The organism is Ruegeria sp. SAZD011 (assembly GCF_059612545.1).
This window is the reverse complement of the sequence record NZ_JBXWQU010000034.1, coordinates 1-56729: the sequence shown is the minus strand read 5'-3', so window position 1 is coordinate 56729 and position 56729 is coordinate 1. Positions and strand designations below refer to the sequence as shown.

The following is a 56729-nucleotide window of genomic DNA, read 5'->3' as shown; positions in this document are numbered from 1 at the left end:
CGCGGGCTATCAGCTCGACTTCTCGGACCCGGTCACCAATGTCTCGTTCCGCATCAACGATATCGACGGCGACGGTCAGGCCCGCGTGCAGGCCTTTGACGTCAACGGCGACCCGATCACGGTGAACATCGCCGGTGGCCTGAATGTCACCGAGAGCGATACCGACGGCGTGCCGGGCAACGAGACCGCCACCGGCGACGGCGGCTATGCCGGGGCCAACAACGCGAACTACTCGATCCTGGTGACCATTCCGGGCCCGGTGGCACGTCTGACCATCGAACATGCCCAGGCCGGTGTGAACCCCAGCGAGATCACCGTTTCGGATGTCTATTTCGATGTGCCCAACGCCGATACCGGTGCTGATGGCGATGACAGCCTGACCGGGGGCGAGGGCGACGACACGCTGATCGGCCAGGGCGGCGATGACACGCTGACCGGCGGCGACGGCAATGACAGCGTCGAGGGTGGCGATGGTGACGATGTGATCGACACCTCGGGCAGCCTGTCGGGCAATCTGCCCGATCGCGGCTTCCCCTCGTATAACGGCCTGCCGGCGGTTCCGGCGGATCCGGTTGTCGACGACGACCGCGACACCGTCGATGGCGGCGAAGGCAATGACATGATCCTCACCGGGGACGACACCGACCGGATCACCGGCGGTGGCGGCAACGACACGATCGACGGCGGCCTGGATGACGATACCATCGAGGGTGGCGACGGCGCGGACATGATCGTGGGCGGCGAGGGCGCGGACTCGATCCTGGCCGGTACCGGCGACGACGTGGTTTATGGCGGTCTCGACCCGCGCTTCCCGGACAACCTCAACATCCGTGACGATGGCACTGATGGCCCCGCCGATCCCGAGACCACCAACGGGCTCGATTTCATCGACGGCGGCGACGGCAATGATACGCTCTATGGTCAGGACGACAACGACACCATCCTGGGTGGTGCGGGCGACGACCTGGTCGATGGCGGGATTGATCAGGACAGCATCGAAGGCGGCGACGGCAATGACACCCTGCTGGGCGGGCACGGCGAGGACGAGATCCACGGCGGCACCGGAAACGATGTGATCCTGGGCGGGTCCGAGGCCGACGTCCTTTACGGTGACGACGACCGCGACACGATCGGTGCCGGGATCGGCGACACGATCGTGGGCGGCGAAGGCGGCAACGACTTTGACGTGGCTGTCGCGACCGGATTGGCCGTGGTCGACTATGACCAGACCGACCCGACCGGCGAATCCGGAACCATCACCTATTACAACCCCGATCTGACCGTGGCCGGCACCGCCGAGTTCTCGGAGGTCGAGAATGTGCTGGTGGTTGGAAACCCGGGCGGAAGCCCGACCCCGCCGCCGGGTAGCGGCCCGACCCCGCCGGACAGCTATGACGGCATCGTTGACGGCACCTCGGGCAATGACACCATTGACCTGGCCTATACCGGTGATCCCGAAGGCGACATGGTCGACAATGACGACGCCGTGCCGCCGCTGGTCGACGAGCAGGATGTGGTGCTGGCCGGTGCCGGCGACGATCTGGTCCGCAGCGGTCTGGACACTGACGTGGTGTTCGGCGGCGCGGGCAACGATACCGTGTTCGGCGAAGAGGGTGGCGACGCCATCGACGGCGGAGAGGGCGACGACTCGCTTGATGGTGGCGCGGGGCGCGACATCGTGTTCGGCGGCGAAGGCGACGATACCCTGTCCGGCAGCAACGAGAACCCTGACGATGGCGGTGACATCCTGGGCGGCGGCTTTGGCGACGACCGGTTCGTCAATGTCGGTCAGGGTGAGGTCATCATCGGCGGCGAGGATGCCGACGGGCTGGACGAGGACGTGCTCGACCTGACCAATGCTGCCGCTCCCGGTGGTTCGGTCACCGTCGAATACGACGCGGGCGACCCCGAGGCGGGCATCGTGCGCTACTTCGATGCGGGTGGCACCGAAACCGGCACCACCACATTCAGCGAGATCGAGACGGTCATCCTGCCCTGCTTCACGCCGGGCACCAAGATCGCAACCCCCAAGGGCGAGCGTCTGGTCGAGGAGCTGAAAGTCGGAGACCGGGTGATCACCCGCGACAACGGTATCCAGGAAATCCGCTGGGTCGGCGCCCGCACGCTGAGCGGCGCAGAACTGGCCCGTGCCGGTCACCTGAACCCGGTGCTGATCCGTCAGGGTGCCTTGGGTGGGGGCCTGCCCGAGCGGGACATGATCGTCAGCCCCAACCACCGGATCCTGGTGGCCAATGACAAGACGGCGCTCTACTTCGAAGAGCGCGAGGTTCTGGTCGCGGCCAAGCATCTGATCGGGCTCGAAGGGGTCGACATCGTCGAGATCTCGGAAGTGACCTATATCCACTTCATGTTCGACCAGCACGAAGTGGTGCTGTCGGACGGGGCCTGGACCGAGAGCTTCCAGCCGGGCGATCTGTCGCTGGCCGGTCTTGCCGATGCACAGCGCGACGAACTGCTCGAACTGTTCCCCGAGTTGAAGACCCGCGAAGGTGTCGAGGCCTATGCCGCCGCGCGCCGGTCGCTGAAGAAACATGAAGCCCGCCTGCTGATGTAACAGCGGGCTTCGGCCTCCCCGAATATGCAGCTTGAACCGCGCGGTCTCGGGGCGCGCGGGCAGGGCGGGGCGCGGTTTTCGCGCCTCGCCTATTGCCGTTTCGCGCGCCAGTTTGCCCAGGCCTCGGGCGTGTCCAGATCGGTGCGGGCATGCGCGCCCGGCAACGGGACCAGCACCAGCCGGTCGCGATGCGCCTGTACCACCGATTGCGCCCCGGTATCGCCGGTCAGTTCCAGAAGCGTGGGGAACAAGGCCCGGTGAAATACAACGGGATGGCCGGGATGGCCCGATGCGGTCGCCCCGCGCCAGATGAGATTTTTCGTCGAAAAATCTATGGCGCCCAGTACCAGCGTCAGGTCGTCACTGGTCAGGTCGGGCAGGTCGGCAAGCAGAACCATGGCTGCGGGCGTCTCGTCCGGCAACGCCGAAACTGCGCGGCGCAGGCTGGCATTCATGCCCTCGTCGGCATCGGGCACCTCGACGATATCAACGGGCAACCCCGCCAGCGCGACATGGCGCGGATGCGGTGCCGGCGGCACGGCCACGATCACCGGTGCCACTTTCAGCGCCCGCAAGGCGGTCCGGCGCAGCAGCGGCATGCCGTCGATCTCTTGCATCAGCTTGTCGGCCCCGCCCATGCGACGGGACCGGCCCGCGGCCAGCAAAAGGATGGGAATCGGCTTCATGCCGCAACTCTGGCGCCTGACGCGGGAGTTGTCACCCGCGCATGCGCGCACCATCCGCGTCAAAAAGCGGCTGGCTGATCACCCGCGCGGGGCGCATCTGGCCCAGGATCTCGATCTCGACCGCAAGCCCATCGGCGATGCGCTCGACCGGCAGAAAACCCAGTGCGACCGATTTACCCGCGTGATGCGAATAGCCGCCCGATGTGCAGAAGCCCACCACCGCGCCCTCCAGCCAGATCGGTTCATAGGCATTGACATCGGCGCCGTCGGCGTCGACCTCAAAGGCGCAGAGCCGGCGGGCAGGGCCTGCGGCGCGCTCCGCCTCGACGGCCGCGCGGCCGATGAAATCCGCCTCTTTCTTGAAGGCGATGAACCGGTCCAGCCCGGTTTCGGCGGCGGTATAGTCGGGAGAGAACTCCCGCAGCCACGAGCCAAAGAACTTGTCCAGCCGCAGGCTCATCATCGCGCGCATGCCAAAGGGGATCATGCCGTGGTCCTGCCCGGCCTGCCACAGGGTCCACCACAGCTGGCGCTGCGCCATTGGATCGCAATAGATCTCATAGCCCAGATCGCCGGTATAGCTGACCCGCTGCACGATACAGTCGGTCATGCCCACCACCATCCGCCGCACATCCATGAAGCGCAGGCTGTCGACATCGTCGCGGGTGCAAGCGGCCAGAACTGCCCGTGCCTTTGGCCCGGCAATCTGGAAACCGTTGCGCTTGTCGCTGATATTTTCGATGGTTACGCCGTCTTCCTGATGTTTCTGGAACCAGCGCATGTGATAATCCTGCGACCCGTAGGAGGCGGTCAGCTGAAACTCGGTCTCGCTCAGGCAGGAAACGGTGAAATCCCCGATCAGCTTGCCCTTGGCGCTCAGCATCGGCGTCAGTGACAGCCGCCCCGGCGCCGGGATGCGACCCGCCATGATCCGGTCGAGCCAGGCGCGCGCGCGCGGGCCCGTCACCATGTATTTGCCGAAGTTGTGGACCTCGTTGATGCCCACGCCTTGACGCACACCGCGCACCTCGCGGCCGGTGGCCGCAAACGCGTCCGAGCGGCGGAAGGAGGGCGTTTCATAGGTCGGCTCGTCGCCTTGGGCATAGTAATTGGCAACCTCCAGCCCGAATTGCTGGCCCCAGACCGCGCCCATGTCGGAAAAGATATCATACATCGGCGTGGTGCGGTTGGGGCGGGCGGCGGGCAGTTCCTCGTTCGGGTAAGAGACGCTGAACCGTTTCTGATAGTTCTCGATCACCTTAGGGCGGGTATAGCCGGGGCTGATCCAGCTGCCGAAGCGCGCCACATCCATCGCGGTCACGTCGCGCTCGGGTTCGCCCTCGATCATCCATTGCGCCAGCATCAGGCCGACCCCGCCGCCCTGGCTGAACCCCGCCATGACACCGCAGGCCGACCAATAGTTGCGCATGCCCGGCACCGGCCCCACCAGGGGGTTGCCATCGGGGGCAAAGGTAAAGGGGCCGTGAATGACCGACTTGACCCCGGCGCTGGCCAGAACGGGAAAGCGTTTATAAGCGAATTCAATGCTTTCCTCGATCTTGTCAAAGTCGTCGGGCAGCAATTCATGACCGAAAGTCCAGGGCGTGCCGTCCACCGCCCAGGGCTTGCAGGGCTGTTCATAGAACCCGATGCACAGCCCGCGCCCCTCTTGCCGCAGATAGCTTTCGCCGGCGGGGTCCATCACATGCGGGTGTTCGCTGCCGCGCTCATAGATTTCGGGAATATCGTCGGTGACGATGTATTGGTGCTCCATCGGGTGCAGCGGGAAGTAGACGCCCGCCATCGCGCCCACTTCACGCGCCCAGAGGCCACCTGCGTTGACCACATGCTCGGCGTGGATGGTGCCCTTGTCGGTCACCACGTCCCAGGTGCCGTCCGGGCGCTGGTTGGTTTCGCGCACCATGCAGTGCGTTTCGATGGTGGCGCCGCCCATGCGGGCGGCCTTGGCATAGGCATGGGTGGTGCCGGACGGGTCCAGATGCCCGTCGAGCGGGTCGTAAAGCGCGCCGATGATGCCATCCAGATTTGTGATGGGGGCGATCTTGGCAATCTCTTCGGGGCCGACAATCTCGGTCTCGAGCCCCATGAACCGGTGTTTGGCCCGTTCGGCCAGCAGCATGTCGAACCGGTCCCGATTGTCGGCCAGCGTGATGCCGCCCACATGGTGCAGCCCGCAGGACATGCCGGTGATCTCTTCCAACTCCTTGTAGAGCCGGATGGTATAGCCCTGAAGCGCGGCCATGTTTGTATCGCCGTTCAGCGTGTGAAAGCCGCCCGCCGCATGCCAGGTCGAGCCCGAGGTCAGCTCGGACCGCTCGATCAGCATCACGTCGGACCAGCCCAGCTTGGTCAGGTGATAGAGGACGGAACAGCCGACAACACCGCCGCCGATGACGGCCACTCGGGTGGTGGTTTTCATTTCAGTCTCCGCTAGTCTAGGGACAGGTCTGACCTATCAGTCAGGGCAGATATGGCGCGGGTTCTTGTCGCTCTGCGACGGGATGTGTCGCAAATGAAATGTACAGCCGGTTCGAGAGGGCGATTTGCGAGATAAACTCCTGAATATTGCCCGGCGCATGCTGCGGCTGCTCTATGTACGGATTATTCTGATCGCCGCGCTCAGCCTGTTGTCGGTCCCGTTGGCGGCGCTTTTGGGTGATCTGATCCCGCCGGGGCTGGCCGACCGCATCGGCGCGGCGGCAGTGGACCCGATCCTGGCGACGCTGGCGACCAGTATGCTGGCGGTGACCACCTTTTCGCTGACGGTGATGACCGGCGCCCATCGTGCGGCCTGGTCGCAATGGGGGCCGCGCACCCATGTGATCCTCAAGGACGATACCGCCACCCATTCGATCCTTGCCGTCTTTGTCGGCGCCTATCTGTTCTCCATGTCCGGGATGGTGCTGCGGCGCACACCGATCTTTGGCGAACAGGAAAGCGTGGCGCTGTTTGCCATGACGATGCTGGTCATTGCCCTGATCGTGGTGTCGATCATCCGCTGGATCGCGCATCTGGAGGATCTGGGCAGTTTCGGCGAGACCCTGGCCCAGGTTGAACGTCGCGCGGCGGTGTCGCTGCGGGCACTGGCAAAGACGCCTTGTTACGGGGCACACGCGCTCACCGAGCAAACGGATCTGCCCGAGGGCGGGCAGATCCTGCGGGCGCCGCAGCCCGGATATGTCCAGCAGATCTTTGTCGAGATGCTGCAAGAGCTGGCCCAAAGGGCCGAAACCCGGGTCTATGTCACTGTTTATGTCGGCGATTACGTGCAGGAGGGGCAGGAACTGGCCCGGTTCGCTTGCAGCGATCTGGACGCTGAGGTCGCCGGGGAAGCCTGCCGCGCCTTTGCGATCGAGGGCGCGCGCACATTCGTGCAGGACCCGCTGTTCGGCCTGTCGGTACTGGGCGACATGGCCTGCCGGGCGCTGTCGCCGGGGATCAACGATCCATCGACGGCGATCACCGTGGTCGACCGGCTGTCCTCTCTGGTGCTGCTGGCAAATGGCGAGCAGAACGACAAAACCCCGGCTTGCGACCGCGTCTGGTTGCGGCCGCTTCCGCCCGATGCCCTGTTTGCCGAAACCTTTGACCGGATCGCCCGCGACGGCGCCACCAATATCGAAGTGCAACTTGCGCTGCAGCGGGCGCTGGCGGCGATAGGCACGCGGAGCGCGGGTGAACTGGAACAAGCTGCCCGCCGTTCTGCCGCGCGCAGCCTGGCGCGAGGGCTCGCGGGGTTGAGCGCGGCCGAAGACCGTGAGCGGCTGGAACGGGCTAGTCGCGGCTCTTGAACCGGCTCTGCTGCACCAGCCAGACGGTGAGCAGGGGGACAATCACGGTGATTGCTGCCACCGTCATCAGCAGATAGCCAAGCTGCGTGTAATCCGCCGGAACCGTCACCGTGCCGTCCTCGGCGCGGACCTCACGGGTGACGGTATAGATCTGGTTGAGGTACTTGGTCCCAAGGCTCGACGCGGACAAGGCCAGATTGGTGAACGAGGCCATGACCGCAAAGAACGTTGCCTTGAGATTGGCGGGCGCATTGCGCGCGATCCAGGCCAGCATCGGGATCATCGCCACCTGACCCAGCGGCGATTCCACCGCCGTGTTGACGATTGCGATGAACCGCGCGTCGACAATGCCGCCGGTCATGGCGGCGGTCCAGTGGTGGACGCCATAATACAACCCGATCCCGGGCAGCGACAACACCCCCGCCGCCAGCGTCAGTAGGATCACGATATCGGCGATGGTGCGCGAGGCGATCATCGGCCGCAGCACCACCATGCCCACCAGGGTCAGAACCGAGGTGATGAGATACAAGAGCGACAGGAATTGCTGGTCAAAGCCCAGCACGTCGATATCGAACCAGGTCGAGGCCGCACCGTTCAGCGGCATGGCGCGGAACATGAAGACGATGATCGCGGTGCCGATCAGGGCGCGTGCATGCGCCTGATCCAGATTGCGCACCAGTTGCCGCATCAGGGTCAGCACGATGGCCATCGATCCGGCAAAGACGATCTCTTGCGAAAACGGCAGGTCCATCAGCCCGACGGTCAGCGTCATCGCGACAAAGATGGCGCCGCCGGTGAAATACCAGTGGTTCAGCCGCACCTTCTCGCCCTCGGGGTCGAATGTGGCCAGCGCGCGCACCCGGTCCATCCCTTGCGCTGTCAGCCGGGCAATGGTGCGCCGCTTTTGCCAGCCGGCCAGCAGGACACCCGAGATCGAGATACAGGGGATCAGCAGGGCAAGCGCATAGATATGCCCATAGCGGGCGGCTTTCTCGGCCGGGGCCAGCGTTTCGATCCCGTCGAACAGAACGATGTTCAGGGCGGCGACCGCGCTGGCGCCGCCGATCAGGGCGAAGCGTCCCAGTGTCTGCATGGTGGTGTGCTGGGCACGCTGCACCTCGGGCGACAGCTCGGCGCCTTGCGCATCGTGCCGCGGCACCGCCTCGACCGACATGGCATCGGCGACCGCGTCCTGTACCACATAGCCGCAGGGGGCCAGCAGCACCGCCAATACATACCAGGCGGTGACCGACATGATGCCCGGCATCCAGTCGGCCCGGGTGGCCAGCCCATACATGATGGCGAAACTGGCCGCGATCAGCGCCGCGCCCAGATAGATCAGCCAGGCCTTCCAGCGCCAGATCAGGTCGACCAGATGGCCCAGCGGCATCTTCAGCGCCCAAGGCAGTCCGGCCCAGAAGGCAAGCCCGGCGATGAAGGCCGCCGAGACATCCAGATATTCCTTGACGAAGAACGTGCCGACAACGGCGGTCAGCCCCTGCGCCCCGGCGGCGAAATAGACCATCAGCGGCGGCAGGAAAGACCAGCGCATCTGCCGGCCCAGATCGAGGACAACAGCGTCGAACCAGCCCCGGATCCGGCCCGCGCGGGTCATAGCGGGCGGATCTTGAGCCCGGTGATCCGGTTGCCCTCGCGGCCCGTCACCTCGAAGCGGAAGCCATGAAAGGCAAAGACCTGACCCACGGTCGGGATCATTTGTGCCTCATGAATGACCAGTCCGGCGACCGTATTGGCCTCGTCATCGGGCAGCGACCAGTCCATTGCCCGGTTCACGTCGCGGATGGTCATGGCGCCCTCGACCAGGAACTGGCCATCGTCGCCACGGGTCACCGGCATTTCGGCATCGGGGTCGAATTCGTCGGTGATCTCGCCCACGATCTCTTCGAGAATATCCTCGAGCGTGATCAGCCCGCGCAAAGAGCCGTATTCGTCCACCACCAGCGCGAAATGGCTGCGAATGCGCAGAAAGGCGCGCATCTGGTCGTCGAGCGTCGTGGTCTCGGGCACGAAATAGGGCGCGTTGGCGACCCTTGTGATGTCGAAATCCTTGAGCCGCGCGGTGTGACCCTCGCTGCCGCCAACCTGGGCATACATGGCGCGGAACAGGTCCTTGGCATGGACCACGCCGATGATGTTCTCGGGCTCGCCGCGATAGACGGGCAGGCGGGTATGGGGGCTTTGCAGGCAGTGTTCCAGAATGGTTTCGGGCTCGGCATCGGCATCCAGCATCACGATATTCGAGCGATGCAGCATGATTTCCTCGACCGTGCGCTCGGCCAGGTCGAGCGCGCCCAGGATGCGGTCGCGGTCCTCTTTTTCCACCACGCCCTCGGAATGGCCGAGATAGAGCGCGCCGGCGATCTCCTCGCGCACCGCCATGATATGGCTGTCGGGGTCGATGCGCACGCCAAACAGCCGCAGCACCCCGCGCACCAAGAGCCGCACCAAGGCCACCACCGGCGAAAACACCATCACCACCACGCCGATGATCGGCGCCACAGCCGCGGCGGCCTTTTCGGCATTGGTGATGGCATAGGTCTTGGGCAGCACCTCGGCAAAGATCAGCACCAACAGCGTCATCACCAGCGTCGCCAGCGCCACCCCGCTTTCGCCAAAGGCGCGGGTGAACAGGGCGGTGGCCAGCGAGGCCGCAAGGATATTGACCAGGTTGTTGCCCAGCAGGACCGAACCGATCAGCCGTTCATTGTCATCGGTGATCGCAAGCGCCTTTTCCGCGCCTTTCGATCCCTTGTCGGCCTGGCTGCGCAGCTTGCCGCGCGACGCGGCGGTCAGCGCGGTTTCAGACCCCGAGAAGAAGCCGGAGAGAATGAGCAGGAACAGGATCGCGCCGGTCGTGATCCAGAAGGCGCTGTCGAGCGCGGGGGCAGAGGGGTCCATCGGTCCTGAAAACTTGTTTCACTGGCATCCGTTATGGGGTCGGAGGGGGGCGCGATCAAGGCCTCAGTCGGTATCGGTCTTGTCGTCGCGGGCCAGCGGGTGGTGATCCAGCACCAGTTCGGCCAGCCTTGCGTCCAGAACATGGGTGTAAATCTCGGTGGTCGAGACATCGGCATGGCCCAGCAGGGTCTGGATGGTGCGCAGATCGGCGCCATTGGCCAGCAGATGGGTGGCAAAGGCATGGCGCAGCGTGTGCGGGGTGACCTTGTCGGGCGACACACCGCCGGCGACGGCCAGTTCCTTGATCAGCAGGTAAAACCGGTGACGGGTCAGATGACCCGATTTCCCGCGCGAGGGAAACAGATGCGGCGAGCGGGCGCTGCCGCGCCGGGCGCCGTCCTCTTCGGCGGCGTCGCGCACCGTCAGCCAGGCCGCCAGCGCGGCGCGGGCGGGCGGCGACAACGGTACCATGCGTTCCTTGCCGCCCTTGCCGCGCACCAGCAGCATGCGCGGATCGCCCCGCGCCGCCGACGCGGGCAGCGAGACCAGCTCGCTGACCCGCATGCCGGTGGCATAAAGCAGTTCCATCAGACAGGTATTGCGCAGCCGGTCGGCGCTGGTGCGGCCGGTCTGGCGGGCGGCCTCCAGCAGACGGTCGACCTCGACCACCTCAAGCGTCTTGGGCAACAATTTCAGCCGCCCGGGCCCCTTGATCTGGATGGCGGGGTTGTCCGCGCGCCAGCCCTCGTCGAAGGCGAAACGGTATAGCTGCTTGATCGCCGACAGCCGCCGCGCGCGGGTCGCGCGGGCCAGTCCTTGCGCGTCGCAATCGACCAGATAGGCCTCGACCGTATCGCGGTCGGCCCCGCCCAGCGTGACGCCGCGCCGCTCAAGCCATTCGATGAAATCCTTGAGGTCGCGGCCATAGGCCAGCAGCGTGTTGTTTGCGGCCCCCAGTTCGGCCGCCTGCGCGTCGAGAAAGGTCGAGATCCATTGATGCGGTTGGGCAGGGGCTGTGGACATCGGTCAACTCCGCGTCAGCAGCATCAGTTGCAGCGCGGCGCGCCGCGCGGTGTCCTCCAGCCCGACACGGCGGAACAGGGCCAGCGCCACGCCCAGATCGTCATGATTGCCCATGGCGCCGCTGCCGAACCGGTCCATCGCTTCGAGAATCGCTTCGCCCAGATGACCGTCGCTCAACATCGCCTCCATCTCAGGGGGCAGGGCGGTGGAACTGTCGAACCCGTCCGCGATGGCCCCGGCCTGGGGCGAGGGCGGGGCGACCGAACCGGGAACGCCGCGCGCCAGCGCGGCAAGAAAGGCGCGGTCGCCGCTGGTATCCGCGGGGTCATGCGCCGCCGTTTCATAACCCGGGGACAACAGCCGGATGCGCCAGGCGAGTGCGGCGGCCTCGGGCGCGTCCAGCGGGGGCAGCGCCTCGGCAAAGAGTTGGGCAAAAGGCACTTCGAGCCGTGCCTGACGCATCGCTGCCCAGGCGATGGGCAGGGTCTTGGCCACCGCTTCGGCGCTGCCGCTTTGCAGGGCGGTTTCGAATTGCTGGACCGCCTCGACCCGGTCCCAGATACCGCCCGAAGCGGCCGGGCTGCGTTGGGTGTAAAGCCCCAACAGTTGGTTGGGCGTCAGCGCGCCGATGCGGGTCAGACGTTCGGCGGCCTCCAGTTGGGCCTTCCAGCCGGCCAGATCGCGCAGGTCGGCATTGGCAAAGGCACGTGGCAGGCCCGACGTGTTCAGAGGCTCGCCGATCGCCTCGAACAGGCGAAAGGTCAGCGGGTCGGGGCGCGCGGGGGCCGGGGGCGGCGGCAGATCCTCGAATATCTCGGGGCTGAGGAACCGGTCGAGCAGCGACAGCGTTTCGGGCGGCAGCAGCTCCAGCGCATGCGCGGTCTCCAGCGTCAGCGCCGCCGAGGTCCAGTCGCCCCGGCGCGCGGTGCAAAAGATCAGCGCCGCATAATCGGTCGCCAGATGCGGGCTGGCGGCCAGCGCGGCGCAACTGCTGTCCTCGTCCCCGGTCAGCAGGGTCGCGTCGAACCAGCGCCGAAACCGCTCTTGCGAGGCGGTGGGACCCGCCAGTTGGATCAGCGCCTGCGCCGGGTCCACCGCGCCCAGCTGCATCAGACGGTCGACCCGCGCCAGCAGCATCGTTTCCGCGGCCTGCGGGCTGGCATAGGGGGGGCGGGTTTCCGACAAGAGAAGCGTATAGAGCAGGGTCTGCATCGCCGGGTTGTCGCGTACCGGCACCCGCATCAGCCGCTCGGCCAGCAGCACCGGGTCGCTGCCCTGCCACAGGTCCAGCGGCAGGCCGGTCAGCTTGGTCGAGACCAGCCCCAGCGGCATTGGCAGCGCCTCGAGCGGGGTAACCTCGATCTGCGGCAGCAGCCCGCTCTGTGTAACCGGTGGTTCCAGCAGCACGGTGCCTGGCAGGGTCTGGGGGGCGGGGTTGGCCAGCCAGTCGATTGCCGACAAGGGCGCCTGCTGGGTCAGACCAGATACAGGCAAGCAGAACAGAAGCGCGGCCAGCCCGACAGGCCCAAGGATCGCCTTGTCCCTAGTCGGCATCCAACACCACCGGCAGGCGCTGTTCGGTCTGCGGCGCCGAAAAATCGACCCCGAAGAACGGACCCAGATAGGCATATCCGATCAGTCCGATTGCACTGAGACACACAATGTAGACCAGGAATTTGATCAGACGACCCATGATTTCACGCTGCCTCTTTCGTTCTTTTGCCCAAGTTATAACTGGCCTTTTTCACAAGATCACGTCATTCAGAGGACAATGAGCAAAATTGAGCATAACTCGGCCAAAACAATAGATGGTGGCGCGGCCGCGCTGCACAAGACCGTCGTCATGGTTGGCATGATGGGGGCGGGCAAAACCGCCGTGGGCAGGGCCCTGGCGCAACGGCTGGGCGTGCCGTTCCTGGACAGCGACGCCGAGATCGAAAACGCCGCAAACATGTCGATCCCCGAGATTTTCGAGCGTGACGGCGAGGCGTTCTTTCGCGATCGCGAAAGCCAGGTCATCGGGCGGCTGCTCAAGGGGGTGCCCTGCGTGCTGTCCACCGGTGGCGGTGCCTTTTTGGCCGAGGCGAATCGCCGGATGATCTCCGAGCGTGGCGTGTCGGTCTGGCTCAAGGCCGATCTGTCGGTGCTGTGGAATCGGGTCCGGCACAAGGACACCCGCCCGCTGCTGCGCACCGCCGATCCGCGTGCGACCTTGCGCGCGCTTTATGAGGCGCGGGTGCCGCTTTACTCCGAGGCCGATCTCTGCGTGATTTCGGATGGTGAAACCTCGATCGAGCAGATGGTCGACCGGGTGATCGCGGCGCTGGCAACGCGCAAGGATGTATTGGAACTGAGCTGACATGATGAACACGGTGCATGTCGCGCTGGGGGCGCGCAGCTATGATGTGGAAATCGGACCGGGCCTGATGGCCGAGGCAGGCGCGCGCATTGCGCCTCTGCTGAAACGGCGCCGGGTCTGCGTGCTGACCGACGAGACGGTGGCAAGCCTGCATCTGGAGGCGCTGCGCGAAGGTCTGGCCGCCGGCGGGATCACGATGCAGGCGCTGGCGCTGCCGCCGGGCGAGGCCACCAAAAGCTGGCCGCATCTGGAACGCGCGGTCGACTGGCTGTTGGCCGAGAAGGTCGAGCGCAACGATATCGTTGTGGCCTTTGGCGGTGGCGTGATCGGCGATCTGGCGGGCTTTGCTGCCGCCATTCTGCGCCGGGGCGTGCGGTTCGTGCAGATCCCGACCTCGCTTTTGGCGCAGGTGGACAGTTCGGTGGGCGGCAAGACCGGTATCAATGCCTCCCACGGCAAGAACCTGATCGGCGCCTTTCACCAGCCCTCGCTGGTGCTGGCCGATACTTCGGTGCTGGGCACACTGACGGCCCGCGATTTCCTTGCCGGCTATGGCGAGGTGGTGAAATACGGGCTGCTGGGCGATGCGGCGTTCTTTGACTGGCTCGAAGGGCAGGGACCGGCGCTGGCCGCTGGTGACATGGCCGCCCGGGTCGAGGCGGTGACCCGCTCGGTTCAGATGAAGGCCGATATCGTCGCCCGCGACGAGACCGAACAGGGCGACCGGGCGCTGTTGAACCTCGGTCATACCTTCTGTCACGCGCTTGAGGCGGCGACCGGCTATTCCGACCGGCTGCTGCATGGCGAGGGCGTGGCGATCGGGTGTGCGCTGGCGTTCGAACTCTCGGCGCGGCTGGGTCTCTGCTCGCAAGAGGACCCAAGCCGGGTGCGCGCGCATCTCAAGGCGATGGGGATGAAGACCGATCTGTCCGATATCCCCGGCGATCTGCCGGGTGCAGCGGCGTTGGTCGACCTGATGGCACAGGACAAGAAGGTGGTGGATGGCCAGTTGCGCTTTATCCTGGCGCGCGGCATCGGACAGGCCTTCGTCACCTCGGACGTCCCGCGCGCGGCGGTGCTGTCCGTGCTTGAGGATGCGCTGGCAAGCTACTGAAAAGGGGGCGATTATCGCCCCTGTATCACCATCAGCTCGCCCACGTTCTCGCGGGTGACATAACCCAGCATCCGCCCATCAGTCGTGGTGACTGCGACCGCCGGCGCCCCCTGATAAAGCGCGTCCAGCACCGTCTCCAACCCGCTGGCGAGCGGCACCTGCGGGATGTCACGCTCCATCACGGTTTCCGCCGAATCCGAACGTGGATGATCCGAGGCCAGCGCCGCGAACAGCCGTGCCCGTGTCACAAATCCCAAAAGACGCCCGTCCCCATCCAGCACCGGAAATTCATGCTGGGTGGTATGCAGCACCGCCTGCGCGGCGGTGGCCAGCGTATCGGCGGGGCCCAGCGTCTCGAAGCGGGTGATCATCGCGTCGCGCGCCAGCAGGCGGCGGGTTACCGCGCGCATGGCGACATCCTGCGCCTCGGCATTGGCGGCGATAAAGACAAAGACCGCGATCAGCACCAGTACCGGGTTGCCGCCGCTGAGCCCGGCAAAGCCAAAGAGCAGCGCCACCAGCTGCCCGGCGGCGGCGGCGATGCGGGTGGCGCGCACCCGGTCCATTGTCAGGCTGAGCGCGGCACGCAGGACGCGCCCGCCATCCATCGGAAAGGCCGGGATCAGGTTGAACACCGCCAGGAACAGGTTGACCATCGCCAACCGGCCCAGGAAATCGGGCTCGGCACTGTCGATGGCGGTCAGCGTTTCGAACCTGGTATCGACACCCACAAGGGTGAGGGCGGCCCAGATCGCAACATTAACCGCCGGACCGGCCAGCGCCACCACGATTTCTTGCCCCGGCTTCTCGGGCATCTTGTCCAGCCGGGCCAGCCCGCCGATGGGCAGCAAGGTGATATCGGGGGTGCGGATGCCATAGCGGCGCGCGGTCAGGGCGTGACCATATTCATGCGCCACCACACAGGCAAACAGCGCCAGCACAAAACCGGTGTTTTCCACCGCGCTGGGCCAGCCGCCCATCTGATAGGCCGAGATGCCGATCCAGGCGATGAGCAGAAAGAAGGTGACATGGACCTTCAGTTCCGAGCCAAAGAGACGGCCGATGGTGAAGGACCATGTCATGATATGCCTCCGGGTCTAGAACGGGATCTCGTCGTCGTCGATGCCGCCCGAGGCCGGACCACGCCCGCCGCCCTGATTGCCGCCGCCCGAGGGGCCGCCATAGGGGTCACCCGCCGGCCCGCTGTCATAGCCGCCGCCGTAACCGCCGCCCTGACCGCCGCCGTAACCGCCGCCGCCGCTTCCGCCTTCGCTGCGCCCATCGAGCATCACCAGCGTCGCGCCGAAGCCCTGCAACACCACCTCGGTGGAGTAGCGGTCCTGGCCGGACTGGTCCTGCCATTTGCGCGTTTGCAACTGGCCCTCCAGATAGACCTTGGATCCCTTGCGCAGATATTGTTCGGCGACGCGGACCAGACCTTCGTTGAAGATGGCGACCGAATGCCATTCGGTCCGTTCGCGCCGCTCGCCCGTATTGCGATCCTTCCAGGTTTCAGAAGTGGCGATGCGCAGGTTGCACACCTTGCCCCCGTTCTGAAATGTCCGCACCTCGGGGTCGCGGCCCAGATTTCCCACCAGAATGACTTTGTTGACCGAGCCAGCCATGGGTTCCCCGTCTCCTGTTCTTGTTACGTCTTGTATTGTGATCGGCCCGAATCTTGCCGACCCGTCCCGACAGACCCTACACGCGCGCGCAGGCAGAGGGAAACCGCTAGCAAGGTTTTGCCGGTTCAACCCGTCCGCGCAGGCAGGGTTTTCTTCGCCGTCAAACCGGCTATAGTCCCGCGCGAGGGGTTACGGACAGGTTCATACCAATGCGCAGGCTCTTTTCCGGTTTCATCGCGGCGGCGGTTGCCGTCTCGGCCATGCCTGCGGGTGCGGACATGTTCTCGACCAAGAACCGGCGCGACCTGTTTCAGAAACAAGCCCGGCTGCTCGATACCAGGGGCGCCAGCCAGTACGAAAGCTCGACCCGCCTGCAACCGCCCACCGCCCAGACCACGCCGACCCGGCGCTATACCGGCAAGTACAAGGGCGAATACCTGCAAATGGCCCGCGACGCGGCCCGGCGCCACAATATCCCCGAGGATCTGTTTCTGCGACTGGTGCAGCAGGAAAGCGGCTGGAACCCGCATGCCAAATCGCACAAGGGCGCGCTGGGGCTGGCCCAGCTGATGCCGGGCACCGCCCGCGCATTGGGGGTTGATCCGGGCGATCCGTATGAGAATCTCGACGGCGGTGCCCGCTATCTGTCGCGCCAATACCGCAAGTTCAAATCCTGGCGCCTGGCGCTGGCAGCCTATAACGCCGGTCCCGAAGCGGTCGAGAAATACGGCGACGTGCCGCCCTATGAAGAGACCAAGAACTACGTCAAGGTGATCTGGGGCAGCTGAGCCGCTCACTCGCAAAGCGCGCCGTCACAGCCCCGTTATTCGAGAAAACCCGCAGTCCAAAGGCTGCGGGTTTCATGTTTCTGCCTATTCTGCCGCGATCTTGATCACGGGGCCCATTCTGGCCAGCACCTCGTCGCTCAGGTGGCATTTCACCTGATGGCCGTCGCCCAGTTGGCGCACCGGTGGCACGTCCTTGTCGCACAGGCCGCCCGGCACTTCGGATTTCCAGCGGCAGCGGGTCTGGAACGGGCATCCCGGCGGCGGGTTCATCGCCGAGGGGATGTCGCCTTCGAGCACGATATGCTCCTTCACCACCGAGGTATCGGCGATCGGCACCGCGCTCAGCAGTGCCTCGGTATAGGGGTGATAGGGCGGGCTGAACACCTGGTCGGTGGTGCCCAGCTCGACCACATGGCCCAGATACATTACCATCACCCGGTCGCTGAGATAGCGCACGATCGACAGGTCGTGACTGATGAACAGCAGCGTCGTCTTCTGCTCGCGCTGGATCTCCATAAGCAGGTCGGTCACCGCCGCCTGCACCGACACGTCCAGCGCCGAGACCGGCTCGTCCGCCACCACGATGCGGGCGCCGCCGGCAAAGGCGCGGGCGATGCCGACGCGCTGTTTCTGGCCGCCCGACAGCTGCCGCGGCATCCGCTCGGCAAAGGCGCGCGGCAGTTTCACCAGATCGAGCAGTTCCAGCATCCGCTGTTGCCGCTCGCCATCGTTCTTGCCGATGCCAAAGATCTCCAGCGCGCGGATGATCTGGCGGCCTACGCTCATCGAGGGGTTGAGCGTGTCGAACGGGTTCTGGAACACCATCTGCACGTCCGAGACGGTCTTGGTATCGCGTGCCTCGATCGGGATCTGTTCGATGTTGCGATTATCGAGCAGGATTTGCCCGTCGGTGGCGGTTTCCAGCCCCATCAATACCTTGGCAAAGGTGGACTTGCCGCAGCCGCTTTCGCCGACGATGGCCAGCGTCTCGGATTCGCGGGCCTCGAATGACAGGGTCTCGTTGGCCTTCACCACCTTCTTTTCACCGCCGCCGAACAGGGCATTCGCGGCCACCTCGTAATACTTCTTGAGGTTGTCCATCTTCAGCACGACCTCGCCGATCTCGCCCTTTTCCTTTTGCGCGGCGAGCGTGATCGGTGCGTTCCAGTCGATTTCGCGGAATTTCAGGCAGCGGGTGTGGTGGCGGTCATTGCCCGGCACCGCCTCCATCAGAATATCCTGCGCGTCACAGCGCCCGGCTTCGAAATAGTCACAGCGCGGCCCGAAGTTACAGCCGGGCGGGCGCTCGTGGGGCAGGGGGAAGTTGCCGGGAATGGCCACCAGCGGACGGCTGTTCTTGTCGGCGCCGGGCAGCGGGATCGAACGGAACAGCGCCTGGGTATAGGGGTGCTGCATCTCGTCGAACACATCCTTGATCGAGCCGCGCTCGACCGCCTCGCCGGAATACATCACGCAAAGCCGGTCGCAGGTTTCCAGCACCAGGCCCAGGTTGTGGCTGATGAACAGCATCGAGGTGCCGTATTTCTTGCCCAGATCCTTGACCAGCTCGACCACGGCGGCCTCGACCGTCACATCAAGCGCGGTGGTGGGCTCGTCCAGGATCAGCAGCGCCGGTTTCGACATCAGCGCCATGGCGATCACGATGCGCTGCTGCTGGCCGCCCGACAGCTGGTGCGGATAGCTGTTGAGCATCCGCTCGGGGTCAGGCAGGCGCACATCCGTCACCACTTCCAGTGCGCGTTTGCGCGCCTCTTCGGCTGAGACGCCTTCGTGGATCATCGGCACTTCCATCAGCTGCCTGCCGATCTTCATTGCCGGGTTGAGGCTGGCCATCGGCTCCTGATAGATCATCGCGATCTCGTTGCCGCGAATGTTGCGCAGCTCGTCGGCGCTCATCTGCGCCAGATCGCGGCCCTTGAACTTGATGGTGCCGCCGACGATGCGGCCGTTCTTGCCCAGGTCCTGCATCACCCCCAGCGCCACGGTGGATTTGCCGCAGCCGGACTCGCCCACCAGCCCTACAGCCTCGCCGGGCTGCACGCTGACCGAGAAATCCATCACCGCGGGAATTTCCCGCAGCCGGGTGAAAAAGGAAATCGACAGCTTGTCGATCTCCAGGATCGGCCCGTCATATTCCGCCATCTTGCTCATGTTCTTGTCTCCCTGTCGGAGCGGAAAGAAAGCCTTCTTCCTCTTGCTCCAAATATCCCGGGGGGTCCGGGGGGCTGGCCCCCCGGCTTTGATCACGTCAGTCCTTCAGGCTTTCTTCGCGCAACCCGTCCGCCAAGAGGTTCAGACCCAGAACCAGCGACAGCAGCGCCAGCGCGGGCGGCAGGGCCGGGTGCAGGTAGATCGACAACAGCTTGCGCCCTTCGTTGATCGTGCTGCCCCAGTCCGGGCTTTCCGGCGGCAGACCCAGGCCAAAGAAGCCCAGCGTGCCCAAAAGGATGGTGGTATAGCCGATGCGCAGACAGAAATCGACGATCAGCGGCCCGCGCGCATTGGGCAGGATCTCCCACAGCATGATGTACCAGGGGCCTTCGCCGCGGGTCTGGGCAGCGGCGACATAGTCGCGTGTCTTGATGTCCATCGCCAGGCCCCGCACGATACGGAACACCGTGGGCGAGTTGACGAAGACCACCGAGACAAAGACCACCAGGATGCCGCCCGGAATGTCGAACGGGTCGAGCACCGAGGGCAGGCCCGGAATGCTGCGCACCAGATAGCCGTTCTCCGAGATCAGTGCCAGATAGAGCCACAGCGCAAAGCCCAGCACCCCGATCAGCAGCGGCGTGCGGAACGCGGGCTGGGTGCGATAGCGCGAGTTCAGCAGCACGCCCAGAAAGATGATCGGGAACATGAACAGCACGATGGCCATCATGGTGGGCAGGCCGGTTGCCACGATCTCGGGTGTGACCAGCAGGTAGAACAGCAGGATGACCGGAAAGGCCAGGATCAGGTTGGCGAGGAAGGACAGGAACGTGTCCAGCCGACCGCCATAATATCCCGCCGGCAGGCCCAGCGTGATGCCGACCATGAAGGCGAACAGCGTCGCCAGCGGTGCGATCTGCACCACGATCCAGGCGCCCTTGATCACCCGGCTGAACACGTCGCGTGCCAGGTTGTCGCCGCCCAGCAGATACCAGGCGTATTCGCCTTCCTCGGCACCCGCCAGCGGTGTGCCGGGCACCTTGTTCTTCATGCCCGAGACCTGGCTCAGCGGATCATGGGTGATGATCATGTCCAGGGCGCCGAAGATGCCGACAAAGACCCAGAACATCACCAGGCCAAAGCCGATCATGCCGATGGGGCTGTCAAACAGCTTGCCATAGAGGCCCAGCCGCCGCTTGAACGCGATCGACAGGGCAAAGAGCAGCAAGAGTGCGATCCAGACCGATGACAGCTGGTACAGCACGCGGATGATGATTTCGAATGTACCGAGAGGTTCCATGTCCCGTTCCTCCCTTACGAAATGCGGATGCGCGGGTTGAGGTAGACATAGCCGATATCCGAGATCAGCTGCGTGATCAGAACCACGAAGACCGAAACCACCGATACCGCCAGCAAGAGCTGGATGTCATTATTGCCCGCCGCTTCGACCAGAACCCAGCCGAAGCCCTTGTAGTTGAACAGGCTCTCGACGATGACCACACCGTTCAACAGCCAGGGAAATTGCAGCATGATCACCGTGAACGGCGCGATCAGCGCGTTTCTCAGCGCGTGCTTGATCACGATATTGGGGAAGGACACGCCCTTGAGCCGCGCGGTGCGGATATATTGCGCCGTCATCACCTCGGTCATCGAGGCGCGGGTCATCCGGGCGATATAGCCCATCCCGTAAAGCGCGATGGTCAGCACCGGCAGAAAGAAATTCTCGAAAGTGGGATTTTCCATCGCCTGGGTCGCGGTGCCCTTGAACCATTTCAACCCGACGGTCGAAGAGGTGAAGACCGCGATGAAGATCACGCCCGAGACATATTCAGGTGTCGCGGTGCTGAGGATCGAGAAGGTCGACAGCGAACGGTCCGTTCGCGATCCTTCGCGCATGCCCGCCAGCACGCCCACCAGCAGCGCCGAGGGCACCATCAGGATCATCACCCACATCATCAGGTACAGCGTGTTGCCCAACCGTTTCCAGATGATCTCGTCCACATCGGCCTTGAATCGGGTCGAATACCCCCAATCGCCCTGGACGATACCGCAGAACCGCGGCGTCTCTTCCGGGGTCAGTCCGGGCCGCACGCAGGTTCCGACGAACTGGCCGTCATTGAGAGTCTTGGTAAAGCCCGGCACCACGCCCAGCCAGCGGCCGTACTTGGTCAGCAGCGGTTCGCTATAGCCTCGGTTGTCGAGCCAGGTCTGCACCTGCTCGTCGCTCATCCGCTGGTTGCCCTGCGTTTTCGCCAGTTTTTCGAGGTTCGGGTAGAGGTTCGTGAGGAAGAAGACCACGAAGGTCAGGCACAATGCCGTCAGCAGCATCACCCCGAACCGACGGAGAATGAAAAGTCCCATGTTAGCCCCTGTTGATCAGGCTGGTCCGCAGCGGTCGCGCCCTTGGTTTCGGCGTCTGGACCCCGGAAGAGGGCGGGGCGGTGCTGCGGCTGGAGGAGCGCGCCGAAAGGCGCGCTCCGGTCGATATCGGGTGGTGGCCGATTAGGCCGCCCAGCCCCACTTGTAGTGGTGGTGTTCAAAGGCGATGTGCATGTCGGTGCCCACCAGACCCTCTTTCATGTGGCGGTACAGCGCGCGCCAATAGGGCTGGATGGTCACGCCTTCCTCCTGGATCAGGGCCTCGCCCCTGGCCACCACCTCGCGCCGCTTGTCGGCATCGGCCAGTGCCAGCGCCTCGGCCAGGATGGCGTCGAAATCGGGGTTGGCCCAGCCGAACTCGTTCCAGGCCTCGCCCGAACGATAGGCCAGAGCCCAGATCTGCACGCCCAGAGGACGGTGGTTCCAGTTGGTCGAGCTGAACGGATACTTGGTCCAGTCGTTCCAGAAGGTCGAGCCGGGCAGAACCGTCCGCTTCACCTTGAAGCCCGCGTCGCGCAGCTGGGCTGCCACGGCGTCGGTGGTGTTGCGGCGCCAGTCGTCGTCGATGGAGACGATCTCGTGCTCGAAATCCATCATCCCGGCTTCTTCCATCAGGGCCTTGGCCGCGGCGGGATCGTGCTTGCGCGCGGGCAGGGCGGCATATTCCGGGTGGCTCGGGCCGACATGGTGGTTTTCAGCCGGTGCGCCGCGCCCGCCATAGCCCAGTTCCAGACAGATGGCGTTGTCCACGGCCATCGAGATGGCCTGACGCACGCGCTTGTCGGCATAGGGTTTCACGCCGTCGATCTCGGCCAGCTGGTTCGGACGCACGACGATCGTGCTCATGGTCACCACTTCGGACTTGGCATAGCCCAGCCCATCCATCACGTCGATGAATTCACCGACGGATTCGTGCAGCATGTCGACTTCGTCCGATTCCAGAGCCGACAGCCAGGCCGACGGGTCGGTGCCATAGTCGATATACTCGATCCGGTCGAGTGCCGGACGGCCGAACACGGCCTCACCCCACCAGTTGTGGTTCTCGTTACGCACCAGGGTGCATTTCACGCCCACTTCCAGCTCTTCGATCACATAGGGGCCGGTGCCCACATTGTTGGTCAGGTCGCTTTCGCTGAACGAGCTGTGCACGATGGCTGCCGGATAGTCCGACATGCCCGCGATCAGCGAGATGTCCGAATTGGGCAGGTTCAGGCGCACGGTGTGGCTGTCGACCACTTCGATCGCGCCGTCGATCGCCTGGCCGCTGTCGGCGTCGATCAGGCTGGCGAAACGGCCCGCCATCGAGTTGGTTTCCGAGCTCTTGTCGCACCAGCGGGCGATGTTGCGGGCCACGTCATCGGCGGTGAAGTCTTCGCCGTTGTTCCAGGTGACGCCCTTGCGGACGTTCAGGGTATAGACGGTGGCGTCGTCGTTGATTTCCCAGCTTTCCAGCAGGATGCCGCGGAAGGTCCCGTCCGAGTTGTACTCGACCAGATATTCCATGGTGCCACGGGTCTCGTTGCCCAGTTCGGACCAGTCATAGGTCCGCGGATCCTTCAGTTCGCGCACGCTCATCTGCACGCGCAGGGTACCGCCCTGCTTGGCTTCGGAGGCGACAGCAGGGGTCGGCGCGGTCAGACCGATCAGCCCATAGGCCGCGGCGGCGCTGACACCCAGACCGGTGGCGCGGGTCAGGAACTCACGGCGGCTCAGCTTGCCGTCGCGGAACTCCTGCGCATGCATTTCGGCAGCCCAGTGTACCGGCTGCTGGCGGGTTTCGTGTGTGGTCATGAAAGTCTCCCTGTGACTTTTTCAGTTAGCGGTCGGTCTGCGGCCCGTGTGGCGCCGGCTGCGCTGCTGCGGGTCTGTTCCCGTCCGATGGAATTCTGGCGTCCCCATGCGCCCATTCCGCAATAGATTCCGGCCTGCGTCAATGATTGGTTTCGTCACAACCTGGTCAAAAAGCGACATTCGCGCGTCGAAATCCTTCATATGTTCAGCTAAAATGGACAGAGGTGTCTATTTCGTCGCAATCCTTCCGCGCAGCGCGCGGGGGGACAGGCCGGAACGGCGACTGACAAATCGGGAGAACACCGCGGCACTGGCGAATCCCAGATGCCGGGCGATGTCACCGACCGCGGCGCTGCCGCCGCACAGATGCGCGCGCGCGGCATGGTCCAGTCGCTGGTGCAACACCTCGGCGGCCCCCAGCCCGGTCGCGGTCTTGCACAGGCGGGTCAGGTGTTCGGGCGAGACTGACAGCGCGGCGGCGTGATCGGCCACCGTGGCGCCGCTGTCAAAGGCCTCGGTCAGCCGGGCGCCGTAGCGGCGGGTCAGGTCGCGGGCGCGGTCGCCGGGGTGGCGCAGCTCATCTTGTCCGGCGTGGCGGCGTAACCAGACCGCTGTCAATTGCGCCCAGCTTTCGATCGCGGTGTCGCGCAGCGGGCGGGTGCCGGTCTGCTCGCGCGAAAGCGCGTCGAGCAGGCCGGTCAGTTCGGTCTGCTCCGCCGCCGCGCGGATGCGCAACAGCAGCGGCCGCGTCGGCAGGGAGATCGCGCTGGTCGCCGGGATCAGCAGCGCCTGCCCCAGACAGCCGCGGCCCGGATCGAGCGCCATCAGGTGCCGGGCCGGGACAAACAGCGCGTTGTGAGCGCCGAACCCGATCCGCCCGCCGTCCAGCAGCCCGGTCCCCTGGCCCCGCGTCACCCACAACAGCAGGTGGTGGCCCCGGTCATGTGCAAGCTCCAGCTGCCAGCGCCCTAGTGGCATCAGCTGCGCCAGCGTCGACAGGCGGATATCCGCGATCTCGGTAAGGTCATGGGCCATGATCCGCGATCCTGCACGCCTTTGTGGCCCATGCCAACCGCTTAGCCGCCGACAGATAGGGCATGCCAGTCGCCCATGCGGGCGCGGAACCAGCTGCGTTGCCGCTTGGCATATTGGCGCGTGGCGATGCTGGCACGTTCGCGCGCCGCGTCCAGCGTGATCTCGCCGCGCAGATGCGCCATCAGCTCGGGCACGCCGATGGCCTTGAAGGCGGGCAGGGCCGGGTCGTATCGGTCGGCCATTGCGGCCACCTCCTGCAACGCGCCCTCGTCCAGCATCTGGTCGAACCGGCGCGCGATCCGGTGCCAAAGCCAGAACTTGTCCACCTCAAGCACCAATGGCACCGCGCGCGCCAGTGGCAAGAGTGGCGGCGGCGTGTCCGCCTGCCACAGGTGCAGCGCACGCCCGGTGGCGCGCTCGACCTCCCAGGCACGCTGAACGCGCGCCCGGTTCAGCTGGTCGAGCCCGGCGGCGGTGGCCGGGTCGATCCCCGCAAGCAGCGTATCGAGGGGTAGCGCGTCCGCTTCGGCCCGGATATCGGGCGGGGTGGCGGGGATCTCGGCCATACCCTCGGTCAGCGCGGTAAAGTAGAGCCCGGTACCGCCCACGATGATCGGCCGGTCCGGGCCGTCCAGCAGCGGTGTCACCTCGCGCAGCCAGTGCCCGGCGGAATAGGGCGCATCATAGGGCAGATGCCCATAGAGGCGATGCGGCGCGCGTGCCTCCTCCTCTGGCGAGGGCCGCGCGCTGATCGCGCGCCAGCAGTTATAGACCTGGCTGGCATCGGCGTTGACGATAACACCCCCGAACCGCTCGGCAATCTCCAGCGCCAGCGCCGATTTGCCCGAGGCGGTCGGCCCCGCGATCAGCACCGGTACGCCCTCGGGGATCGGGGGCAGGGCGGGGCCTACAGCCATGGTCGCGCGCCCCGGTTCATCTCATTTGCCCGACAGGGGCCATGCCGCATTGAACCCATCGGGGTTTTCCTCCATTTTGCGCCGGAAAATAGACCGGTGCCAAAGCGGAGCGCAACATGACCTCGTCCACATCCCCCGAAACCCCGTCCGATCCCTCGCAAACCAGGTACAAGCGCGTGATGCTGAAGATCTCGGGCGAGGCGCTGATGGGGGATCAGGGATTCGGCCTGCACCCGCCCACCGTCAAGCGGATCGCCGAAGAGGTCAAAACCGTGCATGACATGGGGGTCGAGATCTGCATGGTGATCGGCGGCGGCAACATCTTTCGCGGCCTCAGCGGCGCCGCCCAGGGTATGGAGCGCACAACCGCCGACTATATGGGGATGCTCGCCACGGTAATGAACGCGCTGGGAATGCAGGCCGCGCTCGAAGGGCTGGGCGTATTTACCCGGGTGATCTCGGCCATTCGGATGGACGAAGTGGCCGAACCCTATATCCGCCGCCGCGCCGTGCGCCACCTCGAGAAAAAGCGGGTCTGCATCTTTGCCGCCGGCACCGGCAACCCCTATTTCACCACCGACACCGCCGCCACCCTGCGCGCCAATGAAATGGCCTGCGAGGCGATCTTCATGGGCAAGAATGGAGTCGACGGGGTTTATGACAAGGACCCCGCGCTGCATGATGACGCAGAGCGTTATGACGAGATCAGCTATGACGAGGTGCTGGCCAAGCGGCTCAAGGTGATGGATGCCTCGGCCATCGCGCTGGCGCGCGACAACAACCTGCCGCTGATCGTCTTTTCACTGGACGAGCCGGGCGGTTTCCGTGGCATCCTGGCGGGCGAGGGCACCTATACCAAGGTGCAGGGCTGACCACAGCGGTCGGGCGTCTGGCCAAAGGGGGCGGGCCAAGATTGCTATACAACCCAATCTGGATGGCTTAAGACCCAAGAAACAGGACCTCAAGCAGAGGAGAGAGCAGCATGTCTGACGATTTCGAACTCGACACCGACGATCTCAAGCGCCGCATGGATGGCGCCATGGCCAACCTCAAGACCGAATTCGCCTCGCTGCGCACCGGTCGCGCCTCGGGCTCGATGCTCGAGCCGATCCAGGTCGAGGCCTATGGCCAGATGACCCCGATCAACCAGATCGGTACCGTCAACGTGCCCGAGCCGCGCATGGTCACCATCAATGTCTGGGACAAGTCGATGGTGGGCAAGGTCGAGAAGGCGATCCGCGAAAGCGGGCTGGGCATCAACCCGCAGCTCAACGGTACCATCATCATGCTGCCGATCCCCGAGCTGAACGAAGAGCGCCGCCGCGAGCTGACCAAGGTCGCCGGCCAATATGCCGAACATGCCCGCGTCGCCATCCGCAACGTGCGTCGCGACGGCATGGACCAGATCAAGAAGGCCAAGGCCGACGGCATGTCCGAGGACGATCAGAAGTTCTGGGAGGCCGAGGTGCAGGACCTGACCGACAAGATGATCAAGGCGGTCGACGGCGCGCTTGAGACCAAGCAAGCCGAAATCATGCAGGTCTGAGCCGCACCAGATGGCCCATGACCCCGCTCCCGCGCACGGCCCCGGCCCGCGTCACGTCGCCATCATCATGGACGGCAATGGCCGCTGGGCCCAGGCACGGGGCCGTCCGCGCCTGTTCGGCCACCATGCCGGCGCCCGCCGCGTGCGCGAGGTGGTCGAGGCCTGCCCCGAGCTGGGTATCAAGTATCTGACTATATTCGCCTTTTCGACCGAGAACTGGAAACGGACCCAGGTCGAGGTGGCCGGGCTGATGAGCCTCTTTCGTCGCTACATCGCCAAGGAGACCCGGGCGCTGCATGCGCGCGGGGTACGCGTGCGCTTCATCGGCGACCGGGTGCGGCTGGATGCCAAGCTGATCGCGCTGATGGACACGCTCGAAGAGCAGACCCGCGAGAATGACAGCGTGCACCTGACCATCGCGCTCAACTATGGTGGCCGTGACGAGGTGGCCCGCGCCACCCGCCGTCTGGCCCGCGATGTGGCCGAGGGGCGGCTGAAACCCGAGGATGTGGACGAGGAGACGCTGCCGCGCTACCTCGATACCCGCGTGCTGCCCGATCCCGACCTGGTGATCCGCACCAGCGGCGAGGCCCGGATATCGAACTTCCTGCTCTGGCAGTCGGCCTATTCCGAATACGAATTCATCGACACGCTCTGGCCCGATTTTACCGCCGAGGAGCTGGCCCGGCTCTGCCAAAGCTATGGGAGCCGCGACCGCAGGTTCGGCGCGGTCAAGGCATGAGCGAGGGGCGCTGGTCCGACCTGACCGCCCGGGTGGGGTCCGCCGTGGTGCTGGCCGCCGTGGCCGGGGTCGAGCTGTGGCTGGGCGGTCTGTGGTTCGAAAGTTTCATCGCTGTGGTGACCGGCCTGATGGTCTGGGAACTGATGCGGATGATCGCGCCCGAACGGGGTGGGGCGGCGGTGCAGATGGCGCTGCTGACCGGATTTGCGGTGCTGCTGGCCTATCACCTTCCGCCGCTTTACCGGCTGCCGGTTCTGGTGGCACCGGCGCTGGTGGGCGCCGGGCAGGTGACCCGATGCAAGGGGCTTTACGCGGTCTTCGCTCTCTGGATCGCCTTTGCCGGGCTTGGCTTCATCTGGATCCGCGAGGTCATGGGCCTCGACTGGATGCTGTGGCTGGTGCTGGTGGTGGTTGCCACCGACGTGGCGGGGTACTTCGTGGGCAAGATGATCGGCGGGCCCAAGTTCTGGCCGCGCGTCAGCCCGAAAAAGACCTGGTCGGGGACCGCGGGCGGCTGGGCCGCTGCCGCGCTGATTGGCGGTGGCTTCGCGATCTATGCGGGGCTGGGCGCCGGCCTGCTGGTGCTGTCGGTGCTGGCCTCGATGGCCAGCCAGGCGGGTGATATCGCTGAAAGCGCGCTGAAACGGAAGATGGGGGTCAAGGACAGCTCCAACCTGATCCCCGGCCATGGCGGCTTTCTCGACCGGTTTGACGGGATGATGGGGGCGGCGGTGTTTGTCCTGCTGGCCGGGCTGCTGCGCGCGCTTGGGGGCCTGTGATGCAGGCGGTGTCTGCGCGCAGGGTCTCGATCTTCGGGGCCACCGGTTCCATCGGGCAGAACACCATCGACCTGATCGCCCGCGATCCCGACGCTTATGATGTGGTGGCGCTGAGTGGTGGCGCCAATATCGCGCGACTGGCCGAGGATGCCCGACGGCTGCGTGCCGATGTGGCGGTGACTGCCTTTCCCGAGCGCCTGCACGACTTGCGCGCGGCGCTCGCCGGTAGCGGGGTCGAGGCGGCGGCGGGTCCGGCGGCCCTGATCGAGGCGGGTGCGCGCCCGGCGGATTGGGTGATGTCGGCCATTGTCGGCGCGGCGGGGCTGGCGCCCGGTCTGGCGGCTCTGGAACAGGGCGCCACGCTGGCGCTGGCCAACAAGGAAACGCTGGTTTGCGCGGGGTCTCTGGTGCTGGAAACCGCGCGCCGCCATGGCGCCCGGCTGCTGCCGGTGGACAGCGAGCATTCAGCGGTGTTCCAGGCGCTGGTGGGCGAGGACATGGCGGCGGTCGAACGGATCGTCATCACCGCCTCGGGCGGGGCCTTCCGCGACTGGCCGCTGGAACGGCTGGCCGGGGCCACTGCCCAGGAAGCCGCCCAGCACCCCAACTGGGACATGGGTCAGCGCATCACCATCGATAGCGCATCCATGTTCAACAAGGCGTTGGAGGTCATTGAAACCCGGGAGTTTTTCGGGATCGACCCGGAACGGATCGAGGTCATCGTACATCCCGAATCCATGGTGCATGCGCTGGTTGGCTTTCGCGATGGTGCGCTGATGGCGCATCTGGGCGCGCCCGACATGCGGCATGCCATCGGCTATGCGCTGCACTGGCCCGAAAGGCGCGACCTGCCGGTGGCGCGGCTTGATCTTGCGGCGCTGGGGCAACTCAATTTCCGCGCCCCGGACGATGCCCGCTATCCCGCCCTGCGGCTGGCGCGGAGGGTGATGGCGCGGGGTGGGCTGTCGGGCGCGGTGTTCAACGCTGCCAAGGAACGCGCGCTTGATCATTTCATCGCCGGGCGCATCGGCTTTCTGGACATGGCGCATCTGGTCGAGGTCGTTCTGGACCGGTTTGAGTCCGATCCCGGCCTCATTGATGCCCCAATGACCCTTGATACTGTGACCCAAACAGACCATCTGGCGCGTCAAAGGGTCGACGCCGCATTGGCAAAACGAGCAGGGTAAGATTTTGGACGTTATTGGACTGATCCCGCAATTCGGCAGCCTTCTCTATACCATCGCGGCCTTCGTGGTGGCCTTGTCGGTCATCGTCGCGGTGCATGAATATGGCCATTACATCGTCGGGCGCTGGTCCGGCATCCATGCCGAGGTGTTTTCGATCGGGTTCGGGCCGGTGTTGTGGAGCCGCGTGGACCGGCGCGGCACCCGCTGGCAGATTGCGCTGCTGCCTTTTGGTGGTTACGTCAAGTTTCTGGGCGATGCCAATGCCGCTTCGGGCAAGGATGGCGAGAGCATGGCCGAGATCTATCGCCGCAATCCCGGTGACCTGCGCCGCACCATGCATGGCGCGCCGCTTTGGGCGCGGGCGGCGACCGTGGCGGCGGGACCGCTGTTCAATTTCGTGATGTCGATCCTGGTGTTCGCGGTCATTTTCATGACCCGCGGCGCCCCGGTCGAACCGCTGACCGTGGCCGAGATCCGCGATCTGCCCGGTGTCGAGACCAGCCTGCGCCCCGGCGATACCATCCTGTCGGTGGGCGGCGTGCCGCTGCCGGGATCGGATTTCGCCACCGATGCCGAGGAAGGCGCCGCCTGGCGCGATTTCGAAGGCGCGCTGCCGCTGGCGGCGCAGCTTGAATACTCCGTGATGCGCGACGGGGCAGAGGTTACGGCGACCGGACCGCAGTTCTTCCCGGCGCTGGTCGGTTCTGTGGTGCCGCGCAGCGCCGCGCAGGATGCCGGGCTGCGCTCGGGCGACGTGATCCGGGCCATCGACGGCGAAGCGATCGTGGCCTTCCGTCAACTCAAGGACATCGTCGAGGGGTCGGACGGCAAGCCGCTGCTGCTGGATGTCTGGCGCGAGGGCGAGATGCTCCAGCTGCTGCTGGTGCCACGCCGCACCGACAGCCCCACGCCCGAAGGTGGGTACGAGACCAACTGGCGGATCGGTGTGGCCAGCGGTCAGGCCTTTGACCCGGCGACCGAAACGCCCGGCCCGCTGGCGGCGCTGGCCACCGGGGTCAGCCGTACCGGCGATATCGTCTACTCCTCGCTCTCGGGGCTCTGGCACATGATCGCGGGGCAGATTTCCACCTGCAACATCTCGGGTCCGGTGGGCATCGCCCAGGCCTCGGGCGCGGTGGCCAGCCAGGGCGCGCAAAGCTTCATCGCTTTCATCGCGGTACTGTCGACGGCGGTGGGGCTGCTTAACCTGTTCCCGATCCCGGCGCTGGATGGTGGCCATCTGGTGTTCTATGCCTACGAGGCGGTGGCCGGCAAACCGCCCAGCGACAATGTGCTGCGGGTGCTGATGGCGCTGGGGATCACCCTCATCCTGTCGCTGATGCTGTTCTCGCTCAGTAACGATCTGTTCTGCTGACGAGACGGCAATTCTCAACAAAGCGTGAATGCGCCCAAGTCTCGCCACATTCAGGGGCTAACCTGAGCGGGACTTTGGAAATCCGCAGGAGCGTGAAAGATGCATGTCTTGCAACAATCGTATCGTGGTCTTGGCCTGGTGATGCAGCTCAACTGGGACCGTATCCTGTTTGTCGGCGCAATCGCGGCGGCGCTGTTTCTGGGGGCGTTTCTGGGTAGCCTCTGACGCGCACTCCTGACTTCGAGTTCAAGACGCGGCCGCCAAGGCCGCGTCTTTCGTTTTGGGCTTTTGACAACCCCGGCCAATCCCGGTACTGACAGACGAAAGTCTGCTGAAAACTGGGTTGAAAACGAGATGCATAACGGGAGAGGCGCAGGTACATACTGCGGCGACGGCAATTCCAGCCGCCATATGTTGTTGAATTCCGTCTCGGCAATTTTCCTTGCCACAGCAATGACCTTCGCCGCCCTGCCGCAGGACGCGCAGGCGCAGGATTACCGGTTCAATACGGTTCAGGTCGACGGAAACCAGCGTATCGAGACCTCGACCATCGTCGCCCGGATGGGAATCGAACGGGGCAAGACGATCTCGGCCGGGGCGCTCAACGATGCCTATCAGCGTTTGCTTGACAGTGGCGTTTTCGAAACAGTCGAGTTGATTCCGCAGGGCAACACGCTGGTGGTGAAGGTGGTCGAGCATCCGACCATCAACCGGATCAATTTCGAGGGCAACCGCCGGGTCAAGGATGAGACGCTCGAAGGCGCCATCGGGTCGCAGTCGCGCCGCGTCTTTACCCCCGAACAGGCCGAGCGCGACGCCGCCACCATCGCCGAGATCTATTCGACCCAGGGCCGCGTCGCCGCCACCGTGGTGCCGCGCATCATCCGCCGCAGCGACAACCGCGTCGATCTGGTGTTTGAGATATCCGAAGGCGACACGATCGAGATCGAGCGCGTCAGCTTTGTCGGCAACCGCGCCTTTTCCGATCGCCGTCTGCGCCGGATTCTTGAGACCAAGCAGGCCGGATTGCTGCGCACCTTTATCCGTTCTGACACCTTCATCGCCGACCGGATCGAATTCGACAAACAGGTGCTGCGCGATTTCTACCTGTCTCGCGGCTATGTCGATTTCCGCGTCAACAGCGCCAATGTGGAATTCACCCGCGAACGCGACGCCTTCTTCCTGATCATGGATGTGACCGAGGGGCAGCAGTTCTCGTTCGGCAAGATCACCACCGTCAGCGAGATCCCCGGTGTCGAGGCACCGGCCTATCAGGACGTGCTCAAGATCAAGCCGGGCGTGATCTATTCGCCCAGCCTTGTCGAGAATTCGATCGCCCGGATGGAGCGTCTGGGCCTCAAGAACGGGGTCGATTTCCTGCGGGTCGAACCTCGGATCAAGCGCAACGACCGCGATCTGACGCTGGATATCGAATTTGCACTGGTCAAGGGACCGCGCATCTTTGTCGAACGGATCGACATCGAGGGTAACACCACCACGCTGGATCAGGTGATCCGCCGCCAGTTCCGCACCGTCGAAGGCGACCCGTTCAACCCGCGCGAGATTCGCGAAAGCGCCGAGCGCATCCGCGCGCTGGGCTTCTTTGCCGATGCCAACGTGGAAACCCGCGAGGGATCGACCCCGGCGCAGGTTATCGTCGATGTGGATGTCGAGGAAAAGCCGACCGGCTCGCTCAGCTTTGGCGGCAGTTACTCGGTCTCGGACGGTTTCGGTGTGGCCATCGGCCTGACCGAGGACAACTGGCTGGGTCGCGGCCAGCGGCTGGGCCTGACCCTGTCGACCGCGCAGGATGCCGAGCAATATGTGCTCTCGTTCACCGAGCCGCAATTGCTGGGGCGCGACCTGCGCTTTGACATCGACCTCGGCGTGGCGAACACCAATTCTAGCTTTGCCAGCTATGACACCGAGCGGGCCTTCTTTGCTCCCGGCCTGACCTTCCGCCTGGGCGAGTTGTCGACCCTGCAACTGCGCTATCGCTGGGAGGCCAGCGAGATGGTGCAGCGGACCGCGACCACGGTCAGCGGCGCGGTGATCGCCAGCGAAATCGCGCAGGGCAAAAAATCGTCCAGCGCGTTGGGGCTGACCTATACCTATGACAGCCGGATCGGTGGTCTGAACCCCAATGCGGGCGTGTTGTTCGAGGTCGGCGTCGATGCGGCCGGTCTGGGCGGCGACAACGAATATATCAAGACCTCGGCCAAGGCGATCGCCCAGACCCGTGTCTGGCACGAAGAGATCACGCTGCGGGCCTCGCTCGATCTGGGTGCGTTCAGCTGGCAGGGCAGCGGGTTCAGCCGTGCGGTCGACCGTTTCGTGATCGGCCCGAACACCTTCCGCGGGTTTGAGCCCGCCGGTGTCGGCCCGCGCGACCTGTCCAACGGGGTCGATGACGCGATTGGCGGCAACTATTATGCGGTGGCCCGGTTCGAGGCGGAATTCCCGCTGGGCCTGCCCGAGGAACTGGGTCTGCGCGGCGGCGTGTTCTACGACGTTGGCAACGTCTGGGATCTGAGCGACGTCAATACCGCCGGTGGCACGATCGTCGGCGCCGACGGCTCGTTCCGTCACGTGATCGGCTTCTCGCTGCTCTGGACCACGGCCTTTGGCCCGCTGCGCTTCAACTTCTCCAAGGCGCTCAAGAAAGAGACCTTTGACAAGGAACAGTCCTTCGACCTGACCATTCAGGCGCGGTTCTGATCACGGCATGCGGCCTTGGCACACAGGGCAGGTAATGCGGGGCCTCTTGGGGGCCCTGCTGCTGTTTATGGCGCTGCCTTTGGATGCCTCCGCGCAACAGTTGGGCCTGCCGCGCCACGAGGTGCTGACCATCTCGGGCGAGATCCTGTTCGTGAAATCCGCCTATGGCCGCCGCATCATCGACGAGATCGAGGCCGAAGGCGCGCTGCTGGCGGCCGAGAACGAGCGGATCGTGGCCGAGTTGAGCCGCGAGGAGCAGGAGTTGACCCAGCGCCGGACCGAGCTGGAGCCGCAGGCGTTCCGGGTGCTGGCCGAAGCCTTTGACGTCAAGGTGCAGGCCCATCGCGAGAACCAGACCGCCAAGCGGCAGGCGCTGGAGGCGCGCGGCGAAGAGGCCCGCGCCACATTTGTCGAACTGGCCCGGCCGATCCTTGCGGCGCTGATGCGCGACACCGGCGCCAGCGTGATCCTGGAGCGCTCGACAGTATTCCTCAGCCTCGACACCACCGATATCACCGCCATCGCGATCAGCCGCATCGACGCGGCCATCGGCGACGGCAGCGCCCTGCGTCGGGATTAGCGCCTGTTTGCGCTTGCTTGCCGATTGCGGCCAGTCTTGCTAATCCCGGATCAAGACCGACAAGAACAGGAACAGTGCAGCATGACCACCGAGACCAAGAGCGCCGATATCCAGCTGATCCAGCGGATCCTGCCGCACCGCTATCCGTTTCTGCTGGTGGACAAGGTTGTCGAGATCGACGGTTACAGTTCGGCCGTTGGGATCAAGAACGTCACCATGAACGAGCCGCATTTCCAGGGCCATTTCCCAGGCACTCCGATCATGCCCGGTGTAACCATTGTCGAGGCGATGGCCCAGACCGCCGGTGTGATGCTGGGGGTCGGCATGGATATCGTCGACAGCGAGTTGTTGATTTACTTCATGAATATCGACAACTGCAAATTCCGCCGCAAAGTGGTGCCGGGCGATGTGATGAAAATGCATGTTGAGACCCTGCGCGGCAAGATGGGCGGCAAGATCTTCAAGTTCCGTGGCACCGCCACTGTGGACGGCGAGGTGGCGGCACAGGCCGAATTCTCGGCCTATGTGGACCTGACCGGAGAGAAAAGCACATGAGCCAGATCCATCCCAGCGCCATCATCGAAGAGGGCGCGCAGATCGGCGCCGATTGCGTGATCGGTCCGTTCTGCATCGTGGGGCCAAAGGTGGTTCTGGGCGACCGGGTCGAGTTGAAGAGCCATGTGGTCGTCACCGGTGACACCACCGTGGGCGAGGATACGGTGATCTTCAGCTTTGCGGTGATCGGCGAGATCCCGCAGGACAAGAAATTCGGCGGCGAGGAAACCAGCGTCGTGATCGGCGCCCGTAACCGCATTCGCGAACATGTGACCGTGAACGCCGGTACCGCCGGGGGTGGCGGCGTCACCCGGATCGGGGACGACTGCTTGTTGATGGCGGGCTGCCATGTGGCGCATGATTGCCAGCTGGGTAACCGGGTGATCATGGTCAACCATGCCGGCGCCGCGGGCCATTGCATTGTCGAGGATGACGTCATCATCGGCGGCATCTCGGGCCTGCATCAATGGGTCCGGGTCGGGCGTGGCGCCATCATCGGCGCGCTGACCATGGTGCCCAATGACGTCATTCCCTATGGTCTGGTGCAGGCACCGCGGGGCGAGCTGGACGGGCTGAACCTGATCGGGCTGAAACGGCGCGGCGTGGCCCGCTCCGACATCACCCAGCTGCGCGCCGCCTTTCAGATGCTCGCCCAGGGCGAGGGGACCTTTCAGGATCGCGCCCGCCGCATGGGCGAGGAGTTCGACAGCGACTATGTGCGCGAGATCGCCGAGTTCATCCTGGGCCAGACCGACCGGTCCTATCTGACGCCGGGCAAGTGACATGCTGGCGCTGATCGCAGGGACCGGGGCGCTGCCCGAGGAACTGGTCGCCCGCCTGTCCGAACCGCCGCTGATCTGTGCGATGGAAGGCTTTTTGCCGGAACGGCTGCCGGTGGATATCCCGTTCCCGATCGAGCATCTGGGCTCGCTGGTGGAGCAACTCAAGGCGCGCGGTGTGACCGAGATCTGCCTTGCGGGCGCGGTGGGGCGGCCTGCGGTCGATGCGGCCCGGATCGACGCGGCCACGCTGCCGCTGGTGCCGGTGATCCAGCAGGCGCTGACCTCGGGCGACGATGGCGCGCTGAGGGCGGTGATGGGGATATTCGAAAGCGCAGGGTTGGCGGTGCGCGCAGCCCATGAAATCGCCCTCGATCTGCTGATGCCCCCCGGCTGCCCGACCAAGGCGCAGCCTGAACCTGCGGATTTGGCGGATGCCAAGCGCGGCGCCGAGATCGTGGCCGCCATGTCGGCCGCAGATATCGGTCAGGCCTGTGTGGTCCATCGCGGACAGGCGCTGGCGGTCGAAAGCGTGTTCGGCACCAACTGGATGCTGGGAACCCTTGGCCAGCGCCCCGATGCGGGCGGTGGCGTCCTCTACAAGGCACCGAAACCCGACCAGGACCGGCGCGCGGACCTGCCCACCATCGGCCCCGATACCGTTACCGCCGCCGTGGTGGCGGGCCTCTCGGGGCTGGTGATCGCGGCGGGCGGCGTCATCGTGCTGGAGCGTGACCGGGTGATCGCGGAATGTGACCGGCTGGGCCTCTTTCTGTTTGTTGCGGGACTGGACGCCTGATGCGCGTCTTCATCCTTGCGGGTGAACCTTCGGGCGACCGTCTGGGCGGGGCGCTGATGGCGGGCCTTCGTCAGCTCTGTCCCGATGTGCAGTTTGCCGGGGTCGGTGGGCCCGCGATGGAGGCGGAGGGGCTGACCAGCCGCTTTCCCATGGCCGAGCTTTCGATCATGGGACTTGTCGAGGTACTGCCGAAGTATTTCCATCTCAAACGCCGCATCGCCGAGACCGCACAAGCGGCGCTGGAGATGCAGCCCGATGTGATGATCACCATCGACAGCCCCGATTTCAGCCTGCGGGTTGCGCGGCTGGTCAAAGAGGCCAGCGACATCCGCACCGTGCATTACGTGGCGCCCAGCGTCTGGGCCTGGCGGCCCGGGCGGGCGGACAAGATGGCCAAGGTGATCGACCACGTGCTGGCGCTGTTGCCGTTTGAGCCGCCCTATATGGAGCGCGCCGGAATGGAATGCGATTTCGTAGGTCACCCGGTGGTTGGAGAGCCCGAGGCGAGCGGCGCCGAGATCGCGGCGCTGCGCGAGGAACTGGGGCTTGGCGGCGCGCCGCTGCTCCTGGCGCTGCCCGGATCGCGGAGGGGCGAGGTCGAGCGTCTGGCGCCCGTCTTTGGCGCGGCACTCAAGAGGTTTTTGCCGGAGCATCCCGATATGCGGGTGGTGGTGCCGGTGGTGCCGCATGTGGCCGATCAGGTGGCGCGGCATGTGGCGGATTGGCCGGGTGCGCCGGTGCTGGTCGATCCGCGCGGGCTGGCGCCTGCACAGGCCGCTATGCGCAAGCGCGCGGCCTTTGCCGCCGCCGATCTGGCGCTGGCGGCTTCGGGCACCGTGTCGCTGGAACTGGCGGCAGCGGGCACACCGATGGTGATCGCCTACAAGGTGAACTGGCTGACCCAGAAGATCGCCGAGCGGATGGTGACCATCGACACGGTGACACTGGTCAATCTGGTCAGCGAAACGCGGGTGGTGCCGGAATGTCTGGGCCCCGCCTGTACACCCGAAAACATCGCCGCACGGCTGGCGGCGGTGCATGCCGACCCTGCCGCGCAGGATGCGGCGATGCGCCTGACGATGGAGCGGCTGGGCCGGGGCGGCGCTCTGCCCGGCCTGCGGGCGGCGCAGGCGGTGCTGGACCGGTTGCCGGGCTAGCCGCCGAGATTGCTACGTCCAAGTTCCAGATAAACGCTGTCGGCCCACTCCCCGCCGATCTGGATCGTGCGGTTGGCGCGATGGGTTTCGACAAATCCAAGGTGGTGCAACAACCCCAGCGAGGCGGCGTTGCGCGGGTCGACATCGGCCAGGATATGGTCGAGGGGCATGGTGTCAAAGAGATGCGGGATCAGCGCGCTCAAGGCCTCGCGCATCAGCCCCTGGCCCCAGCGGTCGCGGCGCAGAAAGAAGCCAAGCTCGGGCACGGCCCACAGCCCCGCCTTGCCGATTGCCACGCCGTCCTGAAGAAGCACGTATTCGCGGCACCTTTCCGGCGGCGCGGCCAGCGTTCCGGCGACCCAGCGTTCGGTCTGTGCCAGATCGGTGTGGAGATCGCCAAAGAACCGCATCGCCTGCGGGTCGGAGAAAAAGGCATGCAGGTCAGGGGCATGCTCCGCTCGCATCGGGCAGAGGGTCAGGCGCGGGGTCTGAAGCGTCTCAATACCCACGCCAGATCCAGCCGCCGCCAAAGATGCGGCTGCCGTCGCTTTCGTAGAACACGCAGGCCTGTCCGGGCGACACACCTTCCTCGGGCGTCAGCAGGTCCACCTCGGCCTCGGTCTCGCTGATAGGGCGGACGATGGCTTCGCGCGGCGGTCGGGTCGAGCGGACCTTGACCGACAGGTGCCATTCGGGGCGCGATGTGAAAGGTTCATCCCCCAGCCAGTTGATCTCGCGCACCGGGATGGTGCGGGTGGCCAGCATCTCCTTGGGTCCGACGACAACCTGTTTCTTGTCCACGTCCAGACGCACCACATAGAGCGGATCGCTGAGGCCACCGATGCCCAGACCGCGGCGCTGGCCGATCGTGTAGTGGATGACGCCCTCGTGACTGCCCAGCACGCGGCCATCGGCATGCACGATCTTGCCCGGCTCAGCAGCGCCGGGGCGCAGTTTTTCGATCACGCTGGCATAGTTGCCGTTGGGCACGAAACAGATGTCCTGGCTGTCGGGCTTGTCGGCCACGGCCAGACCGTATTGCGCCGCCATTTCGCGGGTTGCGTCCTTTGACGGCAGGTGGCCCAGCGGAAAGCGCAGATAGTCGAGCTGTTCCGGCGTGGTCGAGAACAGGAAATAGGACTGGTCGCGGTTGGCATCCTCGGCGCAATGCAGCTCGGGCCCGTTCGGCCCCATCTTGCGCTGGATGTAATGGCCGGTGGCCATGCAGTCGGCCTCGAGATCGCGGGCGGTTTCCAGCAGGTCCTTGAACTTCACCCGTTCATTGCAGCGGATGCACGGCACCGGGGTGGCCCCGGCCAGATAGCTGTCGGCAAACTCGTCGATCACCGCATCCTTGAAGATGTTCTCGTAATCCAGCACGTAATGGGGAAAACCGCGCTCTTCGGCGACGCGGCGGGCGTCATGGATGTCGATCCCGGCGCAACAGGCGCCTTTCTTGGCCAGGGCCGCGCCGTGATCGTAAAGCTGCAAGGTGACGCCCACCACGTCATAGCCCTGATCGGCCAGATAGGCGGCCACGACCGAGCTGTCGACGCCACCCGACATGGCAACGACCACCCGCGTTTCAGAGGGCGGTTTGGCAAAGCCAAGCGTGTTCAGTGGCGTTTCGGTGTCCAGCGCCATCGGGGCAGCTCCTGACGATTAAGGAAGACCGGCAGAATATAGGAAAATCCGAAATACTCTCAAGGGGCGGTTTCACCCCGCATTAAGTAGGCTGTCGCCAATGTTGCCCTGACACAAGAAGGGATAGGTGATGTTCTTGCGAAAGGTTGAAGGCCCCCGATCTGTCACCCTGCCGGATGGCTCTATCATGACGCGCGCGGATTTGCCGCCGGCCAACACGCGCCGCTGGGTCGCATCGCGCAAGATCGCGGTGGTCCGGGGGGTCATTTACGGGCTGATCACGCTGACAGAGGCCAAACAGACCTATGGTCTGAGTGATGAGGAATTCAACAGCTGGGTATCAGCCCTGGCCGAACACGGGAAAGATGCATTGAAGGTGACTGCGCTAAAAAAGTATCGACAACTTTAGGTTGATATTACATAATGTGAATATCGGTAACGGCAGATTAACCTTTATTCGTCACGGTTAATTCCAGTACGGAATAGCGTTTAAGGCGGAGAACTTGAGATGCGCATACTTCTAGTCGAGGATGATCCGACGACGTCCAAGAGCATCGAGTTGATGCTGACCCATGCCAATCTGAACGTCTATGCGACCGATCTGGGCGAAGAAGGCATCGACCTGGCGAAGCTTTACGACTACGACCTGATCCTGCTCGACATCAATCTGCCCGACATGAACGGGCATGAGGTGCTGCGCCAGCTGCGCATGTCGCGGATCGAAACCCCTATCCTGATCCTGTCCGGCGTCGACGATACAGAAAGCAAGATCAAGGGCTTCGGCTTTGGCGCCGACGACTACCTGACCAAACCCTTCCATCGCGAGGAACTGGTCGCGCGCATTCACGCGATCATCCGCCGCTCCAAGGGTCATTCGCAGTCGGTGATCCGCACCGGCAAGATTTCGGTCAATCTGGATGCCAAGACGGTCGAGGTCGAGGGCCAGCCGGTGCATCTGACCGGCAAGGAATATCAGATGCTCGAACTGCTGTCGCTGCGCAAGGGCACGACCCTGACCAAGGAGATGTTCCTGAACCATCTCTATGGCGGCATGGACGAACCCGAATTGAAGATTATCGACGTGTTCATTTGCAAGCTTCGCAAGAAGTTGAGCAATGCAACCGGAGGAGAGAATTACATCGAAACGGTCTGGGGGCGGGGCTATGTGCTGCGCGATCCTCAGGCCGACGGGTTGCCCGATCCCCGGATCGCGGTCAACGCCTGAACAGCCAGTCGCGAGTCCAGCGCGACACCACCACTCACGCAGACTGATCTGGACCTGACCATGGCCTCGCCCTATCACTGGTCGCAAAGACCAGACAGACCGGGCGGGGCCATGACAGTTTCAGAACCCATCGAAAAAATGACCGAGGCTGAAGCCGCGCAGGAGCTGGAACGGTTGGCCGGTTTGCTGGCGCAGGCCAATCTGGCGTATCACACCCAAGACGCGCCCGAGATTTCCGATGCGGAGTATGACGCGCTGAAACAGCGCAATGCCAAGATCGAGGCGCGATTCCCCCATCTCAAACGCGCCGACAGCCCCAGCGAGCAGGTGGGCGCCCGCCCGGGTGAGGGCTTCTCCAAGGTCACCCATGCGGTGCGGATGATGTCGCTGGGCAATGCCTTCGACGATGAGGACGTCACCGATTTCGATCGCTCGATCCGCAAATATCTGGGCCTCGATACCGATGCGCCACTGGCCTATACCGCCGAGCCCAAGATCGACGGTTTGTCCCTGTCGCTGCGCTATGAGCAGGGCGCGCTGGTGCAGGCGGCGACCCGTGGCGATGGCGAGGTGGGCGAGAATGTCACCGCCAATGCCCGCACCATCGCCGATATCCCGGCCCGGATCGAGGGCGCGCCCGAGGTGCTGGAGGTGCGCGGCGAGGTCTATATGAGCCATGCGGATTTCGCTGCCCTCAACACACGGCAAGAGGCCGAGGGCGGCAAGCTCTTTGCCAATCCCCGCAACGCCGCCGCCGGGTCGCTGCGCCAACTCGACGCCGCGATCACCCGGGCGCGGCCTTTGCGTTTCTTCGCCTATTCCTGGGGCGAACTCTCGGAACCGTTGGCAGAAACGCAGATGCAGGCCATCGAGCGGCTGGCCAGCCTTGGTTTTCAGACCAATCCGCTGACCCGTCGCTGCGACGACTTGGAGGCCATGATCGCGCATTATCGCGATATCGAGGCGCAGCGTGCGACGCTCGGTTATGACATCGACGGTGTAGTCTACAAGCTGGACGATCTGTCGCTTCAGGCGCGGCTCGGCTTTCGCTCGACCACGCCGCGCTGGGCGATTGCTCATAAATTCCCCGCCGAACTGGCCTGGACCCGGCTTGAGGCGATCGACATACAGGTCGGCCGCACCGGCGCGCTCAGCCCGGTGGCGCGGCTCAGCCCGGTCACCGTGGGTGGCGTGGTGGTGTCGAACGCCACCCTGCATAACGAGGATTACATCGCCGGTCGCGACAGCCGGGGGCAAGAGATTCGCGACGGCAAGGATATTCGCGTCGGCGACTGGGTGCAGGTCTATCGCGCCGGTGACGTGATCCCGAAAATCGCCGATGTCGATCTGAGCAAGCGGCCCGATGATGCGCAGCCCTTTGATTTCCCGACGCAATGTCCCGAATGCGGCAGCCCCGCCATTCGCGAGGAAGGCGATGCCGTGCGCCGCTGTACCGGGGGCGTGATCTGCCCGGCGCAGGCGGTGGAAAAGCTCAAACATTTTGTCAGCCGCGCCGCCTTTGACATCGAGGGGTTGGGCGCAAAGCAGGTGGAACAGTTTCACGCCGACGGCTGGATCCGTGAGCCCGCCGATATCTTCGAGCTGCGCAGCCGCTATGGCGAGGGGCTGCAACAGCTGAAGAACCGCGAGGGCTGGGGTGAGAAATCGGCAACCAACCTGTTTCAGGCCATCGACGACAAGCGCCGCATTCCGCTGGCCCGTCTGATCTTTGCCCTCGGTATCCGCCATGTGGGCGAGGTGGGCGCCAAGGATCTGGCGCTGCATTACCGCGATTGGGATGCGATGGCGGCGGCGCTTGATACCGCGCGGCCCGCCGCGCTGGCCCATCGCGCCGCCGATACCGCGGAGGAGCAGGAGCGCCAGCAGGCGCAGGCCGAGGGGCGCCGCGCCCGCATCAGCGACACCCGCGCCGCCGTGATCTCCGCGCAGGAGGTGCCCCCCGAGGCCGCCGCCGCCTGGGCCGACCTGATCGGGGTCGACGGGATCGGCGCCACGCTGGGCCTGTCGCTGTCGGATGCCTTTGCCAATACGGACGAACGCGCCGCCTTTGACCGGCTGACCGCGCATCTGACCGTGATCCCCCCCGATGCGCCTGCGCGCGACAGCCCGGTCGCGGGCAAGACCGTGGTCTTTACCGGCTCGCTGGAAAAGATGACCCGGGCCGAGGCCAAGGCACGGGCCGAGGCGCTGGGGGCGAAGGTCGCGGGGTCTGTCAGCAAGAAGACCGATCTGCTGGTGGCGGGGCCCGGCGCGGGTTCCAAACTCAAGACCGCCCAGAGCCTGGGGATCGAAACCCTGGACGAAGACGGCTGGCTGACGCTGATCGAGGGGCTATGAGCGGGCGGCCGGAACAGCTTTTCCCGCTGTTCGCGGGTCTGGATACGCTCGAAGGGGTGGGACCCAAGACGGCGCAGCTGTTTGCACATCTAGATGTGGAAACCCCGCGCGACCTGTTGTTTTCGCTACCTTATTCCGTCGTCGACCGGCGCCGGCGCGACACGATCCGGGGTGCCGACCTGCCCGCGACGCTGACGGTGGAGGTGACGGTCGGCGCCCATCGTCCGGCCCGCGGGCGCGGCGGCGCCTATCGTATCTTTGTCGAGGATGCGCAGACCGATTTCCAGCTGGTGTTCTTTCACGCGCGCGGCGACTATCTGAAAAAGGTGCTGCCCGAAGGGTCGCGCCGCGTCGTCTCGGGCAAGGTCGAGCTGTTCGATGGTATGGCCAACATGGTTCATCCCGACCACATCCTGCCGGTGGCCGAGGCGGGCGATATCCCGGAATTCGAACCGGTCTATCCGCTGACCCAAGGCATCAGCCAGAAAACCGCCTATAGGGCGGCGCGTTCGGCACTGGCGCGGCTGCCCGATCTGGCCGAGTGGATCGACCCGGCCCTGCGCGCGCGCGAGGGCTGGCCCGACTGGGCCGAGGCCATGCGTGCCGCCCATGAACCGCAGGGTCTGGACGATGTGGCGGCGACCTCTCCGGCGCGGATGCGGCTGGCCTATGATGAACTCTTTGCCCATCAGATGACCCTTGCGCTGGCGCGGCGGCGCGAGCGCAAGGCGCGCGGTATCTCCAGCGTGGCGACCGGCGCGCTGCAATCGCGGGTGCTGGCCAGCCTGCCATATCGCCCCACCAACGCCCAGGCCCGCGCGATCGAGGAGATCGCCGCCGACATGGCCGCCCCCGCGCGGATGAACCGGCTGTTGCAGGGCGATGTGGGCGCGGGCAAGACGCTGGTGGCCTTCATGGCGCTTCTGGTCGCGGTCGAGGCGGGCGGGCAGGGGGTGATGATGGCCCCCACCGAGATCCTCGCCCGCCAGCATCTCGAAGGGTTGCGCCCGCTGGCCGAAGAGGCGGGCGTGGTGCTTGAACTGCTGACAGGGCGCGACAAGGGGGCCGAGCGGCGCGCCAAGCTGGCGGCGCTGAAACGCGGCAATATCTCGATCCTGGTCGGCACCCATGCGGTGTTCCAGGCGGATGTGGAATTTGCCGATCTGCGGCTGGCCATCGTCGATGAACAGCACCGGTTCGGGGTCCGCCAGCGGATGGAACTGGCGGAAAAGGGGATGGGCGCCGACGTGCTGGTGATGACCGCCACGCCGATCCCGCGCAGCCTGGCGCTGGCACAGTATGGCGACATGGATGTCTCGGTGCTGGACGAGAAACCGCCCGGGCGCAAACCGATCCGTACAGCCGTGATCAGCACCGAGCGGATGGACGAGGTGATCGACCACCTGCGCCGCGCCATTTCCGAGGGGCGGCAATGCTACTGGGTCTGCCCGCTGGTGGACGAATCCGAGGTCAGCGACCTGACCGCCGCCGAGGACCGGTTCAAGCGCCTGCGCGCCGTTCTGGGCGAGGGCGTGGTCGGGCTGGTCCATGGCCAGATGCCGCCCGCCGAGAAAGACGCCGCCATGGCCGCGTTCCAGGCGGGCGAGACCCAGGTTCTGGTCGCCACCACGGTGATCGAGGTGGGGGTGAACGTGCCCAATGCCACCATCATGGTGATCGAACGGGCCGAGATATTCGGCCTGGCGCAGCTGCACCAACTGCGCGGCCGGGTGGGGCGGGGCGAGGCGGCCTCGACTTGCCTGCTGATGTATCAACCGCCCCTGACCGAGGGCGGGCGCCGCCGGCTTGAGGTGCTGCGCGAGACCGAGGACGGGTTCCGCATCGCCGAGACCGATCTGGACATGCGCGGTGCCGGCGACCTGATCGGCACCGCGCAATCGGGCCTACCGAAGTTTCGCATCGCCGACCTGGAACGGCATACCGCGCTGATGGCGACGGCGCAGACGGATGCCCGCGCGCTTTTGGCCCAGGACCCGGAACTGAGCAGCGAGCGCGGCCGCGCCGCCCGCATCCTGCTGTGGCTGATGAAGCAGGATCAGGCGATCCGTTTGATTTCAGTGGGTTGAGCGCTCCTCCCCTCAAAAGTTCACAAATGTTCTCAAAAAGTTCTTTACCGACTCAGCGGAATATGAGAACAAAAGGTCAACAAAGGATTAACTGACGCCCGGAGGAGAGAGCCGATGCTGACCCAGATCAAGACCGTCCTGAGCCGCTCGCAGCATACCCTGTTGCAGGATGCCGCCGGGGCCGCCTCGTTGGTGGTGATGCTGGTTGCGGCTCTGCTGCTGCCCGGCACGTTCTGACCGTTTCTGCCTGCGATCTCGTACCCGGTTTCCGCGCGCATCCTGTCCCATTCGATGCAAGGGTGACCTGCCTATCCCAAGACCCTTCCTGGGCCACGCCTCGGCCCATGGCGTCGCGGACCGGACCCCATACGAGACCCGCACAACCTGCCGCCGCCCTCCTGCCCGGGAGGAGCGGCGGTTTTTTTGCGAGGCTCCGCCTCGCGCTCCGGAGTATTTGGGACCAGAAAGAAGCAGCAGTACCGGTATCTTCATTCCGCCGGAAATACTCCGGGGGAGTCGCCTGTGGCGACGGGGGCAGCGCCCCCTGATCCGGTCAGGCGCAGTTGGCGCGTTCGGCCTGTTCCAGCGCCTCGGCGGTGGCCTCCAGCGTCAGCAGGATCGAGGCGTGGCGGTTCTTGTAATCGCGCGCGGGGATCAGCACTTCGAGCCCGTCAAAAGGGGCGTCGGGCACCGGCCCGTCCTGTTTCAACATCGCCTTGAGCTGGTCGCGCGCGGCCTCGATCTGGGCGCGGGTGGTACCGATCACGGCGGCGCCCACCACGGCGGCGGCGGCCTGACCCAGCGCACAGGCTTTCACATCCTGGCCGAACTGGTCGATCCGTCCGTCGCGCAGCTTCACGTCCACCGTCACGGTCGAACCGCAAAGCGGCGAGCGTTTCTTGACGGTGGCGTCGGGGCTGTCCAGCCGCTCGAGATGCGGGATATCCGCCGCCAATGCCAGGATACGGCCGGAATAAAGCTTGATCAGATCGGTCTCGCCGGACATGGCTTTCCCTCGTTGGCTGTTCCCCATACATAGTGGGCGAAAATCCGGATGCAAAAGGTTTTTGGCCATGTCCTTCGACCCTTCGACACTAAAGTATGACGCTGCTGGGCTGATTCCGGCCATCGCGCAGGATGCCGCCACGGGTGAGGTTCTGATGATGGCGTGGATGAATGCGCAGGCGGTGGCGCGAACGCTGGAAAGCGGGCGGGTGACCTATTGGTCGCGCTCGCGGCAAAGCTTCTGGGTCAAGGGCGAAAGCTCGGGCCATGTGCAGGAACTGGTGGATTTCCGCGTCGATTGCGATCGCGATTGCGTGCTGGTCACGGTGCGCCAGACCGGCCCGGCCTGTCACACCAACCGGCGCAGTTGCTTCTATACCGCTGTGCGCGAGGGCGAAGAGGTCGAACTGATGACGCCGATGGTCTGAGGCTCAGAGCCCGACCATGCTGCGGATCTCGGCGGGGCTGGCACCCTCGGCCCGGTATTTCGCGATGGCGCGGGCATCGTCGCGCTTGGCCAGCCGCTTGCCGTTGTCGTCGCGGATCAGGCGATGGTGGTGGTAGATCGGGATCGGCAGGTCGAGAAGCGCCAGCAGGATTACCTGGATCGCGGTGAAGTCGAACAGATCCTCGCCCCGGATCACATGGGTGATGCCTTGCGCCACGTCATCCAGCGCGGAGGCGAGGAAATAGGCGACAATATCCTCGCCCTTGCGGGACAGGACGACATCGCCGATCCGGGCCATGGCCTGTTCCGGGTCGATTTGATGGGTACCTGCATGTCGGGGGCCGGTTTCGGTGAATTGTGGATAGGCGCCGTCAAACAGCGCCAGCGCCCGGTCCAGATGCAGGCGCAACGCATCACCGTCCCGGCGGCTTGCCATGGGGCGGTGTTTGCACAGGCCGGGATAGACCTCATGCGTGACGCCCTCTTGCGGGGCGGCCAGCGCGGCCTGTATCTGGCTGCGGCTGCACGAGCAGGGATAGAGCAGGTTCAGATCGGCAAGCGCGCGCAGGGCAAAGTCGTATGAGGAAAGCTGCTCTGACTGGCGCAGCACGGGTCCGTCCCAGGTGAGGCCCAGCCAGGTCAGGTCGTCAATGATCTGCGCATCCCATTCCGGTTTGCTGCGTTGCAGGTCGGTATCCTCCATCCGCAACAGGAACCGGCCACCAGCGGCGCGCCCCATGTCATGGGCCAGGATTGCCGAATAGGCATGACCCAGATGCAGCGGGCCGGTGGGGGATGGTGCAAAGCGGGTGGTAAAAGTCATGTCTTTTCAATTCGAAAGCGCATGATATTTACCCGTTCTCAGCCTCGGTTAGCCAAGCGGACCACGCCTCCTTGGCGCGGTCGGTATAGGCTTTGTAGCGGTCTTTGCGGCCCCTTCGACCGCCTTTCAGCCCGTCGACAGGCCGGAACAGGCCGAAATTGACGTTCATCGGCTGAAAAGTCTTGGCTTCGGCGCCGCCGGTGATGTGGTGGATCAGCGCGCCCATGGCGCTGTCTTGCGGCACCTCGGGCAGGTTGCGACCCTGGATCTCGGCCGCGGCCAGGCGCCCGGCCAAAAGGCCCATGGCCGCACTTTCCACATAGCCCTCGACCCCGGTGATCTGCCCGGCAAAGCGGATATTGGGGCGCGATTTCAGCCGCATCTGCGCATCCAAAAGGGTCGGCGAATTCAGGAAGGTGTTGCGATGGATGCCGCCCAGACGGGCAAAGCTGGCTTCTTCGAGGCCGGGAATTGTCTTGAAAACAGCGGTTTGGGCGCCGTATTTCATCTTGGTCTGAAAGCCCACGATATTATAGAGCGTACCCAGGGCATTGTCGCGGCGCAGCTGCACCACCGCATGGGGTTTGACGTCGGGCTGATGCGGATTGGTCAGGCCAACCGGCTTCATCGGGCCGTGGCGCAGGGTTTCGCGGCCGCGTTCGGCCATGACCTCGATCGGCAGGCAGCCGTCGAAATAGGTCGCGGTCTCGCCCTCGTGAAACTCGGTCTTGTCGGCGGCCAGCAACGCGTCGATGAAGGCCTCGTACTGGTCGCGGTCCATCGGGCAGTTCAGATAGGCGGTACGCTCTTCCTCGGTCTCGCCCTTGTCATAGCGCGACTGCATCCAGGCGCGCGACATGTCGATTGTCTCGGCATAGACGATGGGTGCGATAGCGTCGAAAAAGGCCAGCGCCTCGGCCCCGGTCTCGGCCTGGATGGCGGCGCCAAGCGCGGGCGAGGTCAGCGGGCCGGTGGTAAAGATCCAATGCCCGTCACGGGGCAGTTCGGTCACTTCCTCGGCGGTGACCGAGACGCGGGGATGGGCGTGCAGCCGGGCGGTCACGGTTTCGGCAAACGGGTCGCGATCCACCGCCAGCGCGCCTCCGGCAGGCAGGCGATGGGCATCGGCGGCGGACATGATCAGCCCGCCTGCCGCGCGCATCTCCCAGTGCAGTAGGCCCACGGCGTTCTGTTCGTCATCATCCGAACGGAACGAGTTCGAGCAGACCATCTCGGCCAGGTTGCCGGTCTGATGCGCGAAGGTGCCGACGGTCGGGCGCATCTCGTGGATCACCACGTCGATACCCTGTTCTGCCGCCTGCCAGGCGGCCTCGGACCCGGCCATGCCGCCGCCCACGATATGCAATCTGTCTGTCATGATCTGCCACATAGGGCAGGGCGCGGCATGGTGCAATGATCGAGTGTGGCCCGCTCTCGCCTGTCCAAGGCGCTGTCAATGGAAAAGACATCACACTCTTGGCCAGCGCAGCAATTGTGGCGGATCAGAGAGGGGAGATTTTTGGGGTCGCCGCTGCGGGAATGTCAACGCCGGAGAGAGAGCCGGCTAGGAGGGACCTTCCGCCCACGGCGACCCAAAAGTCGTCAAGGCATTTACCTTGCCCCAGCTTTGCCACAGTGTTGCCCCGATTGAAAGCTCAAATTTGGAAACAATTCTAACGGATTGGTGCGATGATCCGTCTACTGGCGCCAATCGGGGTCGCGCTTTTCGATAAAGGCGGCGATCCCCTCGGCGGTGTCGCGATAGAGCATGTTTTCCACCATCACGTCGCCGGTATAGGCATAGGCCTGATCCAGCGGCAGCAATTGTTGGCGATAAAACGCCTCCTTGCCGATCCGCACTGCCGCGCCCAGCTTGCCCGCCACGGTATCGGCCAGGGCGCGGGTTTCGGCCTCGAGATCGGCGGCGGGCACCACCCGGTTGACCAGCCCCAGGTCTGCGGCCCGGCTGGCCTCGATGAATTGACCGGTGGTCAGCATCTCGAACGCCTGCTTGCGGGGGATATTGCGGCTGAGTGCGACCATCGGGGTCGAGCAGAAAAGGCCGATATTGACGCCATTGACCCCGAACCGGGTGCCCTCGGCGGCGACGGCCATGTCGCAGGTCGCGACCAACTGGCAGCCGGCAGCAGTGGCGATGCCATGGGCCTGGGCGATCACCGGCTGGGGCAGCGACTGGATGGTCATCATCATCCGGGCACAGCGGTCGAACAGGTCCTTGAAATAGGCCTTGCCGCCATCCTCGGCCTGGCGCCCGGCGGTCATCTGTTTCAGGTCGTGGCCCGCGCAAAACGCCTTGCCCGCGCCGGACAGGATCACCGCGCGGATGCCCGCGTCGTCGCGCAGCGCGTCGAACTCGGCCTGAAGCGCCGCCAGCATCTCGTCGCTGAGTGCGTTCAGCCGTTCGGGCGCGTTCATGGTCAGATGGGCAACCGCCCCCGTGTCGCGACGTTCCAGAATTGCCATCTTGCCCTCCCTGCCAAACTCGGGGCAACTCTAGGCGCAGGAGACGAGGAGGGAAAGCATGGCGTTGGCACTGAACCGGGAGGAATTGTCGCAATACCTGGCCGAGGTATTCCCGCAGGTGCGCGAGGATTTCGCCATCGACGACCTGACCGAGGACACGATCACCATGCGGCTGTTAACCGCCGAGCGGCATCTGCGCCCGGGCGGCACCATCTCGGGGCCGTCGATGTTCGCGCTGGCCGATGTCTGCGTCTATGCGATGGTGCTGGCGCGGCTGGGGCGGCAGGCGCTGGCGGTGACCACCAGCTGTTCGATGGATTTCATGCGCAAGCCCGAGGGCAATACCCAGATGATCGCGCAATGCCGCCTGCTGAAACTGGGCCGGTCACTGGCAGTGGGCGATATCCTGATGTTCTCCGAAGGCTCCGACAAGCCCGTGGCGCGGGCCAGCATGACCTATTCGATCCCGCCGCAGGGGTCCGCTGCGGCGCAGTTCGGGTGAGACGAAAAAAGGCCGGGGCAAGCCCCGGCCAGTGAAGAGGTCCCAATGAAGGGACTGGGGATTCCGTCTCAGCCCTGCCAACAGCGGCGGGCGGCCTCGTCGCGGGCGGCCTGTCGGGTCAGGCCCACATCGCGCAGCAGGTGATCGTCGAGCTTGCCCAGATTGAGCCGGGTTCGCCGACGTTGTTCCCATTTGGTCACGGTCGCCGCGAAACGCACGGCGAGAGCGGCGATCAGCGGCAGCCGGGGGCTGGCGTTCAGCAGCATCAGAGCGGGCGAATGCATCATGCGGGTCATGACATGGGTCCTTTCGAAAATTGTATTGACACAAGTTGCTGTCACTTGGTACACGTGCTTGATACATTCGAAATTGTCCCAAGATCAAAGGAAAGATTGTAATGGGTACAATTTGGCCCGACTCCTTGCCGCAGGCCAAAGGCGCCAAATACACGCTGGTTGCCGACGTCATCAGAAAAGCGATTGATGCCAAGGATCTGGAGGTGGGTGTCAAGCTGCCGCCGGTGCGGGAGCTTGCCTATAAACTGGGCATTACCCCCGGTACCGTGGCGCGGGCCTATACGATCCTGACCGACGAGGGGTTGCTGAATGCCGAAGTGGGGCGCGGCACCTTTGTGGCGCCGCCCAAACGGCCGGTACTGGATGATGTCTGGTCACGGCAACTGTATCTGCTGGACGAGCGCGACGACGATAATGTCAGCCTGTTCAGCCCGCGTCTGGCCGATATGGGGCAGGTGGCGCTGATCCGGGAATGCCTGCAAAAGGTGGCGCAGGGTGATCCGGCGATGTTCCTGAACTATCCCACCCGCGATGCCTATGCCGGGGTACGACAGGCGGTGGTCGACTGGATGTCCGATCTGCCGCTGGGGCCGCTGACGGCGGATGATATCGTGTTGACCCATGGCGGACAAAGCGGGCTGTGCGTGGTGTTCCAGACCGTGTTCAACGGGCCCAAACCGGTGGTTCTGGTCGAGGACCTGTCCTATGCCGGGTTCCGGCGCGCGGCCGAGCTGATGCGGGCCGACGTGATCGGGGTGCGGATGGACAAATGGGGCATCGACCCGATGTCGCTGGACCTGACCGCGCGCCAGACGCCTGCCCAGGCGATCTGCGTCTCGCCCGAGGTGCAGAACCCGACCGGCTGCCGCTCGCCGCTGGAGCGCCGCAAGGAGGTGGTCGAGGTCGCCCGCAAGCATGACCTGCAAATCATCGAGGACGATTGTTACCGGATGGGCGAGCCACAGGCGCCCAGCTATCGCGCGTTGGCGCCCGAGCGCGGCTGGCATGTCTCGTCCATCTCAAAGACGCTGACCCCGGCGCTGCGGGTGGGGTTCGCCATTGCCCCCGAAGGGCAGAGCGCGGGGCTGCGCCGCTCGGCCGAATATGGCTATTTCGGCCTGGCGCAACCGCTGGCGGAACTGACCCGGCTGATGCTGAGCGACCCGCGCGCCCGCGATCTGGCCCGCGCGGTCCAGCAGCGCATGGCTGAATATGTGCGCGTCACGGTCAACACGCTGGGCGGGTTCGACCTGGTCTGGGATTCGGCAGTGCCTTTTGTCTGGTTGCGGCTGCCATCGGGCTGGCGCTCGGCCGCATTTACCCGCGCCGCCGAGCGGGCAGGGGTGCAGGTGCGTTCGGCCGACGAGTTTGCCCTGCGCGACGGGCGCGCGCCAAATGCGGTGCGCATCGCGATGAACGCCCATGTCTCGCTGGAGCGGTTCGAGGCAGCGATGATGCGGTTGCGCGCGCTGCTGGACAACCCGCCCGAGCAGATCAGTGTCTGATTTTCTTGGGGTAAAATAATACCTATTTTACAATCCATTGTTTTTGCGTGATTAAATCGCGAAACATGCGCTTGACCCGCCCCATACATCTCCTTAGAAACCGCCCATCGGATTAGGACCGGTCGTTGCGGCCGGTCTTTCACATCAAACAGGACCATCCTGCCATGAAAACCTTCTCTGCAACTCCTGCAGACATCGACAAGAAGTGGATCCTGATCGACGCCGAGGGTGTCGTTCTGGGCCGCCTCGCCTCGATCGTCGCCATGCGCCTGCGTGGCAAGCACAAGGCCTCGTTCACCCCGCATATGGACATGGGCGACAACGTCATCGTCATCAATGCCGACAAGGTGCAGATCACCGGCAAGAAGCGCGAAGAGCACTTCTACTGGCACACCGGCCACCCGGGCGGTATCAAGTCGCGCACCAAGCAGCAGATCCTCGAGGGGGCTCACCCCGAGCGCGTGGTCTATCAGGCCGTCAAGCGCATGCTGCCGGGCAACCGCCTGTCGCGTCAGCAGATGACCAACCTGCGCATCTATGCCGGGACCGAGCACCCGCATGAAGCCCAGGCCCCCGAAGTTCTGGACGTCAAGTCCATGAACAAGAAAAACACCCGGAGCTGAAACCGATGGCTGATCAGATCAACACTCTCGAAGAGCTGAGCGCCGTCGCAGGCCTCGAAACCGTGGCCGCAGACGAGCCGCGCGAACCCGTTCGCGACGAGCTGGGCCGCTCTTATGCCACCGGCAAGCGGAAAGACGCGGTTGCCCGTGTCTGGATCAAGCCGGGTTCGGGCAAGGTCGTCGTCAATGGCAAGGACCAGGACGCCTATTTCGCGCGCCCCGTTCTGCAGCTGATCCTGCGCCAGCCGTTCCAGGTGGCCGGTGTCGAAGGCCAGTTCGACGTGATGGCAACCGTCAAGGGCGGCGGCCTGACCGGTCAGGCCGGCGCGGTCAAGCACGGCATCTCGAAGGCGCTGCAACTCTACGATCCCTCGCTGCGTGGCGCGCTCAAGGCCGCCGGCTTCCTGACCCGCGACAGCCGCGTGGTCGAGCGCAAGAAATACGGCAAGCGCAAAGCCCGCCGTTCGTTCCAGTTCTCGAAGCGCTAAGTTTCGGACCCAGAACATGGAAAAGGCCGCGCACAGCGCGGCCTTTTTCGTTGTGGGATGTGTGATGGCTCTGCATTGCAGATCTGATCGAGGCCTTGGTCGGGGCCATTCGGCAACAAGCGATGTGCAGGGAGAGGCTTTGCAGAACCATGAAACAGCCGAGACCGGTTACTTGATCTCTCTGCAGCATAGGTCTGGTTCGAGCCCTTCCACGACGTTCATGATCTTCGCAAAATCCGTAGTGTAGGGCGGGGAGCGGAAGTTCCCTTCGCCAGCAAAACCTATCGCCTCGCGGCCGCGATGACGTGCCGGATGGTTTGCTTTTTGAGAGTGTCGAGACAAAGGCAAAAGCGAACGGCTTTCCCGAAGAGTGGAAGCGCTACGAGTTCGGCCGCGCCGTGGTCGAATCCAAAAGATGGGCGCGCCCCCTGGATCGTCGCTCTGGCCGGCGCGGGGAAGAAACCGCCCCGTCAACCCAGATGCTCCGCTACTTGCGCCGCATCGACGACATCACCAATGGCGCGCTGCGTTGGGGCATCCTGACCAACGGCTCGAAGTGGCGACTGTATTTCTCGGGCGCGCGATCGGTATCAGAGCAGTTCTTCGAGCTCGACATCGCCGCGATCCTGGACCTGCCAGGGCACAATGACGGGCTATTCGCGCTCAATGTGGCCGATCGCCGTCATTGGCTGAAGGTATTCTACCTTGTGTTCCGGCGCGAGGCATTCGTGCCTGCTGGCGCTGATCCGCGTACGTTCCATGAGAAAGCCCTCGAAGAAGGGAAATTCTACGAAGAGCGCGTTGCCGAAGACCTCTCGAACAAGGTTTTCGGGCAGGTGTTCCCCGATCTGGTGCGCGCCATCGTCAAGGCCGCGCCAGAGGCCGATCTACAGGGGGTCCGCGAGGCCGCACTGATCCTGCTCTATCGGCTCTTGTTCATCCTCTATGCCGAAGACCGCGACCTCCTGCCAGTCATCCGCTACACGCTCGCGCGCTGGCCTGGCCTGACCCGGTTCCTGGAGGACGGTCGGCTGGAACTCGACACCAACCCGGTCGAGAACCAGATCAGGAAAATCGCCCTCACGCGGAAGAATGCCCTCTTCGCCGGACACGAGGTCGGCGCCGAGAACTGGGCAATGCTCGCCAGCCTCATCGCCAACTGCAAGATGAGCGACGTGGACCCGGTCAGCTATCTCGCGGAAACACTCCGCGCGCTGCTCGACGGACATCCCAAGAGCCGCATCGACGACCTCATGCCCTGGCACTTCGCACCCGCGTCAAGCCTCGCTGCATAGGGCCGCAGCTAAGCGCTTACGAGAGGCTTTGCAGAACCATGAAACAGCCGAGACCGGTTACTTGATCTCTCTGCAGCGTAGGTCTGGTTCGAGCCCTTCCACGACGTTCATGATCTTCGCAAAATCCGTAGTGTAGGGCGGACACCGGCTTTTCTTTGCGACCGCGAGAAACCCGAGTCGAAACGGCGAAAGCTGCCGTTCAGTCCGGGCTTCAAGACCATTTTCTGAACCGGACCTTCGCTGCGCCGGTATCGAGCGTCTCAATTGCGGACAGAGTGTGAACTCGCTGTGGCGCAGCATAGCCTCTCAGCTTTCCGGGATGCCGGCTTTGCGTAGTCCTTCAAAAAAGCGCTCCCTGTACGCCGGGTCTTGGTGTTTGTCGATTGCTTGCCAGTTTGCCATTGTGGGGTCGAATCCCAGCGCGCGTAGTTCATCCATTTCCCACTCCGCATCCTCCGGGCGCTCCAAATGACCGTAGGTGGAGACGAGGTAGAGGTGGTTTGCTCTCCACCGTGGATTTCTATCAATTGACTTAAGAAAACTGGCTTCTGCTGCCTCAAACCGTGTGAGGTGGAACTGGTTCGCGCCCAATGCAAAATAGTACCAGAATGGAAAACGTGGGTTCAGTCTCATCGCTGTCTCGATGTGAGACAGCCCTTCTTCCGCCTTGCCAACGAAATGCAAAGTGTTGGCCAGCATGGCGTGACCGTCAGCGTAGTTAGGGTCGATTTCAATCGCGCGCCGAAGGTTCTCGATCGCCTTTTCGCCATCGAAGAACTCTTTACGGGTATAGACCCGCGCGAGGGCCCAATAAGCGAGGGGAAGTTTACCATCCTGTGCGATGGCTTCTTTCGCAAGGCTTCGAGCAAGTTCGAGCGAGATCTGTGGGTCTTCCGTCCAGCCCGACTCCACCGCTATGGTATAGGCCGTTGCCAATCTTGCTTTCGCGGTAACAAAATTGGGATCAATTTCCAGAGCTTGATGGTAGTAGCGTATCGCCAAACGGGTTGAGTCTCGGGTGAAAAAACTCTCCTGCTGCCTGGCTCGAAGATACGCGTCATAGGCTTCAGTGCTATCCGTCATGGATTGCGACAGTTGCCGCGCTTCTTCAGGTGTCAACTTCACCTTTAAAGCTGAAACAATCTGGCTACGAACATCATCTTGTAGCGCGAAGATGTCGCTGGTTTCACGGTCATACCGATCAGCCCATATGTTGGTCCCTGTTTCCGTGTCCACCAGTTGTGCATTTATGCGGATACGACTACCGGATTGGCGCAAGCTGCCGAGCACGACATAGCGAGCATTGAGTTCTTCCCCGATTGCGGTGAGATCTGCACTAGCGCCCTTGAAGGCAAACGTTGAATTCCGGGCAATGACGACCAAGCCAGAAACTTTTGCCAGGTCTGTAATGAGGTCATCAGTTATGCCGTCGGCCAAGTAATCCTGATCTGCGTCATCGGACAGACTTTCAAACGGCAAAACGGCAAGGGACGGCAGCATCGCCGCCTGTCTAACGCTAACTTCTGCTTGGTTAACGGGAGCAAACCCGGCCCAGGGTTTCCAGTACAAGCTGCCAACGACAGCGACTGCAACGACAAGGCCCCAAGCGAACAACTTATAATCTACTGTTGCGAATATCGGAGCACGGGCCGAAGCGCCTTTCACAGAAATATTGCTGAACGCATGAACAGGTCGTGAAATATTCTTAACCTCACATTCACCCAGATCGTGCCAATCGACATCCATACGATTGATGATTTGATCGAGCACTTGCCGCGAAATGCAGACGGCACCGGGTTGCGCAAGCCCTTCCAAACGAGCCGCCACGTTGACGCCATCTCCGTGAATGTCCTCACCTTCAGCAATCACGTCGCCCAGATGAATGCCAATTCTCCAAGAGATCGAGCCCTTGCTTGCCGCTTCTGGCCTACTCGTGCCTGCGCTGTCTTGGATAGCTATTGCGCAATTGACAGCGTCGACCACACTTGCGAATTCAGCAAGGACTCCATCGCCCATGAGCTTTATGAGGCGACCACTGTGACGGTCGATCCGAGGCTTGATAACTTCGTCAAGGTGCCTTTGAAGAGCAAGGTAGGTACCTTGCTCATCGGCCTCCATAAGTCTGCTGTATCCAGCGACATCGGCCATAAGTATTGTTGTTAATCGCCGTTCCACGGGAAGCAGTTTAGAGCATCAAAGCATACTTGGCATCCTTCGAGTTGCGATTGCATTCTCGCAAAGAGAACGACCGTACGGACGGGCGCTTCGAGCCGATTCCGTTGAAAAACTCTTCCTTGATCGGGTTGCCAGCGACTGATTCAATTCTCTCAACGAGCGGGAGGAATTGCGATGATGGGACCGAGGCAGGAGGCGCAAGCGGCCTTGTTCTACGAGTTCTCGTTGGAGGAGCATGTACCGCAGGATCATCTGCTGCGGTCAATTGATCGGTATGTCGACCTAGGCTCCAGACCCATTGATTTTGGTCATCTGCCGTGATTCAGGGCTCGCAAGGAGACCTGAATGATGAGCAACCT

At 64.2% G+C, this 56729-nt stretch carries 51 protein-coding genes and 1 pseudogene (1 of these 52 running past the window's edge); 29 read left to right on the top strand and 23 right to left on the bottom strand.

Features of this window, described 5'->3' with window-relative positions; translation table 11 throughout:
- On the top strand, positions 1-2575 hold the 3' portion of the coding sequence (locus AC2FLM_RS17850) for a Hint domain-containing protein (protein ID WP_496859344.1). The gene continues 1241 nt to the left of window position 1, outside the view; only the last 2575 of its 3816 coding nucleotides appear in the window; its start codon lies off the left edge, out of view; its stop codon occupies positions 2573-2575.
- An 89-nt stretch (positions 2576-2664) separates the two neighbouring features.
- On the opposite strand, the gene AC2FLM_RS17845 is transcribed toward AC2FLM_RS17850, so the two are convergent.
- Together AC2FLM_RS17845 and AC2FLM_RS17840 are read right to left on the bottom strand one after the other, a co-directional pair.
- Positions 2665-3261, bottom strand: a complete 597-nt coding sequence (locus AC2FLM_RS17845) for a nucleotidyltransferase family protein (protein ID WP_496859343.1) — start codon at positions 3259-3261, stop codon at positions 2665-2667.
- A gap of 31 nt (positions 3262-3292) precedes the next feature.
- Positions 3293-5701 carry a GcvT family protein gene (locus AC2FLM_RS17840; protein WP_496859342.1) on the bottom strand — a complete coding sequence of 803 codons (2409 nt, stop codon included), beginning with the start codon at positions 5699-5701 and terminating at the stop codon, positions 3293-3295.
- 124 nt (positions 5702-5825) lie between these two features.
- On the opposite strand from AC2FLM_RS17840, the gene AC2FLM_RS17835 reads away from it, so the two are divergent.
- Positions 5826-7073: a DUF2254 domain-containing protein gene (locus AC2FLM_RS17835; protein WP_496859341.1), complete on the top strand. Its 1248-nt coding sequence runs from the start codon at positions 5826-5828 to the stop codon at positions 7071-7073.
- On the opposite strand, the gene AC2FLM_RS17830 is transcribed toward AC2FLM_RS17835, so the two are convergent.
- From AC2FLM_RS17830 to AC2FLM_RS17810, 5 genes are all read right to left on the bottom strand, one after another.
- Positions 7057-8688: an MFS transporter gene (locus tag AC2FLM_RS17830; protein WP_496859340.1), complete on the bottom strand. Its 1632-nt coding sequence runs from the start codon at positions 8686-8688 to the stop codon at positions 7057-7059. The genes AC2FLM_RS17835 and AC2FLM_RS17830 overlap by 17 nt on opposite strands.
- Complete coding sequence (locus AC2FLM_RS17825; RefSeq protein WP_234221418.1) at positions 8685-9992, bottom strand: HlyC/CorC family transporter; 1308 nt, start codon at positions 9990-9992, stop codon at positions 8685-8687. Before AC2FLM_RS17825 ends, AC2FLM_RS17830 begins: the two co-directional genes overlap by 4 nt.
- 63 nt (positions 9993-10055) lie before the next feature.
- Entirely contained in the window at positions 10056-11015 is a 960-nt protein-coding gene (locus tag AC2FLM_RS17820; RefSeq protein ID WP_496859339.1) for a tyrosine recombinase, read from the bottom strand.
- 3 nt (positions 11016-11018) lie between these two features.
- The gene (locus AC2FLM_RS17815) at positions 11019-12569 is read right to left on the bottom strand and encodes a hypothetical protein (RefSeq protein ID WP_496859338.1); all 1551 of its coding nucleotides are present in this window, start codon (positions 12567-12569) and stop codon (positions 11019-11021) included.
- Positions 12559-12708, bottom strand: coding sequence for a hypothetical protein (locus AC2FLM_RS17810; protein ID WP_234145033.1), 150 nt, complete (start codon positions 12706-12708; stop codon positions 12559-12561). Before AC2FLM_RS17810 ends, AC2FLM_RS17815 begins: the two co-directional genes overlap by 11 nt.
- A gap of 78 nt (positions 12709-12786) precedes the next feature.
- Here AC2FLM_RS17810 and AC2FLM_RS17805 point away from each other — a divergent pair, with 78 nt between their 5' ends.
- Both AC2FLM_RS17805 and aroB read left to right on the top strand, forming a co-directional pair.
- Positions 12787-13374 (top strand): shikimate kinase, encoded by a 588-nt coding sequence (locus tag AC2FLM_RS17805; RefSeq protein WP_496859337.1) that lies wholly within the window; start codon positions 12787-12789, stop codon positions 13372-13374.
- A 1-nt stretch (position 13375) separates the two neighbouring features.
- On the top strand, positions 13376-14488 hold the full coding sequence (gene aroB, locus AC2FLM_RS17800) for a 3-dehydroquinate synthase (RefSeq protein WP_496859336.1): 1113 nt from the start codon (positions 13376-13378) through the stop codon (positions 14486-14488).
- 11 nt (positions 14489-14499) lie between these two features.
- Here aroB and AC2FLM_RS17795 read toward each other — a convergent pair whose 3' ends face one another.
- Both AC2FLM_RS17795 and ssb read right to left on the bottom strand, forming a co-directional pair.
- Complete coding sequence (locus tag AC2FLM_RS17795; RefSeq protein ID WP_496859335.1) at positions 14500-15570, bottom strand: site-2 protease family protein; 1071 nt, start codon at positions 15568-15570, stop codon at positions 14500-14502.
- 15 nt (positions 15571-15585) lie between these two features.
- On the bottom strand, positions 15586-16113 hold the full coding sequence (gene ssb, locus AC2FLM_RS17790) for a single-stranded DNA-binding protein (protein ID WP_234145037.1): 528 nt from the start codon (positions 16111-16113) through the stop codon (positions 15586-15588).
- Positions 16114-16322: 209 nt separating this feature from the next.
- Here ssb and AC2FLM_RS17785 point away from each other — a divergent pair, with 209 nt between their 5' ends.
- A complete protein-coding gene (locus tag AC2FLM_RS17785) occupies positions 16323-16901 on the top strand; it encodes a lytic transglycosylase domain-containing protein (RefSeq protein WP_234145038.1) in 579 nt (192 codons plus the stop codon).
- A gap of 84 nt (positions 16902-16985) precedes the next feature.
- On the opposite strand, the gene AC2FLM_RS17780 is transcribed toward AC2FLM_RS17785, so the two are convergent.
- From AC2FLM_RS17780 to miaA, 6 genes are all read right to left on the bottom strand, one after another.
- A complete protein-coding gene (locus AC2FLM_RS17780; protein ID WP_496859334.1) occupies positions 16986-19073 on the bottom strand; it encodes a dipeptide ABC transporter ATP-binding protein in 2088 nt (695 codons plus the stop codon).
- Between the two features lie 97 nt (positions 19074-19170).
- Positions 19171-20373 (bottom strand): ABC transporter permease, encoded by a 1203-nt coding sequence (locus AC2FLM_RS17775; RefSeq protein WP_496859333.1) that lies wholly within the window; start codon positions 20371-20373, stop codon positions 19171-19173.
- Between the two features lie 14 nt (positions 20374-20387).
- The gene (locus tag AC2FLM_RS17770; RefSeq protein ID WP_234145041.1) at positions 20388-21434 is read right to left on the bottom strand and encodes an ABC transporter permease; all 1047 of its coding nucleotides are present in this window, start codon (positions 21432-21434) and stop codon (positions 20388-20390) included.
- 141 nt (positions 21435-21575) lie between these two features.
- Positions 21576-23243 carry an ABC transporter substrate-binding protein gene (locus tag AC2FLM_RS17765; protein ID WP_496859332.1) on the bottom strand — a complete coding sequence of 556 codons (1668 nt, stop codon included), beginning with the start codon at positions 23241-23243 and terminating at the stop codon, positions 21576-21578.
- 228 nt (positions 23244-23471) lie between these two features.
- Entirely contained in the window at positions 23472-24278 is an 807-nt protein-coding gene (locus AC2FLM_RS17760; protein WP_496859331.1) for a helix-turn-helix transcriptional regulator, read from the bottom strand.
- A gap of 41 nt (positions 24279-24319) precedes the next feature.
- The gene (gene miaA / locus AC2FLM_RS17755; RefSeq protein WP_496859330.1) at positions 24320-25195 is read right to left on the bottom strand and encodes a tRNA (adenosine(37)-N6)-dimethylallyltransferase MiaA; all 876 of its coding nucleotides are present in this window, start codon (positions 25193-25195) and stop codon (positions 24320-24322) included.
- Positions 25196-25311: 116 nt separating this feature from the next.
- Here miaA and pyrH point away from each other — a divergent pair, with 116 nt between their 5' ends.
- The 13 genes from pyrH to lpxB all read left to right on the top strand — a co-directional run bounded on the left by pyrH (position 25312) and on the right by lpxB (position 37412).
- Positions 25312-26067 carry a UMP kinase gene (pyrH, locus tag AC2FLM_RS17750; RefSeq protein ID WP_234145045.1) on the top strand — a complete coding sequence of 252 codons (756 nt, stop codon included), beginning with the start codon at positions 25312-25314 and terminating at the stop codon, positions 26065-26067.
- A gap of 110 nt (positions 26068-26177) precedes the next feature.
- A complete protein-coding gene (frr, locus tag AC2FLM_RS17745) occupies positions 26178-26741 on the top strand; it encodes a ribosome recycling factor (RefSeq protein WP_234166344.1) in 564 nt (187 codons plus the stop codon).
- Between the two features lie 10 nt (positions 26742-26751).
- Positions 26752-27483 carry an undecaprenyl pyrophosphate synthase gene (gene uppS / locus AC2FLM_RS17740; RefSeq protein WP_496859329.1) on the top strand — a complete coding sequence of 244 codons (732 nt, stop codon included), beginning with the start codon at positions 26752-26754 and terminating at the stop codon, positions 27481-27483.
- Positions 27480-28262, top strand: coding sequence for a phosphatidate cytidylyltransferase (locus tag AC2FLM_RS17735; protein ID WP_496859328.1), 783 nt, complete (start codon positions 27480-27482; stop codon positions 28260-28262). The genes uppS and AC2FLM_RS17735 overlap by 4 nt, the downstream gene beginning before the upstream one ends.
- Positions 28262-29449, top strand: a complete 1188-nt coding sequence (gene dxr, locus AC2FLM_RS17730; protein ID WP_496859327.1) for a 1-deoxy-D-xylulose-5-phosphate reductoisomerase — start codon at positions 28262-28264, stop codon at positions 29447-29449. The genes AC2FLM_RS17735 and dxr overlap by 1 nt, the downstream gene beginning before the upstream one ends.
- Before the next feature lie 4 nt (positions 29450-29453).
- Positions 29454-30824: an RIP metalloprotease RseP gene (rseP, locus tag AC2FLM_RS17725; protein ID WP_496859326.1), complete on the top strand. Its 1371-nt coding sequence runs from the start codon at positions 29454-29456 to the stop codon at positions 30822-30824.
- Positions 30825-30923: 99 nt separating this feature from the next.
- On the top strand, positions 30924-31049 hold the full coding sequence (locus tag AC2FLM_RS17720; RefSeq protein ID WP_275671903.1) for a hypothetical protein: 126 nt from the start codon (positions 30924-30926) through the stop codon (positions 31047-31049).
- A 129-nt stretch (positions 31050-31178) separates the two neighbouring features.
- Positions 31179-33542: an outer membrane protein assembly factor BamA gene (bamA, locus tag AC2FLM_RS17715; RefSeq protein ID WP_496859325.1), complete on the top strand. Its 2364-nt coding sequence runs from the start codon at positions 31179-31181 to the stop codon at positions 33540-33542.
- 34 nt (positions 33543-33576) lie between these two features.
- Positions 33577-34122, top strand: coding sequence for an OmpH family outer membrane protein (locus AC2FLM_RS17710; protein WP_234145050.1), 546 nt, complete (start codon positions 33577-33579; stop codon positions 34120-34122).
- An 81-nt stretch (positions 34123-34203) separates the two neighbouring features.
- Positions 34204-34677: a 3-hydroxyacyl-ACP dehydratase FabZ gene (gene fabZ, locus AC2FLM_RS17705; protein ID WP_234136461.1), complete on the top strand. Its 474-nt coding sequence runs from the start codon at positions 34204-34206 to the stop codon at positions 34675-34677.
- Complete coding sequence (gene lpxA / locus AC2FLM_RS17700; protein WP_234145051.1) at positions 34674-35459, top strand: acyl-ACP--UDP-N-acetylglucosamine O-acyltransferase; 786 nt, start codon at positions 34674-34676, stop codon at positions 35457-35459. Before fabZ ends, lpxA begins: the two co-directional genes overlap by 4 nt.
- 1 nt (position 35460) lies before the next feature.
- The gene (locus AC2FLM_RS17695) at positions 35461-36255 is read left to right on the top strand and encodes an LpxI family protein (RefSeq protein WP_496859324.1); all 795 of its coding nucleotides are present in this window, start codon (positions 35461-35463) and stop codon (positions 36253-36255) included.
- Positions 36255-37412 carry a lipid-A-disaccharide synthase gene (gene lpxB / locus AC2FLM_RS17690; RefSeq protein ID WP_496859323.1) on the top strand — a complete coding sequence of 386 codons (1158 nt, stop codon included), beginning with the start codon at positions 36255-36257 and terminating at the stop codon, positions 37410-37412. The genes AC2FLM_RS17695 and lpxB overlap by 1 nt, the downstream gene beginning before the upstream one ends.
- On the opposite strand, the gene AC2FLM_RS17685 is transcribed toward lpxB, so the two are convergent.
- Together AC2FLM_RS17685 and mnmA are read right to left on the bottom strand one after the other, a co-directional pair.
- A complete protein-coding gene (locus AC2FLM_RS17685) occupies positions 37409-37921 on the bottom strand; it encodes a GNAT family N-acetyltransferase (protein ID WP_496859322.1) in 513 nt (170 codons plus the stop codon). The two genes, lpxB and AC2FLM_RS17685, sit on opposite strands and share 4 nt — an antisense overlap.
- Complete coding sequence (gene mnmA / locus AC2FLM_RS17680; RefSeq protein WP_496859321.1) at positions 37911-39056, bottom strand: tRNA 2-thiouridine(34) synthase MnmA; 1146 nt, start codon at positions 39054-39056, stop codon at positions 37911-37913. Before mnmA ends, AC2FLM_RS17685 begins: the two co-directional genes overlap by 11 nt.
- A 130-nt stretch (positions 39057-39186) precedes the next feature.
- On the opposite strand from mnmA, the gene sciP reads away from it, so the two are divergent.
- The 5 genes from sciP (at position 39187) to AC2FLM_RS17655 (ending at position 44963) form a co-directional block, all read left to right on the top strand.
- Positions 39187-39465, top strand: a complete 279-nt coding sequence (gene sciP, locus AC2FLM_RS17675) for a CtrA inhibitor SciP (RefSeq protein WP_234136468.1) — start codon at positions 39187-39189, stop codon at positions 39463-39465.
- Between the two features lie 99 nt (positions 39466-39564).
- Positions 39565-40281, top strand: a complete 717-nt coding sequence (gene ctrA, locus AC2FLM_RS17670) for a response regulator transcription factor CtrA (protein WP_011047414.1) — start codon at positions 39565-39567, stop codon at positions 40279-40281.
- A 138-nt stretch (positions 40282-40419) separates the two neighbouring features.
- Positions 40420-42639, top strand: a complete 2220-nt coding sequence (ligA, locus tag AC2FLM_RS17665; protein ID WP_496859397.1) for an NAD-dependent DNA ligase LigA — start codon at positions 40420-40422, stop codon at positions 42637-42639.
- Positions 42636-44726, top strand: a complete 2091-nt coding sequence (gene recG, locus AC2FLM_RS17660; RefSeq protein ID WP_496859320.1) for an ATP-dependent DNA helicase RecG — start codon at positions 42636-42638, stop codon at positions 44724-44726. The genes ligA and recG overlap by 4 nt, the downstream gene beginning before the upstream one ends.
- 114 nt (positions 44727-44840) lie before the next feature.
- A complete protein-coding gene (locus AC2FLM_RS17655; RefSeq protein ID WP_011047417.1) occupies positions 44841-44963 on the top strand; it encodes a hypothetical protein in 123 nt (40 codons plus the stop codon).
- A 316-nt stretch (positions 44964-45279) separates the two neighbouring features.
- Here the strand turns inward: AC2FLM_RS17655 and AC2FLM_RS17650 are convergent, their stop codons facing one another.
- Complete coding sequence (locus AC2FLM_RS17650) at positions 45280-45732, bottom strand: iron-sulfur cluster assembly scaffold protein (protein WP_234136472.1); 453 nt, start codon at positions 45730-45732, stop codon at positions 45280-45282.
- Positions 45733-45799: 67 nt separating this feature from the next.
- Here AC2FLM_RS17650 and hisI point away from each other — a divergent pair, with 67 nt between their 5' ends.
- Complete coding sequence (gene hisI / locus AC2FLM_RS17645; RefSeq protein WP_234145059.1) at positions 45800-46159, top strand: phosphoribosyl-AMP cyclohydrolase; 360 nt, start codon at positions 45800-45802, stop codon at positions 46157-46159.
- Between the two features lie 3 nt (positions 46160-46162).
- Here hisI and gluQRS read toward each other — a convergent pair whose 3' ends face one another.
- The 3 genes from gluQRS to AC2FLM_RS17630 form a co-directional block, all read right to left on the bottom strand.
- Positions 46163-47002 carry a tRNA glutamyl-Q(34) synthetase GluQRS gene (gluQRS, locus tag AC2FLM_RS17640; RefSeq protein WP_496859319.1) on the bottom strand — a complete coding sequence of 280 codons (840 nt, stop codon included), beginning with the start codon at positions 47000-47002 and terminating at the stop codon, positions 46163-46165.
- Between the two features lie 28 nt (positions 47003-47030).
- Positions 47031-48380, bottom strand: a complete 1350-nt coding sequence (trmFO, locus tag AC2FLM_RS17635; protein ID WP_496859318.1) for a methylenetetrahydrofolate--tRNA-(uracil(54)-C(5))-methyltransferase (FADH(2)-oxidizing) TrmFO — start codon at positions 48378-48380, stop codon at positions 47031-47033.
- 320 nt (positions 48381-48700) lie between these two features.
- A complete protein-coding gene (locus tag AC2FLM_RS17630; RefSeq protein ID WP_496859317.1) occupies positions 48701-49486 on the bottom strand; it encodes an enoyl-CoA hydratase in 786 nt (261 codons plus the stop codon).
- A gap of 58 nt (positions 49487-49544) precedes the next feature.
- Here AC2FLM_RS17630 and AC2FLM_RS17625 point away from each other — a divergent pair, with 58 nt between their 5' ends.
- Complete coding sequence (locus AC2FLM_RS17625) at positions 49545-49988, top strand: PaaI family thioesterase (protein WP_234175905.1); 444 nt, start codon at positions 49545-49547, stop codon at positions 49986-49988.
- A 68-nt stretch (positions 49989-50056) separates the two neighbouring features.
- Here AC2FLM_RS17625 and AC2FLM_RS17620 read toward each other — a convergent pair whose 3' ends face one another.
- Positions 50057-50284: a DUF1127 domain-containing protein gene (locus tag AC2FLM_RS17620; RefSeq protein ID WP_496859316.1), complete on the bottom strand. Its 228-nt coding sequence runs from the start codon at positions 50282-50284 to the stop codon at positions 50057-50059.
- A 101-nt stretch (positions 50285-50385) separates the two neighbouring features.
- Here AC2FLM_RS17620 and AC2FLM_RS17615 point away from each other — a divergent pair, with 101 nt between their 5' ends.
- The 4 genes and pseudogenes from AC2FLM_RS17615 to AC2FLM_RS17600 all read left to right on the top strand — a co-directional run.
- Positions 50386-51789: an aminotransferase-like domain-containing protein gene (locus tag AC2FLM_RS17615; RefSeq protein ID WP_234221446.1), complete on the top strand. Its 1404-nt coding sequence runs from the start codon at positions 50386-50388 to the stop codon at positions 51787-51789.
- A 164-nt stretch (positions 51790-51953) separates the two neighbouring features.
- Positions 51954-52412: a 50S ribosomal protein L13 gene (gene rplM, locus AC2FLM_RS17610; RefSeq protein ID WP_011047426.1), complete on the top strand. Its 459-nt coding sequence runs from the start codon at positions 51954-51956 to the stop codon at positions 52410-52412.
- A gap of 5 nt (positions 52413-52417) precedes the next feature.
- The gene (gene rpsI, locus AC2FLM_RS17605) at positions 52418-52900 is read left to right on the top strand and encodes a 30S ribosomal protein S9 (protein ID WP_234136480.1); all 483 of its coding nucleotides are present in this window, start codon (positions 52418-52420) and stop codon (positions 52898-52900) included.
- Between the two features lie 968 nt (positions 52901-53868).
- Positions 53869-54195: pseudogene (locus tag AC2FLM_RS17600) on the top strand (IS66 family transposase); the annotation flags it as partial.
- Positions 54196-54501: 306 nt separating this feature from the next.
- Here AC2FLM_RS17600 and AC2FLM_RS17595 read toward each other — a convergent pair.
- The gene (locus AC2FLM_RS17595) at positions 54502-56343 is read right to left on the bottom strand and encodes an adenylate/guanylate cyclase domain-containing protein (RefSeq protein ID WP_496859315.1); all 1842 of its coding nucleotides are present in this window, start codon (positions 56341-56343) and stop codon (positions 54502-54504) included.
- Positions 56344-56729 lie beyond the last annotated feature (386 nt).

Coding starts and splice junctions, on each gene's coding strand:
- AC2FLM_RS17845 (WP_496859343.1), bottom strand. CDS start 3,261: ATGAAGCCGATTCCCATCCTTTTGCTGGCCGCGGGCCGGTCCCGTCGC.
- AC2FLM_RS17840 (WP_496859342.1), bottom strand. CDS start 5,701: ATGAAAACCACCACCCGAGTGGCCGTCATCGGCGGCGGTGTTGTCGGC.
- AC2FLM_RS17830 (WP_496859340.1), bottom strand. CDS start 8,688: ATGACCCGCGCGGGCCGGATCCGGGGCTGGTTCGACGCTGTTGTCCTC.
- AC2FLM_RS17825 (WP_234221418.1), bottom strand. CDS start 9,992: ATGGACCCCTCTGCCCCCGCGCTCGACAGCGCCTTCTGGATCACGACC.
- AC2FLM_RS17820 (WP_496859339.1), bottom strand. CDS start 11,015: ATGTCCACAGCCCCTGCCCAACCGCATCAATGGATCTCGACCTTTCTC.
- AC2FLM_RS17815 (WP_496859338.1), bottom strand. CDS start 12,569: ATGCCGACTAGGGACAAGGCGATCCTTGGGCCTGTCGGGCTGGCCGCG.
- AC2FLM_RS17810 (WP_234145033.1), bottom strand. CDS start 12,708: ATGGGTCGTCTGATCAAATTCCTGGTCTACATTGTGTGTCTCAGTGCA.
- AC2FLM_RS17805 (WP_496859337.1), top strand. CDS start 12,787: ATGAGCAAAATTGAGCATAACTCGGCCAAAACAATAGATGGTGGCGCG.
- aroB (WP_496859336.1), top strand. CDS start 13,376: ATGATGAACACGGTGCATGTCGCGCTGGGGGCGCGCAGCTATGATGTG.
- AC2FLM_RS17795 (WP_496859335.1), bottom strand. CDS start 15,570: ATGACATGGTCCTTCACCATCGGCCGTCTCTTTGGCTCGGAACTGAAG.
- ssb (WP_234145037.1), bottom strand. CDS start 16,113: ATGGCTGGCTCGGTCAACAAAGTCATTCTGGTGGGAAATCTGGGCCGC.
- AC2FLM_RS17785 (WP_234145038.1), top strand. CDS start 16,323: ATGCGCAGGCTCTTTTCCGGTTTCATCGCGGCGGCGGTTGCCGTCTCG.
- AC2FLM_RS17780 (WP_496859334.1), bottom strand. CDS start 19,073: ATGAGCAAGATGGCGGAATATGACGGGCCGATCCTGGAGATCGACAAG.
- AC2FLM_RS17775 (WP_496859333.1), bottom strand. CDS start 20,373: ATGGAACCTCTCGGTACATTCGAAATCATCATCCGCGTGCTGTACCAG.
- AC2FLM_RS17770 (WP_234145041.1), bottom strand. CDS start 21,434: ATGGGACTTTTCATTCTCCGTCGGTTCGGGGTGATGCTGCTGACGGCA.
- AC2FLM_RS17765 (WP_496859332.1), bottom strand. CDS start 23,243: ATGACCACACACGAAACCCGCCAGCAGCCGGTACACTGGGCTGCCGAA.
- AC2FLM_RS17760 (WP_496859331.1), bottom strand. CDS start 24,278: ATGGCCCATGACCTTACCGAGATCGCGGATATCCGCCTGTCGACGCTG.
- miaA (WP_496859330.1), bottom strand. CDS start 25,195: ATGGCTGTAGGCCCCGCCCTGCCCCCGATCCCCGAGGGCGTACCGGTG.
- pyrH (WP_234145045.1), top strand. CDS start 25,312: ATGACCTCGTCCACATCCCCCGAAACCCCGTCCGATCCCTCGCAAACC.
- frr (WP_234166344.1), top strand. CDS start 26,178: ATGTCTGACGATTTCGAACTCGACACCGACGATCTCAAGCGCCGCATG.
- uppS (WP_496859329.1), top strand. CDS start 26,752: ATGGCCCATGACCCCGCTCCCGCGCACGGCCCCGGCCCGCGTCACGTC.
- AC2FLM_RS17735 (WP_496859328.1), top strand. CDS start 27,480: ATGAGCGAGGGGCGCTGGTCCGACCTGACCGCCCGGGTGGGGTCCGCC.
- dxr (WP_496859327.1), top strand. CDS start 28,262: ATGCAGGCGGTGTCTGCGCGCAGGGTCTCGATCTTCGGGGCCACCGGT.
- AC2FLM_RS17720 (WP_275671903.1), top strand. CDS start 30,924: ATGCATGTCTTGCAACAATCGTATCGTGGTCTTGGCCTGGTGATGCAG.
- bamA (WP_496859325.1), top strand. CDS start 31,179: ATGCATAACGGGAGAGGCGCAGGTACATACTGCGGCGACGGCAATTCC.
- AC2FLM_RS17710 (WP_234145050.1), top strand. CDS start 33,577: ATGCGGGGCCTCTTGGGGGCCCTGCTGCTGTTTATGGCGCTGCCTTTG.
- fabZ (WP_234136461.1), top strand. CDS start 34,204: ATGACCACCGAGACCAAGAGCGCCGATATCCAGCTGATCCAGCGGATC.
- lpxA (WP_234145051.1), top strand. CDS start 34,674: ATGAGCCAGATCCATCCCAGCGCCATCATCGAAGAGGGCGCGCAGATC.
- AC2FLM_RS17695 (WP_496859324.1), top strand. CDS start 35,461: ATGCTGGCGCTGATCGCAGGGACCGGGGCGCTGCCCGAGGAACTGGTC.
- lpxB (WP_496859323.1), top strand. CDS start 36,255: ATGCGCGTCTTCATCCTTGCGGGTGAACCTTCGGGCGACCGTCTGGGC.
- mnmA (WP_496859321.1), bottom strand. CDS start 39,056: ATGGCGCTGGACACCGAAACGCCACTGAACACGCTTGGCTTTGCCAAA.
- sciP (WP_234136468.1), top strand. CDS start 39,187: ATGTTCTTGCGAAAGGTTGAAGGCCCCCGATCTGTCACCCTGCCGGAT.
- ctrA (WP_011047414.1), top strand. CDS start 39,565: ATGCGCATACTTCTAGTCGAGGATGATCCGACGACGTCCAAGAGCATC.
- ligA (WP_496859397.1), top strand. CDS start 40,420: ATGACCGAGGCTGAAGCCGCGCAGGAGCTGGAACGGTTGGCCGGTTTG.
- recG (WP_496859320.1), top strand. CDS start 42,636: ATGAGCGGGCGGCCGGAACAGCTTTTCCCGCTGTTCGCGGGTCTGGAT.
- AC2FLM_RS17655 (WP_011047417.1), top strand. CDS start 44,841: ATGCTGACCCAGATCAAGACCGTCCTGAGCCGCTCGCAGCATACCCTG.
- AC2FLM_RS17650 (WP_234136472.1), bottom strand. CDS start 45,732: ATGTCCGGCGAGACCGATCTGATCAAGCTTTATTCCGGCCGTATCCTG.
- hisI (WP_234145059.1), top strand. CDS start 45,800: ATGTCCTTCGACCCTTCGACACTAAAGTATGACGCTGCTGGGCTGATT.
- gluQRS (WP_496859319.1), bottom strand. CDS start 47,002: ATGACTTTTACCACCCGCTTTGCACCATCCCCCACCGGCCCGCTGCAT.
- trmFO (WP_496859318.1), bottom strand. CDS start 48,380: ATGACAGACAGATTGCATATCGTGGGCGGCGGCATGGCCGGGTCCGAG.
- AC2FLM_RS17630 (WP_496859317.1), bottom strand. CDS start 49,486: ATGGCAATTCTGGAACGTCGCGACACGGGGGCGGTTGCCCATCTGACC.
- AC2FLM_RS17625 (WP_234175905.1), top strand. CDS start 49,545: ATGGCGTTGGCACTGAACCGGGAGGAATTGTCGCAATACCTGGCCGAG.
- AC2FLM_RS17620 (WP_496859316.1), bottom strand. CDS start 50,284: ATGACCCGCATGATGCATTCGCCCGCTCTGATGCTGCTGAACGCCAGC.
- AC2FLM_RS17615 (WP_234221446.1), top strand. CDS start 50,386: ATGGGTACAATTTGGCCCGACTCCTTGCCGCAGGCCAAAGGCGCCAAA.
- rplM (WP_011047426.1), top strand. CDS start 51,954: ATGAAAACCTTCTCTGCAACTCCTGCAGACATCGACAAGAAGTGGATC.
- rpsI (WP_234136480.1), top strand. CDS start 52,418: ATGGCTGATCAGATCAACACTCTCGAAGAGCTGAGCGCCGTCGCAGGC.
- AC2FLM_RS17595 (WP_496859315.1), bottom strand. CDS start 56,343: ATGGCCGATGTCGCTGGATACAGCAGACTTATGGAGGCCGATGAGCAA.